47 protein-coding genes, 1 other RNA gene and 1 pseudogene (1 of these 49 running past the window's edge) are annotated in these 56,893 nt (G+C 67.9%); 30 read left to right on the forward strand and 19 right to left on the reverse strand.

Annotation, left to right across the window (positions count from 1 at the left end; translation table 11 throughout):
* Positions 1-91: the beginning of a hypothetical protein gene (locus ACO07Z_RS15530; protein ID WP_421699529.1), read on the reverse strand. Its footprint begins 455 nt before the window's first position; only the first 91 of its 546 coding nucleotides appear in the window; its start codon is at positions 89-91; its stop codon lies beyond the left edge, outside the window.
* A gap of 71 nt (positions 92-162) precedes the next feature.
* Here ACO07Z_RS15530 and ACO07Z_RS15535 point away from each other — a divergent pair.
* A pseudogene (locus tag ACO07Z_RS15535) lies at positions 163-1,881 on the forward strand (carbamoyltransferase); the annotation flags it as partial.
* A gap of 1 nt (position 1,882) precedes the next feature.
* Positions 1,883-2,965: a hypothetical protein gene (locus tag ACO07Z_RS15540; RefSeq protein ID WP_421699530.1), complete on the forward strand. Its 1,083-nt coding sequence runs from the start codon at positions 1,883-1,885 to the stop codon at positions 2,963-2,965.
* Between the two features lie 14 nt (positions 2,966-2,979).
* Here the strand turns inward: ACO07Z_RS15540 and ACO07Z_RS15545 are convergent, their stop codons facing one another.
* Positions 2,980-3,996, reverse strand: a complete 1,017-nt coding sequence (locus ACO07Z_RS15545) for an NAD-dependent epimerase/dehydratase family protein (protein WP_421699531.1) — start codon at positions 3,994-3,996, stop codon at positions 2,980-2,982.
* A 99-nt stretch (positions 3,997-4,095) separates the two neighbouring features.
* Positions 4,096-6,465 carry a transketolase-like TK C-terminal-containing protein gene (locus tag ACO07Z_RS15550; protein ID WP_421699532.1) on the reverse strand — a complete coding sequence of 790 codons (2,370 nt, stop codon included), beginning with the start codon at positions 6,463-6,465 and terminating at the stop codon, positions 4,096-4,098.
* Between the two features lie 129 nt (positions 6,466-6,594).
* Here ACO07Z_RS15550 and ACO07Z_RS15555 point away from each other — a divergent pair, with 129 nt between their 5' ends.
* Positions 6,595-7,065, forward strand: a complete 471-nt coding sequence (locus tag ACO07Z_RS15555; protein WP_421699533.1) for an Lrp/AsnC family transcriptional regulator — start codon at positions 6,595-6,597, stop codon at positions 7,063-7,065.
* A gap of 30 nt (positions 7,066-7,095) precedes the next feature.
* On the opposite strand, the gene galE is transcribed toward ACO07Z_RS15555, so the two are convergent.
* Positions 7,096-8,112, reverse strand: coding sequence for a UDP-glucose 4-epimerase GalE (gene galE, locus ACO07Z_RS15560; RefSeq protein WP_421699534.1), 1,017 nt, complete (start codon positions 8,110-8,112; stop codon positions 7,096-7,098).
* A gap of 121 nt (positions 8,113-8,233) precedes the next feature.
* On the opposite strand from galE, the gene ACO07Z_RS15565 reads away from it, so the two are divergent.
* Positions 8,234-9,034 (forward strand): DUF72 domain-containing protein, encoded by an 801-nt coding sequence (locus tag ACO07Z_RS15565; RefSeq protein WP_421699535.1) that lies wholly within the window; start codon positions 8,234-8,236, stop codon positions 9,032-9,034.
* Here the strand turns inward: ACO07Z_RS15565 and ACO07Z_RS15570 are convergent.
* The 6 genes from ACO07Z_RS15570 to ACO07Z_RS15595 form a co-directional block, all read right to left on the reverse strand.
* The gene (locus tag ACO07Z_RS15570; RefSeq protein WP_421699536.1) at positions 9,018-10,385 is read right to left on the reverse strand and encodes an ATP-binding protein; all 1,368 of its coding nucleotides are present in this window, start codon (positions 10,383-10,385) and stop codon (positions 9,018-9,020) included. The genes ACO07Z_RS15565 and ACO07Z_RS15570 overlap by 17 nt on opposite strands.
* On the reverse strand, positions 10,382-11,059 hold the full coding sequence (locus tag ACO07Z_RS15575) for a response regulator transcription factor (RefSeq protein ID WP_421699537.1): 678 nt from the start codon (positions 11,057-11,059) through the stop codon (positions 10,382-10,384). The genes ACO07Z_RS15570 and ACO07Z_RS15575 overlap by 4 nt, the downstream gene beginning before the upstream one ends.
* 6 nt (positions 11,060-11,065) lie before the next feature.
* A complete protein-coding gene (locus ACO07Z_RS15580) occupies positions 11,066-11,629 on the reverse strand; it encodes a cytochrome b/b6 domain-containing protein (protein ID WP_421699538.1) in 564 nt (187 codons plus the stop codon).
* Complete coding sequence (locus tag ACO07Z_RS15585; protein ID WP_421699539.1) at positions 11,629-11,901, reverse strand: PepSY domain-containing protein; 273 nt, start codon at positions 11,899-11,901, stop codon at positions 11,629-11,631. Before ACO07Z_RS15585 ends, ACO07Z_RS15580 begins: the two co-directional genes overlap by 1 nt.
* 175 nt (positions 11,902-12,076) lie before the next feature.
* Positions 12,077-14,452 (reverse strand): phosphoketolase family protein, encoded by a 2,376-nt coding sequence (locus tag ACO07Z_RS15590; protein ID WP_421699540.1) that lies wholly within the window; start codon positions 14,450-14,452, stop codon positions 12,077-12,079.
* Positions 14,453-14,508: 56 nt separating this feature from the next.
* Positions 14,509-15,492, reverse strand: coding sequence for a zinc-dependent alcohol dehydrogenase family protein (locus ACO07Z_RS15595; protein WP_421700829.1), 984 nt, complete (start codon positions 15,490-15,492; stop codon positions 14,509-14,511).
* Between the two features lie 196 nt (positions 15,493-15,688).
* On the opposite strand from ACO07Z_RS15595, the gene ACO07Z_RS15600 reads away from it, so the two are divergent.
* Genes ACO07Z_RS15600 through ACO07Z_RS15610 form a run of 3 tightly spaced genes read left to right on the forward strand, consistent with a single transcriptional unit; the run spans position 15,689 to position 20,597 of the window.
* Complete coding sequence (locus ACO07Z_RS15600) at positions 15,689-16,738, forward strand: HlyD family secretion protein (protein WP_421699541.1); 1,050 nt, start codon at positions 15,689-15,691, stop codon at positions 16,736-16,738.
* Positions 16,735-19,455 (forward strand): ribosome-associated ATPase/putative transporter RbbA, encoded by a 2,721-nt coding sequence (gene rbbA / locus ACO07Z_RS15605; RefSeq protein WP_421699542.1) that lies wholly within the window; start codon positions 16,735-16,737, stop codon positions 19,453-19,455. Before ACO07Z_RS15600 ends, rbbA begins: the two co-directional genes overlap by 4 nt.
* A gap of 2 nt (positions 19,456-19,457) precedes the next feature.
* The gene (locus ACO07Z_RS15610) at positions 19,458-20,597 is read left to right on the forward strand and encodes an ABC transporter permease (protein WP_421699543.1); all 1,140 of its coding nucleotides are present in this window, start codon (positions 19,458-19,460) and stop codon (positions 20,595-20,597) included.
* Positions 20,598-20,685: 88 nt separating this feature from the next.
* On the opposite strand, the gene ACO07Z_RS15615 is transcribed toward ACO07Z_RS15610, so the two are convergent.
* The 3 genes from ACO07Z_RS15615 to ACO07Z_RS15625 all read right to left on the reverse strand — a co-directional run bounded on the left by ACO07Z_RS15615 (position 20,686) and on the right by ACO07Z_RS15625 (position 23,219).
* On the reverse strand, positions 20,686-21,252 hold the full coding sequence (locus ACO07Z_RS15615) for a TetR/AcrR family transcriptional regulator (RefSeq protein WP_421699544.1): 567 nt from the start codon (positions 21,250-21,252) through the stop codon (positions 20,686-20,688).
* A 138-nt stretch (positions 21,253-21,390) separates the two neighbouring features.
* The gene (locus tag ACO07Z_RS15620) at positions 21,391-22,566 is read right to left on the reverse strand and encodes an acyltransferase family protein (RefSeq protein ID WP_421699545.1); all 1,176 of its coding nucleotides are present in this window, start codon (positions 22,564-22,566) and stop codon (positions 21,391-21,393) included.
* Between the two features lie 251 nt (positions 22,567-22,817).
* The gene (locus tag ACO07Z_RS15625; RefSeq protein ID WP_421699546.1) at positions 22,818-23,219 is read right to left on the reverse strand and encodes a GFA family protein; all 402 of its coding nucleotides are present in this window, start codon (positions 23,217-23,219) and stop codon (positions 22,818-22,820) included.
* A gap of 179 nt (positions 23,220-23,398) precedes the next feature.
* Here ACO07Z_RS15625 and ACO07Z_RS15630 point away from each other — a divergent pair, with 179 nt between their 5' ends.
* Positions 23,399-23,761 carry a hypothetical protein gene (locus tag ACO07Z_RS15630; RefSeq protein ID WP_421699547.1) on the forward strand — a complete coding sequence of 121 codons (363 nt, stop codon included), beginning with the start codon at positions 23,399-23,401 and terminating at the stop codon, positions 23,759-23,761.
* A gap of 77 nt (positions 23,762-23,838) precedes the next feature.
* Here the strand turns inward: ACO07Z_RS15630 and pyk are convergent, their stop codons facing one another.
* Entirely contained in the window at positions 23,839-25,386 is a 1,548-nt protein-coding gene (pyk, locus tag ACO07Z_RS15635; protein WP_421699548.1) for a pyruvate kinase, read from the reverse strand.
* A gap of 449 nt (positions 25,387-25,835) precedes the next feature.
* On the opposite strand from pyk, the gene ACO07Z_RS15640 reads away from it, so the two are divergent.
* The 4 genes from ACO07Z_RS15640 to ACO07Z_RS15655 all read left to right on the forward strand — a co-directional run bounded on the left by ACO07Z_RS15640 (position 25,836) and on the right by ACO07Z_RS15655 (position 30,701).
* Complete coding sequence (locus ACO07Z_RS15640) at positions 25,836-27,020, forward strand: Re/Si-specific NAD(P)(+) transhydrogenase subunit alpha (protein WP_421699549.1); 1,185 nt, start codon at positions 25,836-25,838, stop codon at positions 27,018-27,020.
* 376 nt (positions 27,021-27,396) lie between these two features.
* The gene (locus ACO07Z_RS15645; RefSeq protein ID WP_244450829.1) at positions 27,397-27,837 is read left to right on the forward strand and encodes a proton-translocating transhydrogenase family protein; all 441 of its coding nucleotides are present in this window, start codon (positions 27,397-27,399) and stop codon (positions 27,835-27,837) included.
* An 8-nt stretch (positions 27,838-27,845) separates the two neighbouring features.
* On the forward strand, positions 27,846-29,249 hold the full coding sequence (locus ACO07Z_RS15650; protein WP_421699550.1) for an NAD(P)(+) transhydrogenase (Re/Si-specific) subunit beta: 1,404 nt from the start codon (positions 27,846-27,848) through the stop codon (positions 29,247-29,249).
* Positions 29,250-29,405: 156 nt separating this feature from the next.
* Positions 29,406-30,701, forward strand: coding sequence for an extensin family protein (locus ACO07Z_RS15655; protein WP_421699551.1), 1,296 nt, complete (start codon positions 29,406-29,408; stop codon positions 30,699-30,701).
* A gap of 12 nt (positions 30,702-30,713) precedes the next feature.
* Here the strand turns inward: ACO07Z_RS15655 and dapB are convergent, their stop codons facing one another.
* The 4 genes from dapB to ACO07Z_RS15675 all read right to left on the reverse strand — a co-directional run bounded on the left by dapB (position 30,714) and on the right by ACO07Z_RS15675 (position 33,657).
* Positions 30,714-31,523: a 4-hydroxy-tetrahydrodipicolinate reductase gene (gene dapB, locus ACO07Z_RS15660; RefSeq protein ID WP_421699552.1), complete on the reverse strand. Its 810-nt coding sequence runs from the start codon at positions 31,521-31,523 to the stop codon at positions 30,714-30,716.
* Between the two features lie 81 nt (positions 31,524-31,604).
* Positions 31,605-31,983, reverse strand: an RNA gene (rnpB, locus tag ACO07Z_RS15665) — RNase P RNA component class A.
* Between the two features lie 108 nt (positions 31,984-32,091).
* Positions 32,092-32,610: a transglycosylase SLT domain-containing protein gene (locus ACO07Z_RS15670; protein ID WP_421699553.1), complete on the reverse strand. Its 519-nt coding sequence runs from the start codon at positions 32,608-32,610 to the stop codon at positions 32,092-32,094.
* Between the two features lie 240 nt (positions 32,611-32,850).
* Positions 32,851-33,657: an N-acetylmuramoyl-L-alanine amidase gene (locus tag ACO07Z_RS15675; RefSeq protein WP_421699554.1), complete on the reverse strand. Its 807-nt coding sequence runs from the start codon at positions 33,655-33,657 to the stop codon at positions 32,851-32,853.
* Between the two features lie 319 nt (positions 33,658-33,976).
* Here ACO07Z_RS15675 and ACO07Z_RS15680 point away from each other — a divergent pair, with 319 nt between their 5' ends.
* The 7 genes from ACO07Z_RS15680 (at position 33,977) to mraY (ending at position 42,032) form a co-directional block, all read left to right on the forward strand.
* Positions 33,977-34,429: a division/cell wall cluster transcriptional repressor MraZ gene (locus ACO07Z_RS15680; protein ID WP_421699555.1), complete on the forward strand. Its 453-nt coding sequence runs from the start codon at positions 33,977-33,979 to the stop codon at positions 34,427-34,429.
* Positions 34,426-35,463, forward strand: a complete 1,038-nt coding sequence (gene rsmH, locus ACO07Z_RS15685; protein WP_421699556.1) for a 16S rRNA (cytosine(1402)-N(4))-methyltransferase RsmH — start codon at positions 34,426-34,428, stop codon at positions 35,461-35,463. Before ACO07Z_RS15680 ends, rsmH begins: the two co-directional genes overlap by 4 nt.
* A gap of 9 nt (positions 35,464-35,472) precedes the next feature.
* Positions 35,473-36,066: a cell division protein FtsL gene (gene ftsL / locus ACO07Z_RS15690; RefSeq protein WP_421699557.1), complete on the forward strand. Its 594-nt coding sequence runs from the start codon at positions 35,473-35,475 to the stop codon at positions 36,064-36,066.
* Positions 36,067-36,171: 105 nt separating this feature from the next.
* Positions 36,172-37,866, forward strand: a complete 1,695-nt coding sequence (locus ACO07Z_RS15695; protein WP_421700830.1) for a peptidoglycan D,D-transpeptidase FtsI family protein — start codon at positions 36,172-36,174, stop codon at positions 37,864-37,866.
* 38 nt (positions 37,867-37,904) lie between these two features.
* Positions 37,905-39,392: a UDP-N-acetylmuramoyl-L-alanyl-D-glutamate--2,6-diaminopimelate ligase gene (locus ACO07Z_RS15700; protein WP_421699558.1), complete on the forward strand. Its 1,488-nt coding sequence runs from the start codon at positions 37,905-37,907 to the stop codon at positions 39,390-39,392.
* Positions 39,393-39,396: 4 nt separating this feature from the next.
* Positions 39,397-40,851 carry a UDP-N-acetylmuramoylalanyl-D-glutamyl-2,6-diaminopimelate--D-alanyl-D-alanine ligase gene (locus tag ACO07Z_RS15705; RefSeq protein WP_421699559.1) on the forward strand — a complete coding sequence of 485 codons (1,455 nt, stop codon included), beginning with the start codon at positions 39,397-39,399 and terminating at the stop codon, positions 40,849-40,851.
* Positions 40,852-40,946: 95 nt separating this feature from the next.
* Complete coding sequence (gene mraY, locus ACO07Z_RS15710; protein WP_421699560.1) at positions 40,947-42,032, forward strand: phospho-N-acetylmuramoyl-pentapeptide-transferase; 1,086 nt, start codon at positions 40,947-40,949, stop codon at positions 42,030-42,032.
* A 16-nt stretch (positions 42,033-42,048) separates the two neighbouring features.
* Here mraY and ACO07Z_RS15715 read toward each other — a convergent pair whose 3' ends face one another.
* Positions 42,049-42,948 carry an MBL fold metallo-hydrolase gene (locus ACO07Z_RS15715; RefSeq protein ID WP_421699561.1) on the reverse strand — a complete coding sequence of 300 codons (900 nt, stop codon included), beginning with the start codon at positions 42,946-42,948 and terminating at the stop codon, positions 42,049-42,051.
* Between the two features lie 132 nt (positions 42,949-43,080).
* Here ACO07Z_RS15715 and murD point away from each other — a divergent pair, with 132 nt between their 5' ends.
* From murD to ACO07Z_RS15770, 11 genes are all read left to right on the forward strand, one after another.
* The gene (murD, locus tag ACO07Z_RS15720; RefSeq protein WP_421699562.1) at positions 43,081-44,466 is read left to right on the forward strand and encodes a UDP-N-acetylmuramoyl-L-alanine--D-glutamate ligase; all 1,386 of its coding nucleotides are present in this window, start codon (positions 43,081-43,083) and stop codon (positions 44,464-44,466) included.
* Between the two features lie 75 nt (positions 44,467-44,541).
* A complete protein-coding gene (gene ftsW / locus ACO07Z_RS15725) occupies positions 44,542-45,714 on the forward strand; it encodes a putative lipid II flippase FtsW (protein ID WP_421699563.1) in 1,173 nt (390 codons plus the stop codon).
* Positions 45,715-45,722: 8 nt separating this feature from the next.
* Positions 45,723-46,835 (forward strand): undecaprenyldiphospho-muramoylpentapeptide beta-N-acetylglucosaminyltransferase, encoded by a 1,113-nt coding sequence (gene murG / locus ACO07Z_RS15730; protein ID WP_421699564.1) that lies wholly within the window; start codon positions 45,723-45,725, stop codon positions 46,833-46,835.
* Between the two features lie 123 nt (positions 46,836-46,958).
* The gene (gene murC, locus ACO07Z_RS15735; RefSeq protein ID WP_421699565.1) at positions 46,959-48,368 is read left to right on the forward strand and encodes a UDP-N-acetylmuramate--L-alanine ligase; all 1,410 of its coding nucleotides are present in this window, start codon (positions 46,959-46,961) and stop codon (positions 48,366-48,368) included.
* A complete protein-coding gene (gene murB / locus ACO07Z_RS15740; RefSeq protein ID WP_421699566.1) occupies positions 48,365-49,285 on the forward strand; it encodes a UDP-N-acetylmuramate dehydrogenase in 921 nt (306 codons plus the stop codon). The genes murC and murB overlap by 4 nt, the downstream gene beginning before the upstream one ends.
* Positions 49,286-49,320: 35 nt before the next feature.
* Positions 49,321-50,241 (forward strand): D-alanine--D-alanine ligase, encoded by a 921-nt coding sequence (locus tag ACO07Z_RS15745; protein ID WP_421699567.1) that lies wholly within the window; start codon positions 49,321-49,323, stop codon positions 50,239-50,241.
* Between the two features lie 95 nt (positions 50,242-50,336).
* The gene (locus tag ACO07Z_RS15750) at positions 50,337-51,221 is read left to right on the forward strand and encodes a cell division protein FtsQ/DivIB (RefSeq protein WP_421699568.1); all 885 of its coding nucleotides are present in this window, start codon (positions 50,337-50,339) and stop codon (positions 51,219-51,221) included.
* The gene (gene ftsA, locus ACO07Z_RS15755) at positions 51,218-52,540 is read left to right on the forward strand and encodes a cell division protein FtsA (protein WP_421699569.1); all 1,323 of its coding nucleotides are present in this window, start codon (positions 51,218-51,220) and stop codon (positions 52,538-52,540) included. Before ACO07Z_RS15750 ends, ftsA begins: the two co-directional genes overlap by 4 nt.
* 86 nt (positions 52,541-52,626) lie before the next feature.
* Positions 52,627-54,339, forward strand: coding sequence for a cell division protein FtsZ (gene ftsZ, locus ACO07Z_RS15760; protein WP_421699570.1), 1,713 nt, complete (start codon positions 52,627-52,629; stop codon positions 54,337-54,339).
* A 304-nt stretch (positions 54,340-54,643) separates the two neighbouring features.
* Positions 54,644-55,582, forward strand: coding sequence for a UDP-3-O-acyl-N-acetylglucosamine deacetylase (gene lpxC / locus ACO07Z_RS15765; RefSeq protein WP_421699571.1), 939 nt, complete (start codon positions 54,644-54,646; stop codon positions 55,580-55,582).
* 279 nt (positions 55,583-55,861) lie between these two features.
* A complete protein-coding gene (locus ACO07Z_RS15770; RefSeq protein ID WP_421699572.1) occupies positions 55,862-56,767 on the forward strand; it encodes an outer membrane protein assembly factor BamD in 906 nt (301 codons plus the stop codon).
* Positions 56,768-56,893: the final 126 nt, after the last annotated feature.

Raw genomic sequence — 56,893 nt, forward strand, 5'->3', positions numbered from 1 at the left:
CGGCCGGAGCGCGCACCGTGGCCAGCACCACGACCGCGTCGGGCCGCACCGTCGCGCTGTAGCGCAGCCAGTTGGCGACGATCTGCGTCATGTTCATATTGCCGACGCCGGTGGTCATGACCTCGGCCGAGGGGCCGAGGGGCCGAGGGGCCGAGATCGCCGGACGCGGACTTTCCCCGCGCCGCCGCCCGCTTCTGCCTTGAGGCGGCGGAGGGTGGGGCCATCGACCATGTCGTGTTCTACGACAAGCCGCTGCTCAAGTTCGAGCGCATCCTGGAGACCTATCTCAGCTTTGCGCCGCAGGGCTTCGCCACCTTCCGCGCCGGCCTGCCGATATGGGCCAAGGAAAAGCTGTTCCAGCGCTCGCTGCTGATGAAGGAACTGAATGACCTCGCCCCCGGCCGGTTCGCGCCGGACGCGCTACTGTTCTCCGAGCACCATCTCAGCCACGCTGCATCCGCCTTCTACCCCTCGCCCTTCGAGGAGGCTGTGGTGCTGACCATGGACGGGGTGGGCGAATGGGCGACCACCTCGGTCGCGATCGGTCGCGGCGCGGAACTGAAGATCATCCGCGAGCTGGCCTTCCCACATTCGCTGGGCCTGCTCTACTCCGCCTTCACCACCTATGCCGGTTTCCGCGTCAACTCCGGCGAATACAAGCTGATGGGCCTCGCCCCCTATGGCGAACCGCGCTTTGCCGAGTTGATCCGCACGCATCTGGTCGACGTGAAGGAGGACGGCAGCTTCCGGCTGGACCAGCGCTACTTCAACTACTGCACCGGGCTCAGCATGACCAATGCCCGGTTCCACGCCCTGTTCGGCCGTCAGCCGCGTGTGCCGGAGAGCCCGCTGGAGGATTTCCACGCGGACATCGCCGCCTCGATCCAGCAGGTGACGGAGGATATTATGCTGCGCCTGACGCGGGCGCTGGCGCGGGAGACCGGGCAGAAGAACCTTTGCCTCGCCGGCGGCGTGGCGCTCAACTGCGTCGCCAATGGCAGGATCGCGGCCGACGGCGCGTTCGAGAACATCTGGGTGCAGCCCGCCTCCGGCGATGCCGGCGGGGCGCTGGGCGCCGCGCTGGCCGCCTATCATCTGCACGCGAAGGCGCCGCGCCAGCCGCGCCGGCCGGACGCCATGCACGCCAGCGCGCTCGGGCCGGCCTTCACGGCCGGTGAGATCGAGGCCGCGCTTTCAGCCGCCGGTGCCCGTTTTACCCTCGTGCCGGATGAGCGGCTGTTCGACGAAACCGCCGCCGCGCTGGCGGCGGGCGAGGTTGTCGGCTGGTTCCAAGGCCGCATGGAGTTCGGCCCGCGGGCGCTCGGTCAACGCTCCATCCTGGGCGACCCCCGCGCCCCGGAGATGCAGAAGACCCTCAATCTCAAGATCAAGTTCCGCGAGAGCTTCCGGCCGTTCGCGCCCTCGGTTCTGGCGGAAGCGGCGGCGGACTGGTTCGACATGACCACCCCGGATTCGCCCTACATGCTTCTTGTCACGACGGTGGCGGAACAGCACCGCACGGTCACGGCGCAACAGGCGGCGGCGCAGCATCGCCTGGCGGATCAATATCTCCGGCGCTCCACCGTTCCGGCGGTGACGCACACCGACTTTTCCGCCCGGGTGCAGACGGTCCATGCCGAACAGAGCCCCCGCTACCACGCCCTCATCAAGGCGTTCGAGGCGCGAACCGGCTGCCCGATGCTGATCAATACCAGCTTCAATGTGCGCAGCGAGCCGATCGTCTGCACCCCGGCCGAGGCGTTCCAATGCTTCATGGCCACCGGCATGGACCGGCTGGTGGTCGGCAACGCCGTGATGCTGAAGGCCGATCAGGACGCCTCGCTCGCCACCGACTATCTTTCCCGTCACGAGATGGATTGACATGACCGCTGAACCGGCCCGGCAGCCCCGCGGTCGGCGGGTGCGGACCCTTCTGACGCGCCTGTTCCAGGCGTTTATCGTCCTCTGCCTGATCGACGGCTTTGTCGACATCGCCTATCCGGCGCTCGGCGCCGCCAAGGCGTATGTGGCCCGGCAGTTCTCCGATCCCCGCCCGTCCGGACCGATCGAACCGGGCTCGATTCACGATGTCCTTTGGCCCCTGCCTCACCTAACCCTCCGTGAGGAACCCGGTATCGCGGGAATCGCAGCCGAACATCGCTCGCCCGGCACCACTGTGGATGCCGACGGGCGCCGCTCCAACGGTCTGCCTGCTCCCGAAAAGCCCGAAGCTGTGGGACTTGTGCTCGGGTCCTCGGCTGCTTTCGGCTTCGGCATCGCCGACGACCACACGCTTTCCGCGCATCTGGAGCGCGCCTTGGGGACGGTAAGGATCGACAACTACGCCGGCCTGCTTCAGCCGCTGGCCGACACGACCTTGCGCTGGTGGGACCTGCAGCGCCGAAACGGCAAGCCGGATTTTGTCATCATCGCCGGCGCGAGCCTTGATCTCTACATCGCCTGCGTGCCGCCCCCGCCTGTCAGCACGACCCGCAACGCCCTGCTCTTTCTCGCGGAAAGGCTGACCGCCAAAGCCTCGTCGCCCAAGGATACACCCTGCCAATCGGAGCACAGCATGGAACTGGCCGTGCGTCATGCCATCCAGGCTGTGCAAAACGCGGTGAGCCTCGGTCGGCAGCAGGGCGTTCCGTTCTACATCGTGTTGCTGCCCACGCCCTACGATGCCGGGGTGAATGTCGAGAACCTCCGCGACAATCCGCATTTCAAAGCCGCGGTCGACCGGCTGAGGCCGGCCTATCGGCGCTACCACGAGGAACTGGCCAAGCTCGATCTGCCGGAATTCATCGACCTGTCGCAGGTCCTGCCGCCGGAGGGGATGTATCTGATCGATGCCGGTGCCCATCTTTCGGGGGAGGGCAACGCTCTCATCGCCGCGAGGCTCGCCGAACGTATCAGGAGTGACGGGGCAAGGGGCCTGCTGCCGGCTTCCTTATCCGCGCGATAGGTCCGCGGCTGCAGCTACCCGTAATAGTCCCGGTACCAGGCGACGAAGCGCGCGACCCCCTCGCGGAACGGGGTGTGCGGGCGAAAGCCGGTGAGCGCGTGCAGAAGGCTGGCATCGGCCCATGTGGCGGGCACGTCGCCGGCCTGCATCGGCAAATAGTTGCGCCGTGCCGGGCGGCCGATCTCCTGCTCGATGGCCTCGATGAAATCGAGAAGCCGCACCTTGTCGGAGTTCCCGATATTCACCACGCGGAACGGGGCCGCCGGGCTCAGGCTGTCGCCCGGGATTGGCTCGCCGCGCGCGCCGGGGAGCGGTGGCACCGTGTCGATCAGCAGGCTTATGCCGCGCACGAGGTCGTCGACATAGGTGAAGTCGCGCCACATCTCGCCGTGATTATAGATGTCGATCGGCGCACCTTCGAGAATGCCGCGCGTGAACTTGAACAGCGCCATGTCCGGCCGGCCCCAAGGGCCGTAGACCGTGAAGAAGCGGAACAGGGTGGTCGGCAGGCCGTAAATATGGGCATAGGAATGCCCCATGGCCTCCGTCGCCTTCTTGGTGGCGGCGTAGATGGTCAGCGGGGTGTCGGCCTTGTCGGTCTCGCGGAACGGCATGTCCTCATTGGCGCCGTAGACCGAGGAGGTCGAGGCCATGAGCAGATGCTGCACCGGCACCGCGCGGGCGCATTCCATCACGTTGAAGGTGCCGAGGATGTTGGCGTCGATATAGGCGCGCGGATTCTCCAGGCTGTAGCGTACCCCCGCCTGGGCGGCGAGATGGACGATGACATCCGGCTGGAAGTCCGCGACCGTGCGCGAGAGTGTCTCAAAATCCTCCAGCATCGCCTCGGTGGCGGCGAAGGCTTCGTTCTGCGCCAGCATGGCGTGGCGGCGCTGCTTGAGCCGGACATCGTAATAGTCCGTCATGCCGTCATAGCCGTGGACGCGCCAGCCTTGCGCCAGCAGCAGGCGCGCCAGGTGAAAGCCGATAAAGCCGGCGGTACCCGTTATGAAAATGCGCCGCTGCGCCACGCCCGTTCCCCGCTGCCGCGACAGGGCAGTCGCGGCGTTGCCCGGTCGCCTTGTTACGCCGCGTCGGCGGGGATGGGAAGCGCAGGCGGCGGCGAGGCTTCAGCCCACCGCCCGCAGATGCCGGATCGGCCGCCCCGGCACGATGGCCTGCACTGCCCGCACCATGCCCTGCGCGTCGATGCCGAAGTGCCGGTAGAGATCGGCGACGGTGCCGGTCTGGCCGAAATGCTCGACGCCGAGCGCGCGGGCGCGGTGGCCATGCACGGAACCGAGCCAGCCCAGAGTCGCCGGGTGGCCGTCCACGGCGGAGATGATGGCGCAGCCCGGCGGCACGGCGTCGAGCAGCGTCTCGACATGGGCGCGGGCCGCGCTGTCGCCGCCTTCGCGGGCGCGCTGCGCCGCCGTCCAGCCGGCATGCAGCCGGTCGGCCGAGGTGACGGCGAGCAGGCCGACATCGCGCCGGTCCTCCGCGATCAGCCCCACCGCCTCGATGGCTTCGGGGGCCAGCGCCCCCGTATAGGCGATCACCACCTGCGCGTTCGGCCCCGGCCGGCGCAGCCAGTAGCCGCCGGCCACGATGTCCGCCGCCAGCGCCGCGTCCATGGTCCGGCGCGGCTGCTCGATGCTGCGGGTGGAGAGGCGCAGATAGGTCGAGCCGCCATCCTCCGCCTGCGCGTGCTGGAAGGCGAAGCGCAGGATCACCGCGAGTTCGTCGACAAAGGCCGGCTCGAAGCTCGCCAGCCCGTCCTGCGCCATGCCGATCAGCGGCGTGGCGATGGACTGGTGCGCGCCGCCCTCCGGCGCCAGCGTCACCCCCGAGGGCGTGGCGGCGAGGATGAAGCGGGCATCCTGGTAGCAGGCATAGTTCAGCGCATCGAGCCCGCGCTCGATGAAGGGATCGTACAGCGTGCCGATGGGCAGCAGCCGCTCGCCGAACAGGGAATGCGACAGGCCGAGCGCCGAGAGCATCGTGAACAGGTTCATCTCGGCGATACCGAGTTCCAGGTGCTGGCCGGCGGGGCCGAATTCCCAATTATAGGTCGAGGGAATACGCTCCTTCTTGAAGGTGTCGGCCAGTTCCTCGCGCGCGAACAGCTTGCGCCGGTTGACCCAGGCGCCGAGATTGGTCGAGACGGTGACATCGGGCGAGGTGGTGACGACGCGGCGGGCGAAATCATCCTCGCGCTTGCCGATCTCGTTCAGCAGCAACCCAAAACCCTGCTGGGTGGACATGGCGGACTGCAGCGGCACGTCGAGCGTCGCCGGCACGTCGATCCGGGGCGGCGCGTGGCGGCGGGTGCCCCCGGCGCGGAACGGCACAGTGTCGAGGAACGCCTGCAATTGGGCCGGCGGGGTTCTGAGGCCCTCGAAGCGATCCCATTCATGGCCTTCGCGCACGCCATGGCCGGCGCGCAGGCCCTCCAGCTGCGCCGGGGTCATCAGCCCGGCATGGTTGTCCTTGTGGCCGGCGAGCGGCAGGCCGAAGCCTTTGATGGTGTAGGCGATGAAGCACACCGGGCGGTCATGCGTGCGCGCCGCTTCGAAAGCCTCGATCAGCGAGGGCAAATCGTGCCCGCCGAGATTGCCCATCAGCGCCGCGAGTTCCGCGTCGCTCCGCCGCTCGATCAGCGCGGTGACGTCGCCCTGGTCGCCGATCTCGTCCATCAGCCGCTTGCGCCAGGCCTTGCCGCCCTGGAAGGTCAGCGCCGAATAGAGCGGGTTCGGGCAGGTGTCGATCCAGCGCTTCAGCGCCTGCCCGCCGGGCTCCTTGAACGCCGCCTGCTGCAACTGGCCATATTTCAGGATCACCACATCCCAGCCGAAGCTGCGGAAGATGGATTCGAAGCGCTCCCACAGCCCCTCGCGCACCACGGCGTCGAGGCTCTGGCGGTTATAGTCGACGATCCACCAGGTGTTGCGCAGCCCGTGCTTCCACCCCTCCAGCAGCGCCTCGAAGATGTTGCCCTCGTCCATCTCCGCATCGCCGACGAGGGCGACCATCTTGCCCTCGGTACCTTTCCCCAGCCCCTTGGCGGCGAGATAGTCCTGCACCAGCGAGGCGAACAGGGTCTGCGCCACGCCGAGGCCGACCGAGCCGGTGGAGAAATCCACGTCGTCCACGTCCTTGGTGCGGGAGGGATAGGACTGCGCACCGCCAAAGCCGCGGAAATTCTCCAGCTTCTCCCGGGTCTGCCTGCCGAAGAGATATTGGATGGCGTGGAAGATCGGGCTCGCATGCGGCTTCACCGCCACCCGGTCTTCGGGGCGCAGCGCCTTGAGGTAAAGCGCGGTCATGATGGTGGCGAGCGATGCGGATGAGGCCTGATGGCCGCCCACCTTCAGCCCGTCCGCATTCGGGCGCACATGATTGGCGTTGTGAATGGTCCAGGTCGCCAGCCAGAGGATCTTGCGCTCCAGCTCGGCGAGAAGTGTGAGGTCGTCGGCACGGCGTTCGGCGCTTGCGGCCATGGTCGGCGCTCCGGGCTCATCCATGGATAGAGCCTAGGCATGGAGCTTGGGTGTTTGGAGCTATTCAGGATCGTAGCGGCAGCCTATCGTGGCTGGAATTGTCCATTTCAGGCTGCCGAAGGGTGAATCATGCCAGAGGCGAAGATCGATACCATCGACCGCAAGATCCTCGCGCTGCTGCAGCAGGACGCGCATATGACGATGGAGAAGCTTAGCGAGGCGGTGGGCCTCTCGCCCTCGCCCTGCGCCCGGCGGGTGCGCTACCTCGAAGCCTCGGGCGTCATCAAGCGCTATGTCGCGGTCGTGGATCAGGACAAGGCCGGCCTGCCGGTCAGCGTCTTCGCCTCCATCCGGCTGGAGCGCCAGCGCGAGGACGAGCTCGACCGCTTCGCCAAGGCCATCGCCCGCTGGCCGGAAATCGTCGAGTGTTATCTGATGACTGGGCAGCGGGATTATCTCCTGCGCATCGTCGTCAAGGACCTGCCGGCCTATGAGGCCTTTCTCAAGCGCACCCTTACCCGGCTGGACGGCGTCGCCTCCATCGAATCGAGCTTCGCGCTGAGCCAGGTGAAACATGCGCAGGCGCTGCCGGTGGAGTGACGGGCGGGCACCGCTGTCGCTCTCTGATGGTCAGCCGGCATAGCCCTCGCGGTTCTGCTGTTGCCAGCGCAGATGATCCGCCAGGATATCGTCGAGGCCGCGCGTCGCGCGCCAGCCAAGATCCTTGCCCGCCAGGCTCGGATCGGCCCAGTATTGGGCGATATCGCCGGCGCGGCGCGGCGCCACGGCCCATGGAAGAGGCTGTCCGGTCACCCGCTCAATGCCGCGAATGACCTCAAGCACCGAATAGCCGCGGCCGGTGCCGAGATTCCAGACATGATGGCCCGTGCGCTCCTTGAGATAGCCCAGGGCGGCGAGATGCCCCTGCGCGAGGTCCATGACGTGGATATAGTCCCGCACCCCCGTGCCGTCGGGGGTGGGGTAGTCGTTGCCGAACACCAGAAGCTGTGGCCGTCGCCCCACCGCGACCTGCGCGGCGTAGGGGATCAGGTTGGAGGGCGGCCCCAGCGGGTCCTCGCCGATCCGCCCGCTGGGATGCGCGCCGGCCGGGTTGAAATAGCGCAGCACCCCGACGGACCAGCGCGGGTCGGCCCGGCACAGATCGGTCAGCACGCGCTCGACCATCATTTTCGAGCGACCATAGGGATTTGCCGGCTCGCCGAGTGGGCTCGTCTCGGTGAGGGGCATCTCGACCCGCTCGCCATAGACCGAGGCGGTGGAGCTGAACACCAGACGGAACACGCCCGCCGCCGCCATGGCGCGCATCAGGCTCATGCCGCCCCCGACATTGACGCCGTAATAGTCGAGCGGGTCGGCCACGCTCTCATTCACGGCTTTTTTGCCGGCAAAATGCATGGCGGCCGTGATGGCGTGACCGGCGAAAATGTCTGCCAGGAGTTTGCCGTCGCGGACGTCGCCCCGGTACAGCGTGACCACGCCACCGGCCAGTTCCCGCACACGCGACACCGCTGCGGGAGAACTGTTGGAGAAATCGTCGAGCACCACCACCTCATGGCCCGCCGCGAGGCAGGCGAAGAGGACGTGCGAGCCGATATAGCCGGCGCCGCCGGTGAGAAGAATGGTCATTCGGGCGTGCTCCGGTCTGGAAGGGCGGTACCGCGATCTTTTTCATGATTTCCGGGTTAAACCACAGCGGGGATGATAAACACTCTGCAAATCCTGCTGTGCACCGCTTGTGTGAGGTTCCATGTCCCCTTCCGCACCCATCCGCATCGGCGTCGGCGGCTGGACCTTCGAGCCCTGGCGCGGGGTGTTCTATCCCGACGGCCTGACCCAGAAGCGCGAGCTGGAATATGCCGCGTCGAAGCTCACCGCCATCGAGATCAACGGCACCTATTACGGCTCGCAAAAGCCCGAGAGCTTCGCCAAATGGCATGCGGAGACGCCGGAAGGCTTCGTCTTCACGCTGAAAGGCCCGCGCTTCACCACCAATCGCCGGGTGCTGGCCGAGGCGGGTGAATCGATCGAGCGCTTCTTCAACAGCGGCGTCACCGAGCTGAAGGAAAAGCTCGGCCCGGTGAACTGGCAGTTCATGGCCACCAAGAAATTCGATCCCGACGATTTCGCCGCCTTCCTCAAGCTCCTGCCCAAGCGCGTCGACGGCCGCGACATCCGCCACGCGGTGGAGGTGCGGCATGAGAGCTTCAAATCGCCGGATTTCGTCGCTCTGGCGCGCGAGCATGGCGTCGCCATCGTCCATGCCGGCGACAGCGAGTTCCCCGCCATCGCCGATGTCACCGCGCCCTTCGTCTATGCCCGCATCATGGGAACAACGGAGGACGAAGCGCTCGGCTATGGCGAGACGGCGCTCGATGGCTGGGCCGCCACCGCGCGGGCCTGGGCCAAGGGCGAGACGCCGGAAGCCCACAAGCCGGCCCTGCTCGCCCCGCCGGCGGAAGTGACGCCGCGCGAGGTGTTCCTGTTCGTCATCTCCGGCTTCAAGCCGCGCAACCCGGCCGCAGCGCAGGCGCTCATCGCGCGGGTGTGACCGGGGCGGGGCTAAACACCAGCCGCGCCACGGTGCCGTGCGGGGCGAGGCGGGCGATTGCCAGCCGCCCGCCATGCAGCGCGGCGATGCGGCGGACGATTTCCAGCCCGATGCCGAGCCCGCCGGCGCGGCGGTAATGGCCGGGCGGGTCGGTCGCCTCGCCCGGCGCGTCGGGGTCGAAGCCGCGCCCGTCATCGATGACGCTGATGCCCGGGCCGTCATCGGTGCGCACCGTGATGGAAACGCCCGGCCCGCCATGGCGCAGCGCGTTCTCGATCAGATTGCGCACCGCGTCCTTCAGCAGGGCGGCATTGCCGGGCACATAAACGTCGCCGGCTTCCTCGAAGCCGATGCGGGCGCCCCGCGCATAGATGATGGGCGCCAGCGTGCCGACGATCTCGCGGCCGATCTCGTCCAGCGCGACGGGCGTGAAACCGCTGCGGTCCGCCGCCTCAAGCCGCGCCAGCATCACCATCTGGTCGATGAAATGCGCGAGTTCGTCCAGCTCCCCCAGCGTGCGGCGCGCGGCGGGGTGGTCGATGTTTTCCAGTTCGAGCCGGATCACCGCCAGCGGCGTGCGGATCTCATGGGCGATGGCGGAGGTGAACAGCTTCTGCGCGTTCATCAATTCGCGGGTGCGGGCATAGGAACGGTTCACCGCCCCGGCCAGCTGGGCGATCTCGCGCGGCATGCCGGCCTCGTTGAGCCGCGCATCGGGGCTCAGCGGGTCGAGCCGCTCCGCCTGCTCGGCCGCCGCCGTCACCGGACGCAGCGCGGCCCGGATGGAGAGCAGCGTGGCGCCGAGCACGAAGAGCAAAGTGAGGCTCATCGGCAGCACCATATGGTCCAGCACCTCATGCGCCAGCACGCCCCACACCGCGCCCTGCGGGTCGCCGGTCACCGCCACTTCGATGAAGGCGGCGCGCGGGCCGATGTCCACCGTGCGCCCGCCCGCGAAGCTCAGCGGATAGCCCGGGGCGATGATGCGCAGCCAGAAGGAGGGCGGGTTGAGGTCGAGGGGCAGGAAATGCGCGGTGCAGGCCTGGTCGCAATGGGAAAACAGCACCACGCCCTGCGCGGTGCGCACGCGGGCGACATAACCCGTGCCCGCCGCGCCGTAGCGCCGGCGCAGTTCCTCCGGCAGTTCATAGGCGAGGCGGGTGTCGTGCAGGGACAGGCCGGCGGCGAGTTCCGCGCTTTCCTGCTCCAGCACCAGCCGGGCCATATTGTCGGGGTCGCTGCCATAGTCGATCAGCACGGCGACGAGTTGCGCCAGCATGGCCAGCGCGGCGAACAGCACGATGCGCAGCGCGACGAGGCGCCCCAGCGGCGCGCGGCCGGTCCGCTTCACCCTTCGGTCTCGCGCAGGAGATAGCCGACGCCACGCACCGTCTCGATGGCGGTGCGGGTGGGGTAGGGGGCGAGCCGCCGGCGCAGTCGCGACATCAGCACCTCGATGGCGTTGGGGCTGATCTCCTCGTCATATTCGGAAAGCGTTTCCTCCAGCCCGCGCTTCGGCGTCACCCGGCCGGCATTGCGCAGCAATATTTCCAGCGTCGCCCGCTCGCGCGGGGCCAGCGCGATCACCTCTTCTCCGCAGCGCGCTTCCTGCGTCGCCGGGTCGAAGCGCAGAGCCCCCGCTTCCAGCACCGGCTCGGCGGAAACCGGCGCGCGCCGCAGCAGGGCGCGGGCGCGGGCGAGCAGTTCGCCATTATTGAACGGCTTGGTGAGGTAGTCGTCGGCGCCGGCGTCGAGCCCGGCAATGCGCTCATCCACCGCGCCGCGCGCGGTCAGCACCAGCACCGGCATGCTGCTGCGGCTGCGCCGCAGGCCGCGCACCACATCGAGCCCGTCGCCATCGGGCAGGCCGAGATCGAGCAGAACGAGGTCGTAATGGGTGGTGGCCAGCGCCTCCTGCGCCTCCTCCACCCCGCCGACCGCGTCGAGCCGCCAGCCCGCCATGCGGATGGTCTCGCCGACGAGGTCGCGCAGCCGCGCGCTGTCTTCAACGAGGAGAAGCCGCATCCGCGCTCACCGCCTTTTCCAGCCCGTCACCATCGACCATACGAGGTTCTCGCGGTGGCGCCAGCTCTCGAACAGCGCCGCCGCCGCGTGCAGCAGGGCAAGCACCAGTATGGCATTGCCGAGGCCCTCGTGAAGCTCCTCCAGCCAGTCCTCGCCCCAGAAGGCGTCCAGCGTCGTCATCCAGCCGGTGAGGCAGACGGCGGCGAGCAGCGCCATCAGCGCCAGCATCATCACCGCGCCGGCCGGGTTGTGGCCGAGCATGCGCGGCTCCTCGCCACGCAAGAGGGCGCGGACATAGGCCATGAGCCGGGAGGGTGTCGGTACGAAGTCGGCGAAACGGGCGTGCCGCGTGCCGATGAAGCCCCAGACGAGGCGGATGACGAGCGCGGCAGCGACGGCATAGCCGACGATCTTATGCGGCAGCTCGCCATCTTCCAGAACGAACAGGTTGAGGACGCAGCCGGCGACGACGGTCCAGTGGAACAGGCGCACGACCGGATCCCACACCCGGACGTTCGCGCCCGCGGCCGACGGCGTGACGCCGCCGGCCTGAGCGACCCTGTCGGTCATCAGTCGATCTCGGCCTTGACGACGGCGCCGGTCACCGGGTTGAAATAGACTTCGGCCTTCTTGTTGTCCTTGGTGTAGCCATAGATTTCGTAGCAGGAGCCGGAGACCTTGAAGGTCTTGATCTTCTGATAGCCCATCTCGGCCACCTTGGCCTTCATGGCATCCTCGCTCATCCACTTGTCCTTGGCTTCCGTCGTGCAGACCGGGCCGGCGAAAGCGGCGACGGGGGCGAGGACGGAGAAGGCGACGAGGCCGGCAACGATCTTCTTCATGATGTGTTCCTGATCCAGTGATCGCCGTCAGCGGCGAACACAGGGAGGCTAGCGGCGGGAGGCTGTCGGCCAGCTGTCAGAAGGTCAGGAACGATCGGTCGGGATGACGGAGGGATGCGGGGGGAAGCCGGCACGCGCTGCGTTGCCGGCTTCGTTTCCTAGCGGCCGGCGCCGGTCACTTCCCGCCGGACCATTTCCACTCCCGCACTTCCGGCATGTCGAGGCCGTGGGCGCGGATATAGCGGGCGTGCTCGGTCAGCTTGTCGCGGATCGCCTGCCGCACATGGGTGTTGGTCTTGAGCTGCGGCACCCGGTCGAGCACGTCGGCGACGAGATGGAAGCGGTCCAGCCGGTTGCGCACCACCATGTCGAAGGGCGTGGTGGTGGACCCTTCCTCGACATAGCCGCGCACATGCATGTTGTCATGGTTGGTGCGGCGATAGGCGAGGCGGTGGATGAGCCAGGGATAGCCGTGATAGGCGAAAATGACCGGCTTGTCGGTGGTGAACAGCGCGTCGAAATCCTTGTCCGACAGGCCGTGCGGGTGCTCGGACTGCGGCTGCAGCGTCATCAGGTCGACCACATTGACCACGCGCACCTTGAGGTCCGGGAAGAAGTCGCGCAGCAGGTCGGCGGCGGCCAGCGTTTCCAGCGTGGGCACGTCGCCGGCGCAGGCCAGCACCACGTCGGGGTCGACGCCGCCATCGGTGGAGGCCCATTCCCACATGCCGATGCCCTTGGCGCAGTGCTTGATCGCGCTGTCCATGTCGAGCCATTGCGGCGCGGGCTGCTTGCCGGCGACGATGACATTGACCCGGTTCCACGAGCGCAGGCAGTGGTCGGTGACATAAAGCAGGGTGTTGGCGTCCGGCGGCAGGTAGACGCGCACGATCTCCGCCTTCTTGTTCACCACATGGTCGATGAAGCCGGGGTCCTGGTGGCTGAAGCCATTATGGTCCTGCCGCCAGACATGCGAGGTGAGCAGGTAGTTGAGCGAGGCTATGGGCCGGCGCCATTCCACCTCGGAGGCGGATTTCAGCCATTTGGCGTGCTGGTTGAACATCGAATCGACGATGTGGATGAACGCCTCGTAGCAGGAGAACAGCCCGTGCCGGCCGGTGAGCAGATAGCCCTCCAGCCAGCCCTGGCACATATGCTCAGACAGCATTTCCATCACCCGCCCGTCGCGGGCGAGATGGTCGTCATAGGACAGCGTCTCCGCGTCCCAGGCGCGGTTGGTCACCTCGAACAGCGCCTGCAGCCGGTTCGAGGCGGTCTCATCCGGGCCGAAGACGCGGAAATTCTTCGACGCCGCATTGTCCTTCATCACGTCGCGCAGGAAGGCGCCCATGATGGCGGTGGATTCCAGTTCCTTCTCGCCGGGATGGGCGACCTCCACCGCATAGGCGGTGAAATCCGGCAGGCGCAGCGGCCGGCGCAGCGCGCCGCCATTGGCGTGCGGGTTGGCGCTCATGCGCTTCACCCCCTCCGGCGCCAGCGAGGCGATCTCGGGCTTCAGCGTGCCCGCCGCGTCGAACAGCTCTTCCGGCTTGTAGCTCTTCATCCAGTCTTCGAGCAGGGTCAGGTGCTCGGGCTTCGACATGTCGGAGAACGGCACCTGATGCGAGCGCCAGAAGCCCTCGGCCTTCTTGCCATCCACCGTCTTCGGGCCGGTCCAGCCCTTCGGCGAGCGCAGCACGATCATCGGCCAGCGCGGGCGGTCGGTGTCGCCGCGCGTGCGCGCCGCGTCCTGGATCGCGCGGATCTTGTCATGCGCTTCATTGAGCGCCGCCGCCATCGCCTGATGCATCGGCTCGGGGTCTTCGCCCTCGACGAAGATCGGGTCGTAGCCATAGCCCTCGAACAGGCTTTTCAGCTCCTCATGCGGGATGCGGGCGAGAATGGTCGGGTTGGCGATCTTGTAGCCGTTGAGGTGCAGGATCGGCAGCACCGCGCCGTCGCTGGCGGGGTTGAGGAACTTGTTGCCGTGCCAGGAGGTGGCGAGCGGGCCGGTCTCGGCCTCGCCATCGCCGACGACGCAGGCAACGATCAGCTCCGGGTTGTCCAGCACCGCGCCATAGGCGTGGGAGAGCGAATAGCCGAGCTCGCCGCCTTCATGGATCGACCCGGGGGTCTCCGGCGCCGCGTGGCTGGGAATGCCGCCGGGGAAGGAGAACTGCCGGAACAGCCGGCACAGCCCGGCCTCGTCCTGCGAGACATCGGGGTAGAGCTCGCTATAGGTGCCTTCCAGATAGGTCGCCGCCACCACGCCGGGCGCGCCATGGCCGGGGCCGGCGATGAACAGCACTTCCGCGCCGGTGTCGCGGATCAGCCGGTTGAGATGGACATAGAGGAAGTTCAGCCCTGGCGTCGTGCCCCAATGGCCGAGCAGGCGGGGCTTCACATGTTCCAGCGTCAGCTTCTCGCGCAGCAGCGGGTTGGCGAGCAGGTAGATCTGCCCGACAGAGAGATAGTTCGCCGCCCGCCACCAGGCGTTCATGCGGTTGAGAAGGTCCGGCGCGAGAGTGTCCGTCGCCTGCTGCGATGCCATTGCTCTGTCCTCTGCGTGGGTTGCCGTTGGGTGAGATAGGGCGCGCGCCTGCCGGGTCACGGAACCAGCACCGCCGCCCCCTGAAAATGCCCCGCGCGCAGATCGGCGAGGGCGTCATTGGCCTGTTCCAGCCGGTAGACATGGGTGGTCGCGCGCACCCCGGCCTGCGGGGCGAGGGCGAGGAATTCCCGCGCGTCCTCACGCGTGAGGTTGGCGACCGACAGCACCTGCCGCTCTTCCCACAGAAGCGAATAAGGGAATTGCGGAATGTCGCTCATATGGATGCCGCCGCACACCACCCGGCCGCCTTTTCGCACCGCGCGCAAGGCGAGCGGCACCAGCGCGCCGACGGGGGCGAAGATCAGCGCAGCGTCGAGCGGCACCGGCGGTGCTTCGCCGGAGCTTCCCGCCCAGCGCGCGCCGAGCGAGAGGGCGAGCTGTTGCGCGCCTTCGTCCCCGGCGCGGGTGAAGGCATAGACCTCGCGCCCCTGCCAGCGGCAGAGCTGGGCGATGAGATGGGCGGCGGCGCCGAAGCCATAGAGCCCGACGCGCTGCGCCTCCCCCGCCAGTTTCAGCGTGCGCCAGCCGATCAGCCCGGCGCACATCAGCGGCGCGGCGGCGACGGGGTCGTCGAAGCCGATGAGCGGAAAGCAGAAGGCGGCATCGGCGACGATATGCGAGGCGAAGCCGCCGTCGCGGGTGTAGCCGGTGAAGGCGGGAGCGTCGCACAAATTCTCGCGCTGGCTGGCGCAATAGGGGCAGTGGCCGCAGCTATGGCCGAGCCACGGGATTCCCACGCGGGTGCCGAGCGGCGGCGTCTCGACCCCCTCGCCCTGCGCCTCGACAATGCCGACCACCTCATGGCCGGGAATGATGGGCAGCGGGCCGGGCGGCAGATCGCCATCGACGACGTGGAGATCGGTGCGGCACACGGCGCAGGCTTCCACCCGCACCCGGATTTCCCCGGGGCCGGGCGCCGGCAGCGCGCGCTGTTCGAAACGCAGCGCCTCGCCAGTGGCATGGAGGACCATGGCCTTCATCAAGGGAACCTCAGGGGTGATGGCGGCGGCATCCAACAGGCTCATGGGGGTCCCTTCGTTGATCGTGGTCAAGACGCAGGTGCAAATGACGGCTACTCATGCGCATCTGTTCGTGGACAATGTTTCGCGAGCAACTGGTGGATGCGGCGCGGCGCCCCATCCTCTTGATGAGCGGCTGCAATCCTAGGGAGCCACGATGGCAGGTCAGCGACGGTTCCAGGCTTTCTCTCTCGCGCTCGTGCTCGCGGTCGCTCTGGCCTCGCCCGTCGCGGCGCAGGAGGGGGCGTCCACGACGCCGCCCGCGTCCCTCGGCGCGCGGCTGCAGGGGCTGATCGCCAAGCTCACCGGCAACCGGCTGCCGGCCGGCATCTTCTCTACCAATGGGCGGATCGAGGCCGAGCAGGTGCTGGTCGCCGCCAAGCTCGCCGGCCGCGTGCTCACCGTGCTGGTGGAAGAGGGCCAGACGGTGGAGACCGGGCAGGTGGTCGCCCGCATGGACACGTCCGAGCTGGAAGCCCAGCTCGCCGGCGCGCAGGCGCAGGTGCGCCGGGCGGAAAAGGCCATTGCCGAGGCGGAAGCCGCCATTGCCCAGCGCGAGAGCGAGCGCACGCTGGCGCAGCAGGAACATGAGCGCGCTTCCAAGCTGAAGGAGAGCGGCTTCGGCACCGCCCAATCGCTCGATCTGCGCCAGAGCCAGCTCAATGTCGCGCTGGCCGCGCTCAAGGCGGCCCATGCCTCGCTGGACGAGGCGGACGCCGCCGCCGATGCCGCGCGGGCGGAGGTGGCGCGGGTGCAGTCGCTGATCGACGATTCCACCTTGCGGGCGCCCCGGCGCGGCCGGGTCGAATACCGGCTGGTGCAGTCGGGCGAGGTGGTGGCCGCCGGCGCGCCCATCGTCACCCTGCTCGACCTGTCCGACGTTTACATGACCGTGTTCGTGCCGGCGCGCGTCGCCGGGCGGCTCGCCATGGGCGACGAGGCGCGCATCATTCTCGATCCGGCGCCGGATTATGTCGTGCCGGCCAAGGTGAGCTTCGTCGCCACCGGCGCGCAGTTCACGCCGAAGGCGGTGGAGACGGCGGATGAGCGCGAAAAGCTGATGTTCCGCGTCAAGCTGCGTATCGCGCCGGAACTGCTGCGCCAATATGAGGACCGGGTGAAGGCCGGGGTGCGCGGTCTCGCCTATGTCCGCACCGATCCGGCGACGGCCTGGCCGGACATGCTCGCGGTCAAGCTGCCGCAATGAGCGGGGATGCGGGCACGCCCGTCCTCGCGCTTGCCGGCGTCACCCATCGCTATGGCAAGACGCTGGCGCTGGACGCGGTGGACCTCGCCGTGCCGGCGGGCTGCATGGCCGGGCTGATCGGGCCGGACGGGGTGGGCAAATCGACCCTGCTCGGCCTTGCCGCCGGCGTCACCCGCCTGCAGGAGGGGCGCGTCTGCGTGCTCGGCGGCGACATGGCGGCGCGCGACTGGCGTCGGCAGGCGGGCGGGCGCATCGCCTTCATGCCGCAGGGGCTGGGGCGCAATCTCTACCCGACGCTGTCCATCGCCGAGAATCTCGACTTTTTCGGCCGGCTGTTCGGCCAGGGTGCGGCAGAGCGGGAAGAGCGCATCGCGGAACTGCTCGCCGCCACCGGCCTTTCCCCTTTCGCAGCGCGCCCGGCCGGCAAGCTCTCGGGCGGCATGAAGCAGAAGCTCGGCATCTGCGCCGCGCTGATCCACGACCCCGATCTCGTCATTCTCGACGAGCCGACCACCGGCATCGACCCGCTGTCGCGCCGGCAGTTCTGGGAACTGATGGCGCGGCTGCGCGAGCGCCGCCCGTCGATGAGCGTCATTGTCGCCACCGCCTATATGGAGGAGGCGGAGCGCTTCGACTGGCTGGCGGCGATGAATGCCGGGCGCGTGCTCGCCACCGGCAGCCCGGCCGACATCCGCGCGCAGGCCGGGGAGGCCACGCTGGAGCGCGCCTTCGTCGCCCTGCTGCCCGAGGCCGCGCGGGCGCAGGACGGCCCGCTGCCGGACCTGCCGCGCGTCGTCCATGACGGCGAGCCGGCGATCGAGGCCAACGGGCTCACCCGCCGCTTCGGCGATTTCGTCGCCGTCGACCATGTGAATTTCCGCATCGAGCGCGGCGAGATCTTCGGCTTTCTCGGCTCCAACGGCTCGGGCAAGTCGACGACGATGAAGATGCTCACCGGCCTTCTGCCCGCCAGCGAGGGCGAGGCGAAGCTGTTCGGCGCCCCGCTCGCCGGCGGCGACATGGAAACGCGCAAGCGCGTCGGCTACATGTCGCAGGCCTTTTCGCTCTATGGCGAACTCACCGTGCGGCAGAATCTCGTGCTGCACGCCGAGCTGTTCGAGATCGCCGACCGCGAGGCGCGCGTCGCCGAGATGGAGGCCCGTTTCGACCTCGCCGATGTCGCCGATGTGCGGCCGGAAAGCCTGCCGCTCGGCATCCGCCAGCGGCTGCAGCTCGCCGTGGCGGTGATCCATCGCCCGGAAATCCTCATCCTCGACGAGCCGACCTCCGGCGTCGACCCGGTGGCGCGCGACGGTTTCTGGCGCACGCTGATCGAACTCTCGCGCCAGGATGGGGTGACGATCTTCCTCTCCACCCATTTCATGAACGAGGCCGAGCGTTGCGACCGCATCTCGCTGATGCATGCCGGCCGGGTGCTGGCGGTCGGCACGCCGGCGGCGCTGAAGCGCGAGCGCGGCATGGACACGCTGGAAGAGGTGTTCATCACCGTGCTGGAAGAGGCCGGGATGGGGCGCGAATCCGGCGCGGTGGAACTGAAGCAACGCCCGGCGACGCTGGCGCCGGTGAAGCGCTTCGACGCCGGCCGGCTCTGGGCCTATGCTCGGCGCGAGGCGCTGGAGATCGTGCGCGACCCCGCCCGCCTCGCCTTCGCCCTCATCGGCCCGATCCTGCTCCTGTTCACCTTCGGCTACGGCATTTCCTTCGATGTCGAGAAGCTGCCCTATGCCGCCTTCGACCAGGACCGCAGCGCCCAGAGCCGGCAGGTCTTGGAGAGCTTCGAGGGCTCGCGCTATTTCGAGACCCATGCGCCCATATCTTCCATCGAGGAACTCGAAACCCGGCTGAAAAGCGGGGAGCTGAAGCTCGCCATCGAGATCCCCCCGAATTTCGGCCGCGACCTGCTGCGCGAGCGCACGCCGGAAATCGGCGTCTGGCTCGACGGCTCCATGCCGTTCCGGGCCGAGACCACGCGCGGCTATGTCCAGGGTATCGCCCAGAGCTATCTCGCGGATGCGGAGCAGCGCGCCACCGGCCGGGCGAGCGCCGCCGCGCCGTTCACCCTGGAGCCGCGCTACCGCTACAATCAGGCGTTCAAGAGCGTGAACGCCATGGTGCCGAACGTCATCATGCTGATGCTGGTGCTGATCCCCGCCATCATGAGCGCGCTCGGCGTGGTGAAGGAGAAGGAGACCGGCTCCATCACCAATTTCCAGTCGACGCCGGTGACCCGGTTCGAATTCCTGCTCGGCAAGCAGCTACCCTATGTCGCCATCGCCTTTGTCAGCTTCCTCACCATGGTGGCGGCGGCATGGCTGGTGTTCGCGGTGCCGGTGAAGGGCTCCTTCGTCACGCTGGCCTTCGGCTCGCTGGTCTATGTGTTCGCCACCACCGCCTTCGGCCTGCTGGTGTCGAGCTTCGTGCAGAGCCAGGTGGCGGCGATCTTCGCCACCGCCATCGTCGCCATCATCCCGGCGGTGAATTTCTCCGGCCTGCTGGTGCCGGTTTCGTCGCTGTCGGGCGGGGCGCGGCTGATGGGGCTCGCCTTCCCCTCGGCCTGGTATCAGCAGGTGAGCGTCGGCACCTTCACCAAGGCGCTCGGCTTCGGCGTGCTGTGGCACGACATCGCCATGGTGTTCGTGCTCGCGCTTGTCTTCATCGCCGGCGCCATGCTGGCGCTGCGCAAGCAGGGGGCGTGAGCATGTTCGCCCGCCTCATGCGCATCTGGCGCCTCGGCATCAAGGAACTCTACAGCCTCAAGGCCGACCCGGTGCTGGCGGGGCTGATCCTCTACACCTTCACCGTTGCGGTCTACACCGTTTCGGCCGGGGCCAAGTTCGAGGTGGAGAACGCCGCGGTGGCGGTGGTGGACGAGGACCAGAGCGCGCTGTCGCGCCAGCTGCGCGACGCGCTGCTGCAACCCTTCTTCAAGCAGCCGGTCGTCATCACCGCCCGCGAGGTCGACGCGGCGATGGATTCCGGGCGCTATGTCTTCGTGCTCACCATCCCGCCGAAGTTCGAGCACGACCTGATCGCCGGCCGCGACCCGGCCTTGCAGCTCGATATCGACGCGACCGCCATGTCGCAGGCGGGCAATGGCGCCGCCTATATCCAGAACATCCTGACGCAGGAAGTGGCGGCGGCGCTGGCCGCCCGCTCGGCCGTCGCCTCCAGCACGGGCGAGGCGCCGGTGAGCGTGGTGATCCGGCCGAAATTCAACGCCAATCTCACCTCCGCCTGGTTCACGGCGGTGATGCAGGTGATCAACAATGTCACCATGCTCGCCGTCATCCTCTCCGGCGCGGCGCTGATCCGCGAGCGCGAGCACGGCACGATCGAGCACCTGCTGGTCATGCCGGTGACGCCGATCGAGATCATGCTGGCGAAGATCTGGGCCAATGGCCTCGTCATCGTGGTGGCGGCGACGCTGTCGCTGCTCATCGTGGTCGAGCGGCTGCTTCACGTGCCGGTGCAGGGCTCCGTGGTGCTCTTCGTCGCCTCCATGCTGGTCTACCAGTTCTCGGTCACGGCGCTCGGCATCTTGGTGGCGACCGTTTCCACCTCCATGGCGCAGTTCGGCCTCATCGTCATGCCGGCGCTGATCATCATGAACCTGTTGTCGGGCTCGACCACGCCGATGGAGAGCATGCCGGTCTGGCTGCAGAATGTGATGCAGCTCTCGCCCTCCACCCATTTCGTCGCTTTGTCGCAGGCGGTGCTTTATCGCGGTGCCGGGCTGGCGGTGATCTGGCCGAACCTGCTCGCGCTCGCCGCCATCGGCGCCGCCTTTTTCGGCCTCGCCGTGCTGCGCTTCCGCAAAGCGTTGCAGGCGGCGGGGTAGAGCAATCGCGCCCTTAGAGCACGTTCCGATCTGGTTCACCGATCAGGTTGTTTCAACCTGATCGGATCAGGCTCTAGGCGTGCGGGTTTTAAGCGCCGAACTTCGCCCGCAGCGTCTCGCGCATGGCGGCGAGGATCTCGGCGGACAGCGCCGGGTCGCCTTCGGCCACGCCGCGCGCCAGGGTCAGCGCGCCGATCATGCCGGAAAGCACCGCCAGCGCCTGCCGCCGCCGCTCTTCGGGCGTGGCCTCCTTCATGTGCCGTTCCAGCGCGGCGAGAAAGCCCTCCAGCCCTTCGGCATAGCTCTTCTGCAGCTCGGGCGACTGGCGCGCGACCTCGGCGCCGAGCGCGGAAAGGGCGCAGCCGCGCGCCGGGGCGTCGCGATGCGCCGGGGTGAGGTAGCGGTCGAGCAGCGCGGTCAAATCCGCAGAGTGCAGCCAGCTCTCGATGCCTTCCGCGCAGGCTTCGCGGCAGGCCTGGTCGGCAAGGTCGGCCTTGGAACGGAAATGGCCATAGAAGGCGCCATGGGTCAGCCCGCTCGCCTGCATGATCTCGGCGACGCCGACATCCTTGATGCCGCGTTCGCGGAACAGGCGCGAGGCGGTTTCCAGAATCGCCCTTCTGTGCTCGGCGACCTTGGCTTTCGTGACCCGCAACGCGGCTCTCCTTGATGCCCGGGGGACGGGCCGGGTGGCCGAAACAGCGCGGCCAGACATGCTTAAGATCACGAAAGGCGGGGCGAGGAAACAACAGCTTGTACCGGTATGGATGGAAAGCGGCGACCTGTCGCGGCGTCAGCCCGGCACGGGGCGGCGTCGCAGCCGGCCGCGTAGCGCCCGCAGCCCGGCCAGAACCGGCCGTTCCACCGCGAGGAGGAACAGCGTCGCCAAAGCGAGGGCGGCGAGGAAGGTGGCGGCGAACAGCCCGGCCAGCGCCGCCGGCTCCAGCGGGCCGAAGCGGGCATAGAAAGCGCAGGCCGGCGCGACGATGAGCGGCACGTGCACGAGATAGAGCGGGAAGGAGAGTTCGCCGAGGCGCTGCAGCGGCACGCTCTCGAACAGGCGCCGCAGCGGCGGGGTGATGAGCAGCGCCACCAGCACCATCACCGCGCCGATCTGCCGGGGCCCGTCGACGCCGAGCCAGGATTGCAGCAGGGGAAGGAGGCCGCCCTCGCTGGAATGGCCGGGATAGGTGGCGCCGAGCACGAGACCGAGCAGGCCGAGGAGCGCGCCGCCCCGCTTATGGTCGCGCAGGAGGTGACGGCCCTCATAGACCAGCGCCCCGCCGCAAAAGGCGGCGAGCGAGAACTGTCCCAGCGCGGCAAGGACCAACGCGCCCAGCGCCATGGCCGGCGGGCGCGCCCGGCCGGGCAGCAGCGCATAGGAACCATAGATCAGCACCGAGCCGAAGAACTCCGCCTGCATGGTCCAGAGCGGGTTGTTGAACCGCGTCGTGCCGGTGAGAAACACGCCGATCCCGCCTTCCCACAGCGCCTGATCGAAGGGCGGGAGCGGCGGCTGATAGGTCCAGCGGAACCAGCGGCTGCCGGTCATCGCCTGCACGTCGCGCGCCGCCTCGGGAAAGCCGTTCAGCCACGCCCAGGCGAGCGCCGAGGAGACGAGGGCGGGCAGGGCGAGCCTGAGATAGCGCAGGCCGATCAGCGCCGGCGCCTCGCGGGCGGTGCGCGGCGCCGAGGCGGCGAGCACGAAGCCGGACAGCACGAAGAAGAGGGCGACGGCGAAATGTCCGTTCCACAGCACCGCCAGCGGCGTGTCCCACAGGCCGAAGCCGGTGCGGCCCCAATCGGTGAAGGGCGCCGGGGTGAAGGCATAGAAGAAATGGAACGCCACCACCGAACAGGCGGCGACCCCGCGCAGCCCGTCGAGGCAGAGCAGCCTTTGGGAGGGAGCTGCGGCGGGGGCTGCGGGCGTGGCGGCGGCGGGCGCGACGAGGGCAGGGCGCGGCGTCATGGGGGCGGGCGGTCCGGGACGACGGGGGGCGATAAGGCCGCCTCAAGATACCGGCAGAGCCGGCCGCGTGGCGAGCCCCCTCCTTGCCTGTCGGCGCTGGGCGGCAGGGGCGTCCCGCCTGACCCTTCCACCCTCGCCCGGCTAGAGCACGTTCCGATCTGATGGCATCGCAATCCGATCGGGAAAAGGTTCTCTATCAATCATTTAGAGCCTGATCCGGTGCGGTCGAATCGGCTTGGTCGGATCAGGCTCTAGTCCGCCTCAGCGGGCCGGTCCTTCGCGTGCTGCTCCGCGCCCTGCTGCGGCGCCAGCCAGGGCTCGCGGCGGATGGTCCACAGCTCATAGGACGGCACCAGCGCGGAGGGCGGCTCGTCCAGCGTGCCGAGCTTGACCTCGATCTCGTCCGAACCCTCCTCCCAGCAGAACAGCTGCGACCCGCAGCGCGGGCAGAAGCGCTCCCCGCCGGCCCGCGCCTGCCAGCAGGCGAGTTCGCCCGACAGCGTCACGCTTGAGCGCGGCCAGATGGCGAAGAAGGAGAAGGCCGAGCCGGACTGTTTGCGGCAGGTGGCGCAATGGCACAGCCCGGTGCGCAGCGGCGCGCCCTCGATTTCATAGCGCACCTCCCCGCAATTGCAGCCGCCGGTCAGGATCATGGTCGGTCTCCATGGGGTTGGCGGGCGCGGGCCAGGTGCGCCATCATAGACCGGGCAACGGCGCGCGGGGCGTTGGGTTCCGGCACGCCTGCGGGCCTGGCGCGGCGCGAGTCTATCACGTTGCCCGCCGCGCGCCCTGTGTGCCACGCTGCCTTATGGCCTCCTTTGACTTCCGATCCGTGCGGGAGGACGGTCGCGCCGTTCATCTGCGCGACATTCTCCACCTCTTGCAGCCGCGTGGCGACCTTGCCGCGTGGGAGCTGGATCATGGCGAGGAGGGGGAATTCTGGGCGACGGCCACACGGGGCCACGACATCGCCTGGGCGCAGGCGATGGCCGGAACCGGCCAGCGCCTCTCGGGCGCGGCCCTGCGCACCCGCGCGGAAACCCTTCTTCAGGTCATCACCGGGGAGTTCCGCGCCTTCGAGCGAGCGGCGGCGTCGCCATGGCTGATGGTGCGCGCCTTCGACAGTTCGTTCTACGCGATCGAAACCGAGGACGAGGCGGTGCTCGCTTTTGCCCGGCGGCATTTCCGTTGGTAGCGTCGGGCTTAGCCCCGCCACCATGAAAAAGGCCCGGCGCGTGCCGGGCCTTTCGCATGCGCGCGCGGTGCGGCGCGTCAGTCGGCCTTCGGCTCCAGCGGCGCGGAGCGCAGCACGGCGTCATCCGCCTTCATCGCCGCGGCGCGCGGGCGCATGGAATCGCCGCTCTCTTCCGGGCGCGGGGTGCGGTGCGCCATCGTCTTGTCGATGGTGACGAGCCGCAGCACATTGGTGGTGCCGGGGGTGGCGAAGGGCACGCCGGCGGTGATGGCGATGAGGTCGCCTTCCGTCGCGAAGCCGTGGTCCACCGTCACCTGCGTCGCCTTGGCCGCCATCTCGCCGAAGGTGTGGATCTCCTCCGGCGCGTGCACCACATGCACGCCATAGGACATCACCAGCCGGCGGGCGGTGGAGAGCTGGCTGGCAATGCCGATGATCGGGATGCGCGGGCGCTCGCGCGCGGCGTGCAGCGTGGTGGTGCCCGAGAGCGTATAGGTGCAGATCGCCGCCGCATTGGTCGACAGCGCCGCGTGATAGGCGGCCTGCGTCACCGCATCGGCCACCGAATGGCCCTGCTCCGGGCGCTGCGATTCGATGATGGCGCGGTAGCCGGGGTCGCGCTCCACCTGCTTGATGATCTGGTCCATCATCGCTACGGCTTCCACCGGGTACTGGCCGGCGGCGCTCTCGGCCGAGAGCATCACCGCGTCGGCGCCGTCATAGACGGCGGTGGCGACGTCGGAGACCTCGGCGCGGGTCGGCACGGGCGCGCTGATCATGGATTCCAGCATCTGCGTAGCCACGATCACCGGCTTGCCGAGGCGGCGGGATTCGCGGATCACGCGCTTCTGCAGCGCCGGGATTTCCGGCAGCGACAGCTCGACGCCGAGATCGCCGCGCGCCACCATGATGCTGTCGGACAGCTCGGTGAGGCGGGTGAGGTGCTCGACCGCCAGCGGCTTCTCCAGCTTCAGGTTGATCTGGGCGCGGCCCTGGATCAGCTCCTTGGCCTCGATCACGTCCTCGGGGCGCTGCACGAAGGAGAGCGCGATCCACTCGACGCCGAGGTCGAGGGCGAAGAACAGGTCGGCGCGGTCCTTGTCGGTGAGGGCCGAGACGGGGAGCAGCACGTCGGGGACGTTGAAGCCCTTGTTGTTGGACAGCTTGTTGCCGGCCACCACCTCGGCCTCGATAAAGCCGGCGCCCTTCTTCACCACGCGCACGCGCACCTTGCCATCGTCGAGCAGCACGGTGGAGCCCTCATTGAGGGCTTCGAGAATTTCCGGGTGCGGGATCGAGACGCGGGTCTCGTTGCCCGGGGTCGGGTCGGTGTCGAAGCGGATGGTCGAGCCGGCGGTCAGGTTGATGAAGCCGTTCTCGAAGCGGCCGAGGCGCAGCTTCGGGCCCTGCAGGTCGGCGAGCACGCCGATCGGCCGGCGGACTTCCTTCTCAAGTGCGCGCACAGATGCGAGCACCCTTCCATGGTTTTCCTGCGTGCCGTGGCTGAAATTCAGCCGGAACACATCGACCCCGGCCTCGTACAGGGCCTTGATCATCTCCGGGCTCGAAGATGCCGGACCCAGCGTCGCCACGATTTTGGTCGCGCGTCCACGCCTGCTAACCATGATATCCTCCGTCGGTGGGCTTGCCGATGCGCAGCACCGGCGAACCCTCATATGAACCAAAAGTCTACTTCTGTCTCCCGGATGTTATCTTGCACCGCAGCGTGTCCCTTTCGCGACGCCGAGGGCGGATCCCATCACAAGAGCGTGCCGTAGCGGCAGGCGCGGCGGCGGCGATCCGGGGTGCATTTCCGCGCCGGAGGCCTGCCGGAATCGTCTTGCTGGCATGCGGAATTCTGTATACCACTATGCGTGTCGCGCATGCGGTCCCAGGCGTCTCGACGGCCTTCGTCCCCGGAAATTCCCCGCGCGCTGCCGCGGGTGACACGGGTGGCGGAACCGGCCGGGGGTGCCGGGCCGGCGAGCGGAGCCCCACCGGCCCGTCCCTGCCGACGCATGAAGAAGACGGCCAATGACCTTCTCGGGAGGAAGGCGATCTTGGGAGTGAGGCAGTGCGCATCGCAATTTTGAAGGAAGAAGCGCGGTTCGAGCCGCGCGTGGCGGCCAGTGCCGACACGGTAAAGCGCTATATCGGGCTTGGTGCGACGGTTTTTGTCGCCTCGGGGGCGGGGGCGGCGTCGGGGATTGGCGACGGGGAGTATGAGGGCGCGGGGGCGACCGTGGTGGCGGATAACGCTGCCGCCGTCGCCGGGGCGGACATCGTGCTCGCCGTGCGCCGGCCGGAAGCCGCCGCGCTCAAGGGTGCCAACAAGGGCGCGCTGGTCATCGCCATCGCCGACCCGCACGGCCATGAGGCCGCGCTCGGCGAGATCGCCGGCACCGGCGTGTCGCTGTTCGCCATGGAGCTGATGCCGCGCATCACCCGCGCGCAGGTGATGGACGTGCTGTCCTCCCAGGCGAATCTCGCCGGCTACCGCGCGGTGATCGACGCCTCGTCCGAGTTCGGCCGGGCCTTCCCGATGATGATGACGGCGGCCGGCACGGTGCCGGCGGCGCGCGTGTTCATCATGGGCGCGGGCGTGGCCGGGCTGCAGGCCATCGCCACGGCGCGGCGCCTCGGCGCGGTGGTCTCGGCCACCGATGTGCGCCCGGCGGCGAAGGAACAGGTCGAGAGCCTCGGGGCGAAGTTCATCGCCGTCGAGGACGAGGAGTTCAAGCAGGCGGAAACCTCCGGCGGCTACGCCAAGGCGATGTCGGCGGAGTACCAGGCCAAGCAGGCGGCGCTGACCGCCAGCCACATCGCCAAGCAGGACATCGTCATCACCACGGCGCTGATCCCCGGCCGCCCGGCCCCCAAGCTGGTCTCGGCCGACATGGTGGCGTCGATGAAGCCGGGCTCGGTCATCATCGACCTCGCGGTGGAGCGTGGCGGCAATGTCGCGGGCGCGGTGCCGGGCGAGGTGGTGACGACCGCCAACGGGGTGAAGATCGTCGGGCATCTCAACGTGCCGGGCCGGCTGGCGGCGACCGCCTCGCAGCTCTACGCCAAGAACCTCTACGCCTTCGTCGAGACGCTGGTGGACAAGGGATCGAAGGCGCTCAGCGTGAAGTGGGACGACGAGCTGGTGAAGGCGACGCTGCTGACCAAGGACGGGGCGGTGGTGCATCCCGGCTTCGCGCCGCAGGAATCGGCGCCGGCGCCGGCGCCGGCGGCCGAGGGCGCGTCGGCGGCGTGAGCCGGGCGGGCTGAGGGCCGGCGATGACGCGGCCTTCGGGCTTCACTTTCTTCCCTCATGCCCGGGCTTGACCCGGGCACCCAGGTCTTCCGGGTGGCCCGGCTTCAGGCTGGGTCCCCGGGTCAAGCCCGGGGATGAGGGCGCGAAGGGGGAAGCGTTCGGCACGACGCCAGCCGGTTTGCCGGCTGCTCCAATGGCCGCCGCGTGCGGCTTCGGCAAGACGACCGCATCACGGAACAAAGCGGGCCTCCGGCTTCGGGGAGTGGGACGGCCCGGCAGAGACAGAGATAAGGGAATCGAGGAAATGGCCAATCCGGCAGGGGGCGTGATACTCGCCCAGAACGCGCCTGGCGTCTCGGACGCGGCGCAGGGGGCGATGGCGCAGAACGCGGCCGAAGGGGCGCGGATGGCGGCGGAAGTGGCGCGGCAGGCGGCGGAAGCGGCGCAGGCCTATGCCGCGGCGGCGCAGCAGAGCTATGCGGAACTCGCCGGCAACGCTGCGCATGCGCTGACCGGCGGGGCGATCGACCCCTTCGTGTTCCAGCTCGCCATCTTCGTGCTGGCGGTGTTCGTCGGCTATTACGTCGTGTGGTCGGTGACCCCGGCGCTGCACACGCCGCTGATGAGCGTGACCAACGCCATCTCCTCGGTGATCGTGGTCGGCGCGCTGCTCGCGGTCGGCGTCGACACGGTGGCGGAAGGCACGGGCTGGGCGCGCGGCTTCGGCTTTGTCGGCCTGGTCCTGGCGGCGGTGAACATCTTCGGCGGGTTCCTGGTGACCAGCCGCATGCTCGCCATGTACTCGAAGAAGAAGTGAGCGCGAACATGAACGCCAATCTGGTCGCGCTGCTCTATCTCGTCTCCGGTGTCCTGTTCATCCTGGCGCTGCGCGGGCTCTCCAGCCCGGTCACCTCCCGCCAGGGCAACATCTTCGGCATGGTCGGCATGACCATCGCCATTCTCACCACGCTCGGCTCCTCCCCGCCGGCCGGCCCGGGCGGCTGGGCGCTGGTGCTCGGCGGCCTCGCGCTCGGCGGCGGCGCCGGCGCGGTCATCGCCCGCAAGATCGCGATGACGCAGATGCCCCAATTGGTGGCAGCGTTCCACTCGCTGGTCGGCCTTGCCGCCGTGATGGTGGCGGCGGCGGCGCTCTACGCGCCGGCGGCGTTCCATATCGGCGATCCCGGCCATATCCACGCCCAGGCGCTGATCGAGATGAGCCTCGGCGTCGCCATCGGTGCCATCACCTTCACCGGCTCGGTCATCGCCTTCGCCAAGCTCAACGGCAACATGTCGGGCAAGCCGATCCTGCTGCCGGCGCGCCACCTCATCAACGCCTCGCTCGCGGGCCTGATCGTGGTGCTGATCGGCGTGCTGGTGGCGACCGAGAGCCACACCGTGTTCTGGCTCATCGTCATCGCCTCGCTGATCCTCGGCGGGCTGATCATCATCCCGATCGGCGGCGCCGACATGCCGGTCGTGGTGTCGATGCTCAATTCCTATTCCGGCTGGGCGGCGGCGGGCATCGGCTTCACCCTGTCCAACACCGCGCTGATCATCACCGGCGCGCTGGTGGGGTCCTCGGGCGCGATCCTGTCCTACATCATGTGCAAGGGCATGAACCGCTCCTTCATCTCGGTGATCCTGGGCGGCTTCGGCGGCGACAGCGCCTCCGGCCCGGCCGGGGCGGTGGAAACGCGCCCGGTGAAGCAGGGCTCGGCCGAGGACGCGGCCTTCATCATGAAGAACGCCTCCAAGGTCATCATCGTGCCGGGCTACGGCATGGCGGTGGCGCAGGCCCAGCACGCGCTGCGCGAGATGGCGGACAAGCTGAAGGAGGAAGGCGTCGAGGTGAAGTACGCCATCCACCCCGTCGCCGGCCGCATGCCCGGGCACATGAACGTGCTGCTGGCGGAAGCGAACGTGCCCTATGACGAGGTGTTCGAGCTGGAGGACATCAACTCCGAGTTCGCGCAGGCGGATGTGGCCTTCGTCATCGGCGCCAATGACGTGACCAACCCGGCGGCGAAGACCGACCCGACCTCGGCGATCTACGGCATGCCGATCCTCGACGTGGAGAAGGCCAAGACGGTGCTGTTCATCAAGCGCGGCATGGCGGCGGGCTATGCCGGCGTCGAGAACGAGCTGTTCTTCCGCGACAACACGATGATGCTGTTCGCCGACGCCAAGAAGATGGTCGAGGACGTGGTGAAGAACCTCAACCACTGAGGAGGGCGCGTGAGGCGGATCGGTCTCATCGTCCACCTCATCGCACTCATCGTCCACGCCTAGAACACGCGCAAAGGCCCGCCTCCCGGCGGGCCTTTTTGGCATGGGGGAGGGGGGCTTAACCCGTTGTCAACCAAGACGGGTTAGCGTCTTCCCATGACGCGCGGCGTATCCTGGTTTTTCGTAGCCCCGCTCGTCCTTCTGGGGCTTTCGGGTTGCAAGTTCGGGCTGTTCGATCAGCGCGAACCCTGGCGCACGGAAGCTGAAGAAAGGTGTTTGGCGGAGGGCCGCGTGAAGCCCTCCGCCTTCATCGTCCAGGACCGCGCCATCAACGGCGCCGGCACCTGCGGCATGGACCATGCCTTCCGCATCACGGCTTTTTCGCAAGGATCTGTTGAGGTTAGCCCGCGCGCGACGCTGGCCTGCCCGATGACCTCGGCCGTCGACCAATGGGTGACGCAGGACGTTCAGCCCGCCGCCATGGCTTGGTTCGGCCAGCCTGTGGTCAAGATCAAGCAGATGTCGTCCTATTCCTGCCGGCGCATGAATGGGGCGACGACGGGCAAGATTTCCGAGCACGCCTTCGGCAACGGGCTCGACATTGGCGGCTTCGTTCTGGCCGACGGACGCGAGATTTCGGTGCGCAAGGACTGGAAGGGAAGCGCCGACGCGCGCGGCTTCCTGCGCACCGTGCAGGCCGACGCCTGCGAGCGGTTCACCGTCGTTCTGGCGCCCGGATCGAACGTCTATCATTACGATCACATCCACATCGACCTGATGCGCCGCGCCTCCGGCTCCACCACCTGTAAACCCGTGGCGCAGCGTCCGATTCCGCCTCGCCTGCCGGTGTATAAAGCGCCGGCCTACAAGGCACCGCCCTATGGCGCGTCCTGGCAGACGGGCCCGATGTCGTCCGTGCCGGGCGCGGCTCAGCCGGCGGAAGACTATGGCCCGGCGGGCGACGAGCAGGAGGGTTATGACGAGGCCGCCGCCCCCGCGCCGCTCGCGCCTGCGCCTTTGGCACCCGCCCGCCCGGCCGCCGTACCCACCTATCCGCCCGCGCACGCCTACCCGGCGCCGAGCCGCGCCTCCGCCGGGAGTGTCGGGGCGCCAATGGTGCTGACCCCTCCGGCCGCGAATCCTTATGAGAACGGGGGATATGCGGCCGATCCCTACCCGGCGCCCGCTCCGGCCGCACCGGTTCAGGCCTATCCCGCGCAAACCTATCCCGCGCAAGCCTATCCGGCGCCTCGAGCGCCCGCGCCCGCACCGGCCGCGCCAGCCTCGACGCGCCCTCCCGGCCTGCTTCCCCCCGGCAGCATTCCGCTGGCGAAATGGCTGGGGCTCGACACCACGCCGACGGGCGCGGCCGACAATGCCCGCTCTTTCACCACGACGCGCGAATTCGCCAGCCCGATCCCACCCCCGGCGGCGGCGACCGGATCGGACTGACGGGGTAGCTGTTCAGTCGAGCAGCGTGTCGAGGCCGCGCTTCACCCCCACCCAGCCCTGAACCTTGCGGGCGGCGAGCAGCGTGCCGGCAACATAGGGCGCGGCGGAAGAGCCGGCATCGTGGCGGATGGTGAGCCGCTCGTCCGGCGCGCCGAAGATCGCTTCCACCCCCAGCACGAAGGAGGGCAGGCGCAGCGCGTGCACCCGCACCTCGCGTGGACCTTCGCCGAAGGCGCCGCCGCGCGTTTCCGGCACGCCGACCACCTCGGCGACGGGGCGCGAGGTCGCCGGCTGACGCACGCCCGCCAGCGCTTCGGCGAGTTCGCGGCCGGTGCCGGAAGGGGCATCCGGCTTGCCGGCCGAGGCGTAGTCGATGAGCTCGACATCGGCGACGTACTTTGCCGCCTCCAGCGTGAAGCGCTTGAGCAGCGTCGCGGTGATGGAAAAATTGCCGGCCGCCAGCAGCCCTTTCCGCTGCGCCTTCGCCACGTCGTCAAGTTCGGCGTAGTCGGCGGCACCGAGCCCCGAGGTTCCGATGACGACGCAGAGACCGGCCTCCAAAGCGGCGCGGGCATTGGCCTTCACCACGCCGGGCTTAGTGTAGTCGATCAGCACATCGGCGGGCACGGCGAGGGCTTCCGCGACGCTGGCGAAGACCGGAACGCCGGTCGTGGCCCCACCGAGCGCGGTGCCGAGGTCGGCGCCAGCATGGGAGCGGGCGACGCCGGCGACGAGTTCGAGATCGGGCGCGGCGGCGATGGCGGGCGTGAGCGCGCGACCGACCCAGCCGGTGGCGCCGGCGAGAATGATGCGGATCGCCATGGGGTGAGCTCCTTCACGGTTGGCGGCAACCAAGCCGTAGCAAGCCGTGAGCCCGGCGCCAATGGCACGGGGGGAAGAGTGGGTGCCAGCCGGCCTATAAGCCGGGTTTTGTATGGCGGGATTTCTCCCACGTGACGGCCATTCCTCTGGGACGCCAATTGCTTGGCGCCTCGAGCAGTCAACCCGGGCGGCTGTCCGAAGACGGGACCTGAAGCAGAGCTTCGTGCCACCCCTATACGACTTTGCTCCCGGTGGGGTTTGCCGTGCCGCCTCCGTTGCCGGACGCGCGGTGCGCTCTTACCGCACCGTTTCACCCTTACCCCGGGCGAACCCGTGGCGGTCTGATTTCTGTGGCACTTTCCCTAGGGTCGCCCCCGCCGGACGTTATCCGGCACCGTGTCTCCGTGGAGCCCGGACTTTCCTCGGCATCTTGCGATGACGCGGCCGTCCGGCCGGCTGGCGGTCTGCACATGCGGGAGTGCGACGCCGCCGTCAAGTGCGCGGGGGAGGAAGAGGCAATGGGCGCCGCCCCGCCCACAGGGCAAATCCTGCACGCGGGGCATCGGCGTCAGTTTGAGGCCATGATGGTGCGTGCCTTGGAGCAGTAGCTGCGCGCGGTCGCCGACATACGCTTGGCGCCGTGCCCGCCCTGATAGCGCATCACGGTGCCGCAGGTGTCGCCGCTGGCGAGACGATAGGCGCCGGCGAGGTAGCGCATGCCCCAGCGGATGTTGGTCGCGGGCTCGTAGAGTTTCGCGCGGGAGCCCTTGTAGCCCATGCCGCGCGCGGTCTGGTGCTTGATCTGCATGAGACCGACCTCACCGGCGCGCCCGGTGGTCTGGACCTTCCAGTTGCTCTCGATGCGCACCACGGCGCGGGCGAGGGCGACGGGGATGCCGTTGGCGCGCGCCTCGCGGTCGACGAGTTCGGTCAGATTATCTCTGGAGGATGAGAGTTTTATCTCGGAAGATGCGTGGGGCGGCGGCACCGGGCGCTCGAAAATCGATTTCGCATCCACGATGTTCGGTAGGAGTGGAATGAAGAGGGAGGAGACGATCAGAGCAGAGAAGAGGCGGGAAACGTTCATCAGACGGTTAAAGCCTTTCGATCCGGTTTTGGAAGCCGGGGAAAAGCCAAGACAATCAGGTACGAATGTGACCTATGCCGCACAAGATCGGTCGCATTGCCGACAAGCGACGGCCGCAACCCCCCGGCAGTACCGCGCAATGTGGTGCCATCGCAGCGCGCACGAACAATGATTGCGGGATAATCGCGCCAGGCGCAGCATCCTGTCTCCGCCTGCTCATATTTGAGGCGGGGTGCTATTTCAGGCGGTCTCGGCGCTTGACGTTGCGCCGGCCACATCCGCCGGGCGTGCCGCGCAGAGCGCGTAGAGCGTCGCCAGCGTCGAGACATCGGCGATGCCATCGACACGGGCACGGCGGAAATGGCGCTGGAAGGCCCGGACGACCGCCTCGGTCTGCGCGCAATAAGTGCCACTCACCGGCACGCCATAGCCGTACAGGGCGAGCATGGCCTGGAGCGCTTCTATGGGTTGGCCGTGCTCGCCGCGCATGAAGAAGCGTCCGTCGCTGGGCGGGAGTTCCTCGACGAGATGCCCGACCCCGAAACGGTGCAGAATTTCCCAAGGAAACTTCTCCCCGGGGTCGCCTTTGCGCGTCGGGGCGACATCGGAATGGGCGAGCACCCGGTCGGGCGGGATGGGCTGGCGCGACAGGATGTCCTTGGCCAGCGCCGTCACGGCCTCGATCTGGACGGCGGGGAACGGCGGGTAGCCGAAATCATGACCAGGATTGGCGATTTCGATGCCGATCGAATGCGAGTTGATGTCGGTGGCCCCTGCCCAGAAGGCGGCACCGGCGTGCCAGGCGCGGCGCGCTTCCGGCACCAGCTGGAGAATGCGGCCATTCTCCAGAACCACGTAATGCGCCGAGACTTGCCGCTCCGGCGCGCGCAGCCAGGCGACGGCCTCGGCGCTCGATTCCATGCCCGTATAGTGCAGCAGCAACATGTCCGGGCGGGCGACCCCTAGGCGCGGGCCGTGGTTGGGCGAGGGCAGGACCTCGGCGACCAGCGGCGAGTCGGGCGGGAAGGGGCTGTGGGTGTCGCTCATCCCGCAGCAGCTAATGCCGGACGGGGGGTGATTCAACAGATTCTTAAGGTTCATGGGGCGTTAATGCCGGGATGCCGACTGCGGCGGAATCACCTGTGTGGAAGCCCCACAGACGGTGGTCTGCCACGGTCATTCCATTGACGACCATCATATCCCATGGTATCCCAAATCATCCCGTTGCAGTACCGCGTAACCAAGGCCGACGGCGCCGTTTCGGCGCCGGTCGTTCGGCATTTGGTGCGCGGCGAGCACATTACGGCGGGGCGTGTTTGCGTAGGGGCGTGCCGGGCCGATGGAACGTTTCGTATCGACCTACCCGATGCGGCTCGATTCCAAGGGCCGGATGTCGATCCCGGCGCCGTACCGCGCACTTCTTGCGCGGGACGGGCTGGAGCATCTGTACTGCCATCCGGCGCTCGACCTTCCCGCCCTGCAGGCGGGCGGCGCGCGGCTGATGGCGGGGATCGACGCCCTGATCGCGCGCTATCCGCCCTATTCGGAAGCGCGGGAGGAACTGGCGGGCGCGCTCTACGGGGCGATCGAGATGGTCAAGCTCGATCCGGAGGGCCGCGTGATGCTCGGCGAGGGGCTGAAGGCCCATGCGCACATCAAGGACGAGGCCGTTCTGGTCGGTCTCGGCGATCATTTTCGGATCTGGGAGCCCGATCGCTTCCGGGCGCATCTGGCGGAGGCCACTGCCAGAGTACGCGCGCTGAAGCAGGAGATCGGCTCTCAGGGGGCGACGCGGGATTCCCGCGCCGATGGGGCATGATGACGGGTCGCGGCGGTTCGGAGACGGACGCTGCCGGCGGACCGGCCCGTCATCTGCCTGTCCTGCTGAACGAAGTTCTGCATTATCTCGCCCCGCAGCCGGGCGGCATCTATGTCGACGGCACCTTCGGCGCTGGCGGCTATACGCGCGCCATTCTGGGTGCGGCGGAGTGCCGCGTAATCGCCATTGACCGCGATCCCAACGCGATCCGCGACGGGCAGGCGCTGGTCGCAGAATTTGGCGGACGCCTCACGCTGGTGCCGGAGCGCTTCAGCGCGCTCGACGCGGTGCTTGACGCGCAGGGCGAGCCGCTGGTCGATGGCGTCGTGCTGGATATCGGCGTCTCGTCCATGCAGATCGACGAGGGCGAGCGCGGCTTTTCCTTCCGCCGCGACGGGCCGCTCGACATGCGTATGTCGCAGGATGGGCCGTCCGCCGCTGATCTGGTGGCGAAGCTCTCCGAGACCGAACTCGCCAATCTCATCTATCGCTTCGGCGAGGAGCGTCGCTCGCGGGCGGTGGCGCGCGCCATCGTGGAAGCGCGGGTGCAGACGCCGATCGAACGCACGCTACAGCTTGCCGACATCATCTCCAAGGTGGTGTGGGCGAAGCCGCACGAGCCGCATCCGGCCACCCGCACCTTTCAGGCGCTACGCATCGCGGTGAATGACGAGCTGGGCGAACTCGCCCGCGCGCTGGAGGCCGCCGAGCGTGTCCTCAAGCCCGGCGGGCGGCTGGTGGTGGTGACCTTCCACTCGCTGGAAGACCGCATCGTCAAGAATTTCCTCGCCAACCGCGCCAAGGTCGCCGCCGGTTCGCGCCATCTGCCGGCGGTGGCGGGTGCGGCGCCGAGCTTCACGCTCGTGGCGCGCGGCGCGGTCGAGCCGGGTGACGAGGAGCGGGCAGCCAATCCGCGGGCCCGCTCGTCCAAGCTGCGGGCCGCCGCCCGCACCGCGGCACAGGCGCATGCCGGGGGTGACCTCGGCTCGCTGCTGCCGCCTCTGCCCGCCCTTGATGCTCCCCGCCGTCGCTGAGGTCGAGACATGTTCCGCATACTCAACGCCGTCTCGGTCATCGCGCTGCTCGCCGCGGCGGGCATCGTCTACCATGTCAAATATTCCTCGGCCTTCGAGGCGCAGGAAATCGCCAAGCTGCGCACCGAGATCCGGTCCGAGCGCGACCGCATCGCCATTCTTCATGCCGAATGGGCCCGCCGCACCGCGCCCGACCGCGTTCAGGCCCTGGCGGAAAAGCACCTCGACATGCAGCCGCTCGATGTCGACCATATGGACCGTCTCGCCAGCCTTCCTGCCAAGCCGGATGCAGGCGGTGACGGGCTGAGCGGCATGATCGAGGCGCTGGTGGACGGTCCCTCTCTCAATCCGCCGACGCCGGAAGCGGCTGCGCCCAAGCCGTCCAAGCCGGCGCGCACCGCTCCGGTGGCCAAGCTGCCCGACGATGCGCCGCTGCCCGAACAGCCCTTCTCCGCCGAACCGTTGCCCCTCTCGGCGATGCCGCCGGCGGGAACGATGGGGACCGTGCGTCGCAGCCCCGCCGGCGCGCAGGGCGTCGTCGGCGCGCCGCTCAACCCGGTGACGGCGGCGCCGCTGCTTCCCCCCGGCGATATCGGCCAGTAAGCGCGAGGTGGCACCATGAGCATTGTTTCCAACCTCTCTGCCCCCGCGATCGGCCGGCGCCTGCTTCGTCTGCCGCACGCCTTGCTGCGTGGGCTGCTCGCCATTATGCGGGCCGCCTTCGGACGCGGCCGGCCGGAAGCTCATGCCGTCGCGCGCGCGCGCATCGTGCTGTGCATGATCGTGTTCGGTGGCGTCTACCTCGCCATTGGCGGCCGGCTGGCCATGCTGGCGTCGGCGCCCGAAGGCGCGGTGGCCCGGCGCATCGTTGCCACCGATGCGGTCGCCTCGGCGCGGCCGGACATTGTCGACCGCAACGGGCTGGTGCTGGCCACGGATGTGAAGTCGGCCTCGCTCTATGGCGAACCCCGCCGGCTGATCGATGTCGACGAGGCGGTCGAGGCGCTGACCGCCGTTCTGCCCGACCTCGACGCCAACGAACTGCGCCAGCGGCTTTCCACCGATCGCGGCTTCATCTGGCTCAAGCGCGACATCACCCCGCAGCAGCAGCGGGAAATCCATAATCTTGGCCTCCCCGGCATCGGCTTCATGACCGAGAACCGGCGCATCTATCCGGGCGGCACGCTGGGCGCCCATGTGCTCGGTTCGACCAACATCGACAATCAGGGCATTGCCGGCATCGAGAAATGGGTCGACACGCGCGGACTCTCCGATCTTCACCTTGCGGGCTTTGCGACCGACCGTCAGCAGGAGCCGGTGGAACTGGCGCTTGATCTGCGCGTGCAGCACGTGCTGCGCGACGAGCTTTTCGCCGCCAAGGAGAAGTTCAAGGCCATCGCCGCCGCGGGAACGGTCGTGGACGTGCGCACCGGCGAGATCGTCGCCATGGCCTCGCTGCCGGATTTCGACGCCAATGACCCGGCGCGCTCGCTCGATCCGAAAAATCTCAACCGTCTGACCACCGGCGTGTTCGAGATGGGTTCGACCTTCAAGGCGCTGACCTTCGCCATGGCGCTGGACAGCGGCCGCTTCAATATCAATTCGACGCTGGACGCGCGCGGGGCGCTGAGCTTCGGGCGTTTCAAGATCAGCGACTATCACGCGGAAAACCGCGTTCTGACGCTCCCTGAAGTGTTCCTGTTCTCGTCCAATATCGGCACCGCGAAGATGGCGCTATCGCTCGGCGTGGACGCGCACAAGGCGTTCCTCGCCAAGGCCGGGCAGCTCGACCGGCTGCGCACGGAACTGCCGGAAAGCGCCATGCCGATCGTCCCCAAGCGCTGGGGCGAGGTGAACACGGCGACCATCGCCTTCGGCCATGGCCTCGCCGTCGCGCCGCTGCAGGCGGTGATGGCCGTGAACGCGCTGGTGAATGGCGGCTATCTCATTCCCCCGACCTTCCTCAAGCGCACGCGGGAAGAGGCGATTGCGCTCGGCACGCCGATCATCAAGCCGGAGACCAGCGCCAAGATGCGCTACCTGCTGCGGCTCAACGCGGAGAAGGGCTCGGCCAAGAAGGTCAACGTTCCCGGCTTCTATGCCGGCGGCAAGACCGGCACGGCGGAAAAGGTGATCAATGGCCGCTATTCAAAGACGCGGCTGCTCACGACCTTCACGGGTGTGTTTCCAATGGACAATCCGCAGTACCTCGTGCTGGTGATGCTGGACGAGCCGCAGCCGGTCGAGGGCACCTATGGCTTCGCCACCTCCGGCTGGAACGCGGCGCCGACCACGGGCAAGATCATCTCGCGCATCGCTCCGATGCTCGGAATCATGCCGCGTACCGATGTGCCGCCGGCCGAGAGCCTGCTCGCCAACACGACGCTGGCGCGGGCGCAGTGATGTAAAAGGCGCCCGCAGTGGCGCGCAGGACGACGCCAATGCGTGACCAGATACAACCCACCGTCGACTGCGCCCGCCGCCTCACCCTTCGGGGGCTGATCGGCGAGGACGCCGATTACGAGGCCGCCTCTCCGGAACTCGCTGTGGCCGAGCCGGCTCTCGACAGCCGTTCGGTTCGGGCGGGAGATGTTTTCTTCGCGCTTGCCGGTGTGAAGAGCGACGGACTTTCCTTCGTGCGCGAGGCCATCGACCGCGGGGCGGTCGCCCTTGTCGCGGAGGGGGCAAGGCCGACATGGCTTGATCCTGCCATTTCCTATGTGCGCGTCGGCAATGCCCGGCACTCCATGGGTCTGGCGGCTGCCCGCGCCTTTCCCCGCCAACCTGAGACCATCGCCGCCGTCACCGGCACCTCGGGAAAGACCTCGGTGGCCTCCTTCACCCGGCAGATCTGGCAGGGGCTCGGCTTCTCCGCTGCCAGCCTCGGCACGCTCGGTGTGGTGGCGCCTTCAGGAGCCGTCAAGGGCGCCCTCACCACGCCCGACCCCATCACGCTGCATCGCACCTTGCACCACCTCGCCCAAGAGGGCGTCACACATCTGTGCCTGGAAGCTTCCTCCCACGGGCTCGACCAGCACCGGCTCGACGGGGTGCGGCTCAAGGCCGGCGGCTTCACCAACCTCTCGCGCGATCATCTCGACTATCACCCTGACATGCAGGCCTATCTCGACGCCAAGATGCGGCTGTTCCGCGATCTCGTGCCCCGCGGCGGCGGGGCGGCTGTGTGGGTAGACAGTACCGAAGGCAGTCACGTTGCGCAGGTCGCCGCCGAGCACGAGCTCAACCTGCTCGGCATCGGCACGACGGGAGCCGGCATCGCGCTGCTCGAACGTGTGGATGAGGGGCTGGGCCAACGGCTTGAGATCGAAATCGACGGTGCGCGCCACACGGTGAAACTGCCGCTCGTCGGCGCGTTCCAGGCCTGCAATGCGCTCGTCGCTGCCGGCCTTGCCTTGCTCACCGGCGCGGCTGCCCGCGAAGTGCTGCCGCTGCTGGAGACGCTGGAAGGCGTGCCGGGGCGGCTCGAACTGGTCGGGACGAAGGAGGGGGCGGGCGTGTTTGTGGATTATGCCCATAAGCCAGACGCCCTCGCCAACGCGCTCGACGCGTTGCGTCCCTATGCGAGCGGGCGGCTGATCGTCGTCTTCGGCTGCGGCGGTGATCGTGACCGGGGCAAGCGCCCGATCATGGGCGCGATCGCCACCGCCAAGGCCGATGTCGTGATCGTCACCGACGACAATCCGCGCAGCGAAGATCCCGCCACGATCCGGGCGGCGATTCTCGCCAATGCGCCGGGTGCGCGCGAGATCGGTGATCGTGCGGAAGCCATCAAAGCCGCGCTGGACGAGGCGGCAGCGGGAGATGTGGTGCTGATTGCCGGCAAGGGTCACGAAACCGGCCAGATTATCGGCGACCGGACGTTGCCATTCTCCGACCGCGACGTTGCGGTCGGGCTTCTCGGGAGATGAGCGCATGAGCGCCGGTTCGGCTGCCGTATCGCCGCTGTGGACGCCGGAGGCGCTCGCGCAGGCTACCGGAGGAGTGCTCGCCGGTGCGCCGGCCGCGGCCATTGGCGGCGTCTCCATCGATACCCGCACTCTGCAGCGAGGCGATGTGTTCTTCGCGCTTCGCGGCGACAACAGTGACGGCCATGCCTATGTCGCCATGGCGCATGAGCGCGGCGCGGCACTGAGCGTGGTCGAGCGCGGGCGCGCCGGCGATATGCCGGACGGCGCGTCGCTGCTTCTGGTGGACGATGTGCTCCGTGCGCTGGAAGCGGCGGGGCGTGCCGCCCGGGGCCGCACCCGCGCCCGCATCGTCGGTGTCACCGGTTCGGTCGGCAAGACCACGACCAAGGAAGCACTGGCCCTGGCACTGGGGGCGGACGGCTCGACCCATGCCTCGGCGGCGTCCTACAACAATCACTGGGGTGTGCCGCTTTCCCTCGCCCGTATGCCGCAGGACAGCGTCTACGGCGTGTTCGAACTCGGCATGAACCATGCCGGTGAGATTGCGACGCTTGTGGACATGGTGCGTCCGCATGTGGCGATCATCACCACCGTCGAGCCGGTCCATATCGCCCAGTTCGACAGCGTGGAAGGCATCGCCGATGCCAAGGCGGAAATCTTCACCGGCGTAACGCCCGGTGGCGCGGCCGTGCTTAACCGGGACAATCGGCATTACGAGCGGCTGGTCGCCGCCGCGCGGGCGGCGGGCGTCGACACGATCATCGGTTTCGGCGAGGCGGAAGGCGCGCAGGCCCGGCTCACCAGCGTCAATCTCCAGCCGCACATGTCGACCGCCATGGCCGACATCATGGGCGAGAGCGTCAGCTTCAAGGTCGGGCTGCCCGGTCGCCATATCGTGCAGAACGCGCTCGCCGTTCTCGCTGCGGCGAAGCTCGCGGGCGCCGATCTGTGCCTTGCCGCGCTGGCGCTGTCGGCGCTCGGCCCGCCCCCGGGGCGCGGCGTGCGCACCCCACTCGCGGTCAAGGGCGGGCGCGCGACGGTCATCGACGAAAGCTACAACGCCAACCCCGCCTCGATGCGCGCGGCGCTGGCCGTGCTCGGCACCACCCCCCCGACAGGGCGCGGTCGGCGCATCGCCGTGCTCGGCGACATGCTGGAACTCGGGCCGCAGGGCGAGGTGATGCACCGTGAACTCGCCGTGGCCGCTGCTGCCGCCGATCTGGTCTTCTGCGCCGGCCCGCTGATGCGGGCACTGTGGGAGGCGCTTCCCGAAAGCCGCCGCGGCGGCTGGGCGCCGGACGCGGCGGCGCTTCTGCCTCTGGTGGCCGAGCGGCTGCGCGGCGGCGACGTGATCATGGTCAAGGGCTCCAATGGCAGTCGCATGGGGCCGCTGGTGCGTGCGCTCATCGAACGTTTTCCCGCCGACCGCCTTGCGGAAACGGCGGAATCATCGGAATGAGCCGCGCTGTTCCTTTCTTCCCGATTCCGGGCCTGAACACTTGCCTGGCGCGGCGCGCCGGCTTGCCGCCCTGCCCACCCCAAGGTTGATCTTCCATGCTGCAATGGCTCGCCGAACTCCAGGGAAGCGTCCCGGCGGTTAACGTCTTCCGCTACATCACTTTCCGCACCGGCGGGGCAATCATCACCGCGCTGCTGTTCGTCTTCATGTTCGGCCCGGCGATCATCGCCCTTCTGCGGCTGAAGCAGGGCAAGGGCCAGCCCATCCGCACCGACGGGCCGCAGTCGCATCTGCTGACCAAGAAGGGCACGCCCACCATGGGCGGGCTGATGATCTTTTCGGGGCTCATGGTGGCGACGCTGCTCTGGGGTAACTTGTCCAACCCCTATGTCTGGGTGGTGCTGTTCGTCACCACAGGCTTCGGCCTGATCGGCTTCTATGACGACTATCTCAAGGTGACGAAGCAGACGCATAACGGCCTGTCCGGCAAGTCGCGCCTCGCCATCGAGGCGTTGATCGCCGGCACGGCGGCGGTCGTCATCATGCATGTGGGCCGCGAGCCGCTGTCCTCTTCGCTGGCCTTCCCCTTCTTCAAGGACCTGCTGCTCGATCTTGGCTGGTTCTTCGTCGTCCTCGGCGCCTTCGTCATCGTCGGCGCCGGCAATGCGGTGAACCTGACCGACGGGCTCGACGGCCTCGCGATCGTGCCCGTCATGGTAGCCGCAGGCAGCTTCGGGATGATCTCCTATCTCTCCGGCAATGTGCTGTTCGCGGATTACCTGCAGATCCACTATGTCGCCGGGGTGGGCGAACTGGCGGTGATCTGCGGCGCCATCATTGGCGCCGGCATCGGCTTTCTCTGGTTCAACGCGCCGCCGGCGCAGATCTTCATGGGCGATACCGGTTCGCTGGCGCTGGGAGGGCTGCTCGGCACCATCGCGGTCGCCACCAAGCACGAAATCGTGCTGGCGGTGATCGGTGGGCTGTTCGTGCTGGAAGCGGTCTCGGTGATCGTCCAGGTCGCCTCCTTCAAGCTCACCGGCAAGCGCGTGTTCAAGATGGCGCCGATCCACCACCATTTCGAGCAGAAAGGCTGGACCGAGCCGCAGATCGTCATCCGCTTCTGGATCATCGCGGTGGTGCTGGCGTTGATCGGCCTGTCGACGCTGAAGCTTCGGTGAGCGCCCGCGTCTGCGTTCATCCCGGCAGCGCTAGGACCTTCTTCACATTGGCGGCGTGTACCGCCTCATAGGGGGCGAAATAGGCCAGCGTCCCGGTGGCGAGGTCGCCGGCGATGAAGGTTGAAAGATCCTGGTCCGCCAATGCCATGTCGATGCGCGTGTGCAGCAGCTTGCTGACATAGCGCAGCGTGGCATCGATCAGTTCCGGGCCGTAGCCGCCGGCAGCGATCACATCGAGGGCGCCGTGATTGGGCAGGATGCGGGCATAGCCCCACTGCCGGATGCGCTTCAGTTCCTCGATATGCACCGGCAGCCGCTCGGCCTCGGCGACATAGGTGATCGGCTCTTCCAGCGTGTCGCCGGCCAGCATCAGGCCGAGCTGCGGCAGCAGCAGGATCAGCCCGTCATGACTGTGGATCTCCGCCGGTTCCAGCTTCACGGTGAGGCGGCCGACGGAAAGCTCGGTCGGGCCGGTGATGATCTTGTTCGGCATGACCAGCGGGAAGATCGGCGGGTCGCCGTTCTCCAGCGCCACGCGGTTGGCGGCGAGCGCACGTTCGGTGCGGTCGAGGGCGATGATCTCGTCTGTGGCAAAGACGGCGTTGCCGGCCACATGGTCGTCGTGCCAGTGGCTCAGCACGACCCGGAAGGAGGTGACGCCCGCTTCTTCCAGCGTCCGGCGCATCATCTGCGCGTGGGGAATCGAGATGTGGGTGTCGTAGAGCAGCGCCTCATTGCCATCCACCACCGCATAGACGCAGACGCCGAGGGCATAGGCGCCATCGTCGAGCCAGTTCGGTGCCGCCGAATGTGCCCGCGCGCCGTCGATCCGGCCGTCATAGAAGGCGTAGATGTTGGGATGCGGCCGCAGCACGCGCATCGTCGAGCCGAGGGGAAGCAGAGCGGGGGCGGGCATGGCAGGCTCTCAGGCTGGGGGGAGGTCGCCGCTGTCGTCGGCAGGCCGATCATTTCATCGCCCGGTGAAATGCGCTAGCGAGAGGAGCCCGCCCTGTCCTTTTTGCGGGTGACGCTCCCGAGGTTGTTCCCGATGATACCCGTATCTTCCTTCAAGGACTGCGCTGTCGCCCTGTTCGGGCTCGGCGGGTCGGGTCTCGCCACCGCCCGGGCGCTTCTCGCCGGGGGCGTGAAGGTCACCGCCTGGGATGATTCGCCTGCCTCGGTCGAGAAAGCTGCGGCGGAGGGAGTGCCGACCGGCGACCTGGCTACGGCCGACTGGTCGGGTTTCGCCGCGCTGGTTCTGGCGCCGGGGGTGCCGCTCACCCATCCCGAACCGCACTGGACGGTGAAGAAGGCGCGAGCCGCCGGCGTGGAGGTCATCGGCGATATTGAGCTGTTCTGCCGCGAGCGGCGGGCGGCGGGGCGCCCCGCTTTCGCGGCGATCACCGGCACCAATGGCAAATCGACCACTACGGCACTGCTCGCCCATCTGCTCAAGGTCGGCGGCCGCGACGTGCAGATCGGCGGCAATTTCGGGCCTGCCATTCTGGGACTGGAGCCGCCGAAGGGGCGCCGCGCCTATGTGATCGAATGCTCCTCCTACCAGATCGATCTCGCCCCGAGCCTCGATCCGGCGGTGGGAATTCTGCTCAATCTCTCTCCCGATCATCTGGACCGGCATGGGACGATGGAGCATTACGCCGGGGTGAAGGAGCGCCTGATCGCTGGCGTCGAAGCCGGAGGTACGGCCGTCATCGGTGTTGATGACGACTGGTCGCGCGCCATCGCCGATCGCGCGGAAGCGGCGGGCAAGAATGTCGTGCGGGTCTCGGTGCGGGAGGCGCTGCAGGACGGCGTTTCCCTTGAGGGCACCGATCTCGTCGTCAGGGAGAAGGGCGCGCGCATGTTTACCCTTCCGCTTGCCGGCATCGGCTCGCTGCGCGGCGCGCATAACGCACAGAACGCCGCCGCCGCCTTTGCCGCCGCCCGTGCCCTTGGCCTCGCTCCGGAGGTGATCGCCACCGGCATGAAAAGCTTCCCCGGCCTCGCCCATCGCATGGAGCAGGTGCGCACCCTAGGTTCGACGTTGTTCGTCAACGATTCCAAGGCCACCAATGCCGATGCAGCCGAGCGGGCGCTGACCTCGTTCGAGGACATCTTCTGGATTGCCGGCGGCAAGCCCAAGGAAGGTGGCATCGAGCCGCTGCGGCCGTTCTTTCCGCGGGTGCGCAAGGCCTATCTGATCGGCGTCGCCGCCGAGGCCTTCGCCGCGACGCTGGGCGAGACGGTACCGTTCCAGATGTGCGGGACGTTGGACGTGGCGGTCGCCCGCGCGGCGGCGGACGCCGCAGCATCGGGTCTGGCGCATCCGGTGGTTCTGCTGTCGCCCGCCTGCGCCAGCTTCGACCAGTACCGCAACTTCGAGGTGCGGGGCGACGCGTTCCGTGACCTCGTCAATGCCCTTCCGGCGGCCTGAGGCACTGCCGGCATTAAGTCGGCGTCAACCTTAACCGTCCCATACTCCGGCAAAGCGTTTCCCGGAGTGGCGTATATGATATCGCGTGCCGAAAGGACGGTGGTCGGCGAGTGGTGGTGGACCATAGACCGGCTGCTGCTCGGCGCTCTCGCCGCCTTGATGATCATCGGCATCGTGCTGGCGCTGGCGGCGAGCCCGCCGGTGGCGGCGCGCATCGGCATTCCCGACCCGTTCCATTTCGTGAACCGGCAGGTGATGTTCCTGGTGCCGGCGCTGATCATTCTGCTCGCCACCTCGTTCCTGTCGCCGCGCAACATCAGGCGCATTGCGCTGGTGCTGTTCCTCCTGTTCCTCGGCCTCGTCTGCGCCACGCTGGTGATCGGGCCGGAAGTGAAGGGTGCCCGGCGCTGGCTCAACATCGCCAGCGTGACGGTGCAGCCGTCCGAGTTCCTCAAGCCGAGCTTCGTCATCATCGCCGCCTGGCTGTTCTCGGAGAGCGTGCGCCGGCCGGAAATGCCGGGCCAATTCCTCGCCATCGGCCTTCTCGGCATGGTGGTGACGCCCTTGGTGATGCAGCCGGATTTCGGCCAGACCATGCTGGTCTCGCTGGTGTGGGGCAGCCTGTTCTTCCTCGCGGGTCTTCGGATCATCTGGGTGGTTGGCCTCGGCGGCATTGGCGCCACCGGCCTGTTCATCGCTTACAAGACGGTGCCGCATGTCACCCAGCGTATCGACCGCTTCATGAATCCGGATTCCGGCGACACCTATCAGATCGACTTGTCGATCAACTCCTTCCTCAATGGCGGCTGGCTAGGGCAGGGGCCGGGCGAGGGCAGCTTCAAGAAAGTGCTGCCCGACGGGCACACTGACTTTATCTTCGCCGTCGCCGGTGAGGAGTTCGGTGCGGTTCTGTGCCTGATGATCGCCAGCCTGTTCGCCTTCATCGTGCTGCGTGCGCTGTCGCGGGCGCTGAATGACGAGGACCCCTTCGTGCGCTTCGCCACGGCGGGCCTCGCCATGCTGTTCGGGCTGCAGTCCTGCATCAACATGATGGTCAACCTGCACATGATGCCGGCCAAGGGCATGACGCTGCCTTTCGTGTCCTATGGCGGCTCGTCGCTGCTGTCGCTCGCCTATGGCATGGGCATGCTGCTCGCCCTGACGCGCCGGCGCCCGCGAACCGCGACGCTGGCCGAGCTGGAGCGGCTCGGCACCCGCCTCGGCTCGCCGATGCCGCGTCCGGCGTGAGGCGCACCATGGCACCCGCCTCGCGTCCGCTTGTCATGCTTGCCGCCGGCGGCACCGGCGGTCATCTGTTCCCCGCCGAAGCGCTGGCTGGCGTTCTGGCCGCCCGTGGCATCAACGTCGATCTCGTCACCGATTCGCGCGCCGCTCGCTATGCCGGCCATTTTCCGGCGCGGCGCCTGCATGTGCTGCCGGCCGAGACGGTGCGCGGGCGCTCGCCTGTCGCGCTGGCGCGCACCGCGCTCACGCTTGGGCTCGGCTTCGCGAAGGGCTTCCGGCTGATGCGGGCGATGCGGCCGGCGATCGTCGTCGGGTTCGGCGGCTATCCCACCCTGCCACCCATACTCGCCGCCCATTATGCCGGCTTCCCAACCCTGATTCATGAAGCCAATGCGGTGATGGGACGGGCCAACACGCTTCTCGCGTCCCGCGTCACCGCCATCGCCTCCGGCTATCCCGCCATCTGCGCCGGCAAGCCTGCCCTCGCGGCCAAGGCACACCACACCGGCAACCCCGTCCGTCCTGCGGTGATCGCCGCCGCTGACGTGCCCTTCGCCCCCCTCGCGACGGACGGACCGGTCCATCTTCTGGTGACCGGCGGCAGCCAGGGCGCGCGGGTGATGAGCGAGGTGGTGCCGGCGGGTGTGGAAGCGCTCGATCCGGCGCTGCGCGCCCGGCTTCGTCTCGTGCAGCAGGCCCGGCCGGAGGACCTTGAGGCGGTGCGCGCCACCTATTCGCGGCTCGGCGTGAGCGCGGAAGTGGCGCCCTTCTTCCCGGATCTGCCGGCGCGGATTGCTCAGGCGCACCTCGTCATCTCCCGCTCCGGTGCGATGACCGTGGCGGAACTGGGTGTGATCGGCCGCCCTTCCATTCTTGTGCCATTGCCCGGCGCGCTCGATCAGGATCAGTTGGCTAACGCCACCGCGCTTGCCAATGGCGGCGGTGCGGTGGTGATGCCGCAGAGCCATTTCACGCCGGAGAGCTTCGCCGCCGCCATCGCCCGTCTCGCCGGCGAACCAGGGCGGCTGGAGGCGATGGCCAGCGCCGCCCGTGCCATGGGCCGGGCCGACGCCGCTGAGCGCCTCGCCACGCTCGTGATCGCGGTCGGCAAGATCCATGTCTAGGATCGCGCCCGCCCGTCCTCTCCCTCACCCGACCAAAGGCCCGGTGACGGGCGCAATGCGCTCGTCTATTTCTGCGCGCCGGCAAAGGACGCCTGCCGCGCGCGCGGGCGGAAGGAATATCCCATGAAGCTCCCGCTCTCCCTCGGCCCCATCCATTTCGTCGGCATTGGCGGCATCGGCATGAGCGGCATTGCCGAGGTGCTGCACAATCTCGGCTACACCGTGCAGGGCTCGGATGTCGCCGAGAGCGCCAATGTGAAGCGCCTTGCCGAGAAGGGCATCAAGGTGCTGATCGGCCATGCGGCCGCAAACATCGACGGCGCCGAGGTGCTGGTGGTCTCCACCGCCATCCGCCGCGACAATCCTGAGCTCGTCGCCGCCCGCGCCAAGCGCCTGCCGGTGGTACGCCGGGCGGAGATGCTGGCCGAGCTGATGCGGCTGAAGAGCTGCGTCGCCATCGCCGGCACCCACGGCAAGACCACCACGACTTCGCTGGTCGCCACCCTGCTCGACGCCGGCGGCTTCGACCCGACCGTGATCAATGGCGGCATCATCAACGCCTATGGCACCAATGCCCGCCTCGGCGACGGCGAATGGATGGTGGTGGAGGCAGATGAGAGCGACGGCACCTTCCTCAAGCTGCCGGTCGAGGTGGCCATCGTCACCAATATCGACCCGGAGCATCTTGACCACTTCAAGACCTTCGAGGCGGTGCAGGCGGCGTTCCGCAGCTTCATCGACAATCTGCCCTTCTACGGCTTCGCTGTGATGTGCACGGATCATCCCGTGGTGCAGGACCTCGTCGGCCATGTCGAGGATCGCCGCGTCATTACCTATGGCGAGAACCCGCAGGCGGATGTTCGTCTGGTCGAACTCGACCTGCGCGGCGGCATGTGCCGCTTCGGCGTGCTGTTCCGTGACCGCACCGGCGCCGTGGTGCACGAACTGCGCGATCTCGTGCTGCCGATGCCCGGCAAGCACAATGCGCTGAACGCTACCGCCGCCATCGCCGTTGCGCATGAACTCGGCGCCAGTGACGAGCAGATTCGCAGCGCGCTGGCTGGCTTCGGTGGCGTGAAGCGGCGCTTCACCCGCACCGGCGAGGTGGGCGGTGTCACCATTTTCGACGATTACGGCCACCACCCCGTGGAAATCGCCGCCGTGCTGCGCGCGGCCCGTGCCTCGACCGAGGGGCAGGTGATCGCCATCGTCCAGCCGCACCGCTACACAAGGCTGCAATCGCTGTTCGACCAGTTCGCCACCTGCTTCAACGACGCCGATCATGTGATCGTCGCCGATGTCTATGCGGCCGGCGAGGCGCCGATCCCCGGCATCGACCGCGATCATCTGGTGGAAGCGCTGCGCGCGCGCGGCCATCGCTCGGTGACGGGGCTGAGCGGGCCAGAGGCGCTCGCGGGGCTGGTGAACGGGCTGATGAAGCCGGGTGACTACGTCGTCTGTCTCGGCGCCGGCAACATCACCCAATGGGCCTATGCGCTGCCGGAGCAACTGGCGGCCGGGGCCGCACGATGAGCTTCCCCGACCTCATGCCAGAGCTTTCCGCCGCGATGCCGGAGCTGCGCGGCCGGCTGATCGCGAATCAGAGCTTGGCCGAACTCACCTGGTTCCGAGTCGGCGGGCCGGCACAGACGCTGTTCACCCCGGCCGATGAGGACGATCTCGCCTATTTCCTCAGCCATCTGCCGGCCGAAATCCCGGTCACCGTCATCGGCCTCGGCTCCAACCTCATCGTGCGTGATGGTGGGGTGCCGGGAGTGGTGGTGCGGCTGGGGCGCGGCTTCAGCGAGATCACGGTTGAAGAAGGCTACCGGCTCCGTGCCGGAACGGCGGTGCCGGACGTGAAGCTCGCCCGCGCGGCGGCGGAAGCGGGGATCGACGGGCTCGCCTTCTATCGCGGTATTCCCGGCGGGCTCGGCGGGGCGCTGAGGATGAATGCCGGCGCGCATGGCGGCGAGACGAAGGACACGCTCATCGAGGCGCGCGGCGTCGATCGCGCGGGGCGGGTGCGCGTGTTTACCAATGCCGATTTCGGCTTCAGTTACCGGCATTCCCAGGCGCCGGCAGATGTGATCTTCACCGCCGCGCTGTTTCAGGGACGGCCGGGAGAGACGGCGGCCATCCTCGCCGAGATGGACCGAATCACCAGCGCACGCGAAGCCTCGCAGCCGATTCGCGAGAAGACCGGTGGCTCGACCTTCAAGAATCCGCCCGGCCAGAAGGCGTGGCAGCTCATCGACGCCGCCGGTTGCCGGGGGCTGACCCGGGGCGGGGCGCAGATGTCGACCATGCACTGCAATTTCTTGATCAACACCGGCGGCGCGACGGCCGCCGATATCGAGGGGCTCGGCGAAGAAGTGCGCCGGCGTGTGAAGGACCACTCCGGCGTCGAGCTGGAGTGGGAGATCAAGCGCATCGGTCTTCCCGTCTGAGCGATGCGGCCCGTCGGGCCGTCGAGGAGAGTATCATGGGCAAGCATGTCGCCGTCCTGATGGGCGGCTGGTCGCCGGAGCGGCAGGTGTCGCTGTGGTCCGGCGAAGCCTGCGCGAAGGCCGCGGAAAGCGTTGGCTACCGCGTGACCCGCGTCGATGTCGGGCGCGACATTGCGCAGGTGCTGACGGCGCTCAAACCCGATGTGGCGCTGAATGTGCTGCATGGGCGCCCCGGCGAGGACGGCACCATCCAGGGCATTCTCGAAATCCTGCGTATTCCCTACACCCATTCCGGGGTGCTCGCCTCGGCGCTGGCGATGGACAAGCGGCAGGCGAAGATCGTGCTTGCCGCGCACGACATTCCTGTGCCCGAGGGCCGTATGGTGACGCGGGCGGAAGCGGCGCGGGCGCATGTGCTGCCGCGCCCCTATGTGCTCAAGCCGAACACAGGCGGCTCCTCCGTCGGCGTGTTCATCGTGCGGGAGGATCAGGAGCATCCGCCACAGGAGCTTCACCGCCCGGATTGGGGATTCGGCGAGGACCTCGTGGCCGAGCGCTATATCCCCGGCCTGGAGCTCACCTGCGCCGTCATGGGCGACCAGGCGCTCGGCGTTATCGAAATCCAGTCCGACCTAAAGTTCTATGATTACGAGGCAAAATACGCTCCGGGCGGTTCACGCCACATTCTGCCGGCCCGAATTTTACCGAATATTTACCAAAAGGCGCAGATGTTAGCGGTCAGGGCGCATCGCGCTCTCGGCTGTCGGGGCATCAGCAGGACGGACTTCCGCTACGACGACCAGACCGGAGACGAATCCGGCCTTGTCTGTCTGGAGGTCAATACGCAGCCCGGAATGACCGAGACGTCGCTTGTGCCCGAATTGGCAGCCCATGCGGGCCATTCGTTCGGTGAGCTTGTACGATGGATGGTGGAGGACGCTTCGCTCGATCGCTGACCCCGCGGCAGACGCCGGCGGGCAAGCGGACCAGCGCGGCCACCGGCGAATCGACCCGAGGCGTGCGTCCGCGCATGCCGGTGCGCCGGGCCCCCGTGTCCGAGCGCACCCGTCTTCTCGACCGCACCATCATCGGTGGCCGGCGCCTGCTGGTCGGCCTGTGCACCTCACGTGCCGCCTTCACCGGCGCCGGGGTGTGGCTTACGGCCGCGCTGTTCGCCGCCACCGGCCTTTACGGCATGGAGCGGGGCGGCCATATGCCGGCGGCGATCGAAACCGCCCGCGACTTTGGCGATGTCGCCGCCAATTTTGCCGGGTTCCGCATCGCCAACATCAATCTCTCCGGTCAGAACCACGTCACGCCCGGCGATATCCTCGCCACGGCGGGCGTGAAGCCCACCTCCTCGCTGCTGTTCCTCGACGCCGAGGGCGCGCGCATGCGGCTGGAGGAACTTGCCTGGATCAAGCGCGCCACGGTGCAGAAGCTCTATCCCGACCGCCTCGACATCCAGATCGTCGAGCGCGAGGGCTTCGCGCTCTGGCAGAAGGACGGCAAGATTAACGTCATCGCCCGTGACGGCACGGTCATCGCCCCCTATTCCGACGACCCGCGCTACATCCGCCTGCCGATCGTGGTCGGCGACGGGGCCGAGACACATGTGGTCGAGATCGTCGAGGCTCTGAGCCTCGTTCCCGGCGTGCGCGACCAGGTGCGCGCGGCCATCCGCGTCGCCGATCGGCGCTGGACGCTGAAGCTGCGCAACGGCGTCGATGTGCGCCTGCCGGAAGAGGGGCTGAACGACGCGCTCGAACAGCTCGCGCTGCTCGACCAGCAGAAGTCGCTGCTCTCGCGCGACATCACCATTGTCGATCTGCGGCTGCCCGACCGGGTGTCGGTGCGGCTCTCCGACACTGCCTATGCCGCGCGCGAAGCGGAATTGAAGGCCAAGGCCAAGGCGAAGAAGGCGGGCAGCACATGAGAACCCGCGCACCGTTCGAGATCGCCCCGAAGATGCGGCCACTGGCCCCGCGCCGCACCGGCGTGGTCGGTGTACTGGAAGTCGGCACCTCCAAGATCGTGTGCATGATCGCCCGGCTGAAGCCGCGCGACGCCACGTCCAGCCTGCGCCGCCGCACCCATTCCGTCGACGTGCTCGGCATCGGCCACACCAGCGCCCATGGCATCAAGGGCGGCACTGTCATCGATATGGAGCGGGCCGAGCACGCGATCCGTCGTGCGGTGGACGCGGCCGAGCGCACCGCCGGGGCGCAGATCGCTTCCGTGATTGTCTCGATGGCCGGTGGGCGCCTCGCTTCCGAGCACTTCACCGCCGAGGTCGACCTGCCCGAGCCGGCGGTCGCCGAGGGCGATATCCGCCGCGTGCTCGACGCCGCCTCCACCTTCGCCGTCGGCGAGGGGCGCACCATCCTGCACGCCTTGCCCGTCGGCTACGCGCTGGACGGTGTCGCCGGGATTGGCGAGCCGCGCGGGATGCTGGGGCGCCGGCTCGGCGTCGACCTGCACGTCATCACCGCCGAGGCGGCCGCCGTGCGCAACCTGCTGCTGTGCATCGAGCGCTGCCATCTCGGCGTCGAGGCGATGGTCGCCGCCCCCTATGCGGCGGCGCTGTCGACCCTCGCCGATGACGAGGCGGAACTCGGCGTCACTCTCATCGACTTCGGCGCCGGCACCACGACGGTGGCGGTGGTCGAGAACGGCCATTGCGTGCATGTCGACGGCATCGCCATCGGCGGCCAGCACGTGACCAATGACGTGGCGCGCGGCCTGTCTACCCGCCTCGCCGATGCCGAACGGCTGAAGAGCCTGCATGGCGGCGTGCTGGCCATGGGTGCCGACGAGCGCGAAATGCTGACCGTGCCGAGCATCACCGACGATCACGACCTGCCGCGGGCGATTCCCAAGGCGCGGCTGATGCGCATCGTGCGTCCGCGCGTCGAGGAGATCGTGGAACTCGTGCGCGACCGCCTGCACGCCTCCGGCCATGCGGCGGGAGCGGGTCGGCGCATCGTTCTCACCGGCGGTGCCGCTCAACTCACTGGCCTTGCAGAGCTAGTCGGGAACATACTGGGACCACAGGTGCGAATCGGTCGTCCGCTCGGTATCTCCAAGCTGCCGGAGGCGACGCGCGGCGCGCCCTTCGCCGTGGCTACCGGGCTTCTGGTCTATCCGCAGGTCGCGGGACTCGAGCATTTCGAGGCTCGCCGCCGCCGCCTCTCGCAGGGCGACGGCTCCGGCTACTTCTCGCGCGTCGGTCACTGGCTGAGGGAGGCCTTCTGACGTGCACCATTTAATCCGCGCCGGCGGAACCGGCACCACAGGGATCATGACGGGCCGCGTGCCCGCCGGCGTTAGGGGACACTAAAATGACCATCAACCTCCAGGTACCGGATATCCGCGAACTGCGTCCCCGCATCACCGTCTTCGGTGTTGGTGGCGCTGGCGGCAACGCGGTCAACAACATGATCACGGCCGGCCTGACGGGGGTCGACTTCGTGGTCGCCAACACGGACGCGCAGGCGCTGACCCTCTCCAAGGCCGAGCGCATCGTGCAGATGGGCGTCGCGGTCACCGAAGGTCTCGGTGCCGGTTCCCAGCCGGAAGTCGGCCGCGCCGCCGCCGAGGAAGCTCTCGACGAGATCCGCGATCATCTCGCGGGCGCCCACATGGTGTTCATCACCGCCGGCATGGGCGGCGGCACCGGCACCGGCGCCGCCCCGGTCATTGCCCGTGCGGCCCGCGAGCTCGGTATCCTCACCGTCGGCGTGGTGACCAAGCCCTTCCACTTCGAAGGCCAGCGCCGCATGCGCATCGGCGAGATGGGCATCAACGAGCTGCAGAAGGGTGTCGATACGCTCATCGTCATCCCGAACCAGAACCTGTTCCGCGTCGCCAATGAGCGCACCACCTTTGCCGACGCCTTCGCGATGGCCGACCAGGTGCTCTATTCCGGCGTTGCCTGCATCACCGACCTGATGGTGAAGGAAGGCCTCATCAACCTCGACTTCGCCGACGTCCGCGCCGTGATGCGCGAGATGGGCAAGGCGATGATGGGCACAGGCGAGGCCTCCGGCGAGCAGCGCGCCCGCCACGCGGCCGAGGCGGCGATCGCCAACCCGCTGCTCGACGAAGTGTCGATGCGCGGCGCGCGCGGCCTGCTGATCTCGATCACCGGCGGCAAGGACCTAACCCTGTTCGAGGTGGACGAGGCGGCGACCCGCATCCGCGAGGAAGTCGACCCCGATGCCAACATCATTCTGGGCGCCACCTTCGACGAGACGCTGGAAGGGCTGATCCGCGTGTCGGTCGTCGCCACCGGTATCGATCCGGCGGTGATTCCCGAGCAGATTCCCCACGCGCTGAACAATCTGCCGGACCTCGGCGGCCGCCGCGTCTCCAATGCTGGCCGCGCTGCCGTGGAAGCTCGCCGCGATGCCGCCCTGCGCTCGGTCGCCTCGGCGCTCGACGCGGAGGATTTCGGCGCCCCGCACCACGAGCCGAGCTTTGCTGCGGCTCCGGTCAGCGAGCATCCCTATGGCGAGCCGTCCTACGCCCAGCCGTCCTATGCGCCGGCGCCGGCCGCCATTGACGACGTGACCATCCGCCCGATGGCGCCCAAGCCCGCGCTCTATGCCGAGCCCGAGCCGGTGCCGTACAATGAGGCGGCTTACGAAGAGCACGCGATCGAGCCGTTCATTCCGCCGCAGGCGGAGCGTCCGTCCCCGCGCATGCCGCGCGTCGACGAGCTTCCCATGCCGGCGCAGAATCAGATCCGCGCCGCGCGCGGCGAGGCCCCGGACCATCATCAGGCTGAGAAGAAGCGGATGACGCTGCTGCAGCGTCTCGCCCATGTCGGCCTCGGCCGCAGCCAGGAGGAAGACGAGGAGCCGGCGGCGGACATGCGTCCCGTGGTCCGCCGGGCGCCGGCCCAGCCCGAGCCGCGTCAGGTCGCCGATATGCGGCCTGAGACTTCTGAATACGCCAAGCGTCCGGTGGCCCGCCCCGCCGATCCGCGCGCGGCGCGCCCGGCCGAGGATGATCATCTCGACATCCCCGCCTTCCTGCGCCGTCAGGGCTGACACACGACACAGGCGGCCATGTGCCGCCTGTTACAAAACGCCTACGCACTGCAGCGCCCGGATCGCGAGGTCCGGGCGTAGCTATTTGATATTAAAAGATTTTTCAGATTTGTGCGGTAGCGTAAAAACGGTAACAGACGGTAAGCAAGCGTGATTTGGCGCGGACTCACGGCGCCGTTATCTTGCCAGCCAACGATAAGCGTCCGCAGCGGATTCGGTTCCGAGCCCTTAGGTAGCGGCGCACTGTGTTGGTTTTGGGGATTGGGGAGAGCGGGGCGCCTGCCGCCACCGCTTTTTGGGTCGAATGAACGCTGTACGGCAGACCACCCTCGGCGATGACGTGACGCTGTCCGGCGTTGGCGTACATTCCGGCAAGATGGCCCGGATGCATCTTTCCCCCGCCGAAGCCGACACCGGCATCGTCTTCTTCCGCAACGATACGAATCAGTCGGTGCGCGCCTGCCGTGGTGCGGTGCGCGGCAGCGATCTCGCCACCGTGCTGCGCGATTCGGAAGGTCCCGCCGTTTCCACCGTCGAACACCTGATGGCCTGCTTCGCCGGCCTCGGTGTCGACAATGCCCGGGTCGAGATCGACGGTCCGGAAGTGCCGATCCTTGATGGCAGCGCCAGCGAATTTGTGGCGGCCGTTGATGCGGCCGGCATTGTCGAGACCGGCCGGGCGCGCCGTTATCTGCGTGTGCTCAAGCCCGTCCGCATCGAGACCGAGACCGGTTTCGGTGAGATTTCGCCCTATGACATGGGCTTTCGGCTCGAAATCGAGATCGATTTCAACCACTCCGCCATCGGGCGCCAGCGCTTCGCGGCCACCATGTCGCCGGATGTGTTCCGCAAGGAACTCGCCGCCGCGCGCACCTTCGGCTTCGTCAGCGACGTGGAGCGTCTGTGGCAGGCCGGCTACGCCCTCGGCGCCTCGCTCGACAACACCATCTGCCTCGGCGACGACGGTGTGATGAACACCACCGGTCTGCGCTACGCCGATGAGTTCGTCCGGCATAAGGCGCTCGACGCCATTGGGGATCTCGCCATTGGCGGCCTGCCGCTGCTGGCCCGCTACCGTTCCTATCGCGGCGGCCACAAGCTCAATTTCGCCGTCGTTGACGCGCTGCTCTCCGATCGTTCCGCTTATGAGATCGTCGAAGCCCGCATCCCGGCCCGCCGCACCGTCAGCAGCAATGCCGGCCTGATCGCGGTGGCGGTTCCCGCCTACGCGCCGGAACTGTGAGGCTGTCGACCTCCTGGGCGACTGACGCTCCGGGCGCCGGACGTGCCACTCGCTCCCGTCTTCCGGTTTTTCTCCACCTGGCTCGCTTCCGCCCGGGCTGCGTTTCCTGGTGTTTCCGGGCAGGCGCGTCCTTCGCGCCACAGACGGCATGAAAAGGTGGCTTGCTGCGGCTCTTTGCGCTCGGCGTCCCAAGGCGCCATAATCCGGTCGGAAAGCAACCTTAGCGCCTGTCCACGCACTCGGCGACGAAACAGCGACCAGATCGGGATCGAACTTGTGATGCGTCTTCTCCGTCTCGGCCAGACTGTTCCCGGCCCCTTGGCTCCCGCTTCCCGCCCCCGGGTGGTGCGGTCGGGTCTCGTGGCCGCGCGCCTTTTCGGGCTGGTGCTCGTTGGTGCCTCGCTGGGTGGCTGCGCCAGCTGGTTCGACACCAACAAGGAAGAGACGATCTATCCCGACGTTCCCGCCGAGCAGCGCTACAATGAGGGCCTGACCCTCATGCAGAAGGGCGAGTACAAGGAGGCGATCACCCGCTTCGAGGATGTCGATCGCCAGCATCCTTATTCCGAATGGGCGCGCAAGGCGCTGCTCATGATCGCCTATAATAACTACACGCTGGGCGAATACGACGATTGCATCGCAGCGGCGCGCCGTTATCTCGCGCTGCATCCCGGCTCGGAAGATGCCGCCTATGCGCAGTATCTCGTCGCCGCCTCCTATTTCGACCAGATCCCCGACATCTCTCGCGACCAGCAGCGCACGCAGCGCGCCATGGATGCGCTGGAAGAGGTGGTTCGCAAGTATCCGAATACAGAATACGCCGTCAGCGCCAAGAAGAAGCTCGAAGTTGCCCGCGATCAGCTCGCCGGCAAGGAGATGATGATCGGGCGCTATTATCTCGAGCAGCGCAACTATGCGGGCGCGATCAACCGCTTCAAGGTTGTGGTAACGCGCTATCAGACGACTCGCCATGTCGAGGAGGCGCTGTACCGTCTCACTGAAGCCTATATGTCGCTTGGCGTTGTTAGCGAGGCGCAGACATCGGCGGCGGTGCTGGGGTATAATTTCCCAGACAGCACCTGGTACAAGGACGCGTTCAAGCTTGTGCAGTCGCGCGGCGTCGATCCGAAGATGAATGAGCAGTCGTGGATCGCCAAGGCGTTCAAGGGTTTCACCCTCGGCTAGGGAAGGGGCGAAACCCTCTTCCGCTTCGCCGCGACATGTGAGAACGTAGCAAGAACACAATGCGCGTCTTCCGGCCGCTGGCGCCAACGCCGCGCATGCTCGTCCCGCAAGACCACGTTCTGGAGC

The sequence above is a fragment of the Ancylobacter sp. genome (assembly GCF_965229075.1).
In the GTDB taxonomy this organism is placed as follows: Bacteria; Pseudomonadota; Alphaproteobacteria; order Rhizobiales; family Xanthobacteraceae; genus Ancylobacter.

Bases quoted from the DNA above. Each gene is read 5' to 3' on its own strand.
- ACO07Z_RS15540 (WP_421699530.1), top strand. From the start codon at position 1,883: ATGACCGCTGAACCGGCCCGGCAGCCCCGCGGTCGGCGGGTGCGGACC.
- ACO07Z_RS15550 (WP_421699532.1), bottom strand. From the start codon at position 6,465: ATGGCCGCAAGCGCCGAACGCCGTGCCGACGACCTCACACTTCTCGCC.
- ACO07Z_RS15555 (WP_421699533.1), top strand. From the start codon at position 6,595: ATGCCAGAGGCGAAGATCGATACCATCGACCGCAAGATCCTCGCGCTG.
- galE (WP_421699534.1), bottom strand. From the start codon at position 8,112: ATGACCATTCTTCTCACCGGCGGCGCCGGCTATATCGGCTCGCACGTC.
- ACO07Z_RS15565 (WP_421699535.1), top strand. From the start codon at position 8,234: ATGTCCCCTTCCGCACCCATCCGCATCGGCGTCGGCGGCTGGACCTTC.
- ACO07Z_RS15575 (WP_421699537.1), bottom strand. From the start codon at position 11,059: ATGCGGCTTCTCCTCGTTGAAGACAGCGCGCGGCTGCGCGACCTCGTC.
- ACO07Z_RS15580 (WP_421699538.1), bottom strand. From the start codon at position 11,629: ATGACCGACAGGGTCGCTCAGGCCGGCGGCGTCACGCCGTCGGCCGCG.
- ACO07Z_RS15585 (WP_421699539.1), bottom strand. From the start codon at position 11,901: ATGAAGAAGATCGTTGCCGGCCTCGTCGCCTTCTCCGTCCTCGCCCCC.
- ACO07Z_RS15590 (WP_421699540.1), bottom strand. From the start codon at position 14,452: ATGGCATCGCAGCAGGCGACGGACACTCTCGCGCCGGACCTTCTCAAC.
- ACO07Z_RS15595 (WP_421700829.1), bottom strand. From the start codon at position 15,492: ATGAAGGCCATGGTCCTCCATGCCACTGGCGAGGCGCTGCGTTTCGAA.
- ACO07Z_RS15600 (WP_421699541.1), top strand. From the start codon at position 15,689: ATGGCAGGTCAGCGACGGTTCCAGGCTTTCTCTCTCGCGCTCGTGCTC.
- rbbA (WP_421699542.1), top strand. From the start codon at position 16,735: ATGAGCGGGGATGCGGGCACGCCCGTCCTCGCGCTTGCCGGCGTCACC.
- ACO07Z_RS15610 (WP_421699543.1), top strand. From the start codon at position 19,458: ATGTTCGCCCGCCTCATGCGCATCTGGCGCCTCGGCATCAAGGAACTC.
- ACO07Z_RS15620 (WP_421699545.1), bottom strand. From the start codon at position 22,566: ATGACGCCGCGCCCTGCCCTCGTCGCGCCCGCCGCCGCCACGCCCGCA.
- ACO07Z_RS15625 (WP_421699546.1), bottom strand. From the start codon at position 23,219: ATGATCCTGACCGGCGGCTGCAATTGCGGGGAGGTGCGCTATGAAATC.
- pyk (WP_421699548.1), bottom strand. From the start codon at position 25,386: ATGGTTAGCAGGCGTGGACGCGCGACCAAAATCGTGGCGACGCTGGGT.
- ACO07Z_RS15645 (WP_244450829.1), top strand. From the start codon at position 27,397: ATGGCGCAGAACGCGGCCGAAGGGGCGCGGATGGCGGCGGAAGTGGCG.
- ACO07Z_RS15650 (WP_421699550.1), top strand. From the start codon at position 27,846: ATGAACGCCAATCTGGTCGCGCTGCTCTATCTCGTCTCCGGTGTCCTG.
- ACO07Z_RS15655 (WP_421699551.1), top strand. From the start codon at position 29,406: ATGACGCGCGGCGTATCCTGGTTTTTCGTAGCCCCGCTCGTCCTTCTG.
- dapB (WP_421699552.1), bottom strand. From the start codon at position 31,523: ATGGCGATCCGCATCATTCTCGCCGGCGCCACCGGCTGGGTCGGTCGC.
- ACO07Z_RS15670 (WP_421699553.1), bottom strand. From the start codon at position 32,610: ATGAACGTTTCCCGCCTCTTCTCTGCTCTGATCGTCTCCTCCCTCTTC.
- ACO07Z_RS15675 (WP_421699554.1), bottom strand. From the start codon at position 33,657: ATGAGCGACACCCACAGCCCCTTCCCGCCCGACTCGCCGCTGGTCGCC.
- ACO07Z_RS15680 (WP_421699555.1), top strand. From the start codon at position 33,977: ATGCGGCTCGATTCCAAGGGCCGGATGTCGATCCCGGCGCCGTACCGC.
- rsmH (WP_421699556.1), top strand. From the start codon at position 34,426: ATGATGACGGGTCGCGGCGGTTCGGAGACGGACGCTGCCGGCGGACCG.
- ftsL (WP_421699557.1), top strand. From the start codon at position 35,473: ATGTTCCGCATACTCAACGCCGTCTCGGTCATCGCGCTGCTCGCCGCG.
- ACO07Z_RS15695 (WP_421700830.1), top strand. From the start codon at position 36,172: ATGCGGGCCGCCTTCGGACGCGGCCGGCCGGAAGCTCATGCCGTCGCG.
- ACO07Z_RS15700 (WP_421699558.1), top strand. From the start codon at position 37,905: ATGCGTGACCAGATACAACCCACCGTCGACTGCGCCCGCCGCCTCACC.
- ACO07Z_RS15705 (WP_421699559.1), top strand. From the start codon at position 39,397: ATGAGCGCCGGTTCGGCTGCCGTATCGCCGCTGTGGACGCCGGAGGCG.
- mraY (WP_421699560.1), top strand. From the start codon at position 40,947: ATGCTGCAATGGCTCGCCGAACTCCAGGGAAGCGTCCCGGCGGTTAAC.
- ACO07Z_RS15715 (WP_421699561.1), bottom strand. From the start codon at position 42,948: ATGCCCGCCCCCGCTCTGCTTCCCCTCGGCTCGACGATGCGCGTGCTG.
- murD (WP_421699562.1), top strand. From the start codon at position 43,081: ATGATACCCGTATCTTCCTTCAAGGACTGCGCTGTCGCCCTGTTCGGG.
- ftsW (WP_421699563.1), top strand. From the start codon at position 44,542: ATGATATCGCGTGCCGAAAGGACGGTGGTCGGCGAGTGGTGGTGGACC.
- murG (WP_421699564.1), top strand. From the start codon at position 45,723: ATGGCACCCGCCTCGCGTCCGCTTGTCATGCTTGCCGCCGGCGGCACC.
- murC (WP_421699565.1), top strand. From the start codon at position 46,959: ATGAAGCTCCCGCTCTCCCTCGGCCCCATCCATTTCGTCGGCATTGGC.
- murB (WP_421699566.1), top strand. From the start codon at position 48,365: ATGAGCTTCCCCGACCTCATGCCAGAGCTTTCCGCCGCGATGCCGGAG.
- ACO07Z_RS15745 (WP_421699567.1), top strand. From the start codon at position 49,321: ATGGGCAAGCATGTCGCCGTCCTGATGGGCGGCTGGTCGCCGGAGCGG.
- ftsA (WP_421699569.1), top strand. From the start codon at position 51,218: ATGAGAACCCGCGCACCGTTCGAGATCGCCCCGAAGATGCGGCCACTG.
- ftsZ (WP_421699570.1), top strand. From the start codon at position 52,627: ATGACCATCAACCTCCAGGTACCGGATATCCGCGAACTGCGTCCCCGC.
- lpxC (WP_421699571.1), top strand. From the start codon at position 54,644: ATGAACGCTGTACGGCAGACCACCCTCGGCGATGACGTGACGCTGTCC.
- ACO07Z_RS15770 (WP_421699572.1), top strand. From the start codon at position 55,862: ATGCGTCTTCTCCGTCTCGGCCAGACTGTTCCCGGCCCCTTGGCTCCC.